Origin of the sequence: Parabacteroides sp. AM58-2XD, assembly GCF_003463685.1 — a bacterium.
In the GTDB taxonomy this organism is placed as follows: domain Bacteria; phylum Bacteroidota; class Bacteroidia; order Bacteroidales; family Tannerellaceae; genus Parabacteroides; species Parabacteroides segnis.
Window position 1 is genome coordinate 1 of record NZ_QSDP01000033.1, and the last position, 57,671, is coordinate 57,671.

Annotated in this window: 39 protein-coding genes, 1 tRNA gene and 6 pseudogenes (1 of these 46 running past the window's edge); 15 read left to right on the plus strand and 31 right to left on the minus strand. The window is 43.8% G+C overall.

Features of this window, described 5'->3' with window-relative positions:
• Window positions 1-278: 278 nt before the first annotated feature.
• From ilvC to DXA15_RS10065, 10 genes and pseudogenes are all read right to left on the minus strand, one after another.
• The gene (ilvC, locus tag DXA15_RS10020) at window positions 279-1,325 is read right to left on the minus strand and encodes a ketol-acid reductoisomerase (protein WP_007654491.1); all 1,047 of its coding nucleotides are present in this window, start codon (window positions 1,323-1,325) and stop codon (window positions 279-281) included.
• Window positions 1,326-1,373: 48 nt separating this feature from the next.
• Window positions 1,374-2,105 (minus strand): acyl-[acyl-carrier-protein] thioesterase, encoded by a 732-nt coding sequence (locus DXA15_RS10025; protein ID WP_128133935.1) that lies wholly within the window; start codon window positions 2,103-2,105, stop codon window positions 1,374-1,376.
• A 36-nt stretch (window positions 2,106-2,141) separates the two neighbouring features.
• Complete coding sequence (gene ilvN / locus DXA15_RS10030) at window positions 2,142-2,696, minus strand: acetolactate synthase small subunit (protein ID WP_128133936.1); 555 nt, start codon at window positions 2,694-2,696, stop codon at window positions 2,142-2,144.
• Between the two features lie 12 nt (window positions 2,697-2,708).
• Window positions 2,709-4,405, minus strand: a pseudogene (gene ilvB, locus DXA15_RS27795) (biosynthetic-type acetolactate synthase large subunit).
• Between the two features lie 26 nt (window positions 4,406-4,431).
• Complete coding sequence (ilvD, locus tag DXA15_RS10040; RefSeq protein ID WP_128133957.1) at window positions 4,432-6,264, minus strand: dihydroxy-acid dehydratase; 1,833 nt, start codon at window positions 6,262-6,264, stop codon at window positions 4,432-4,434.
• Between the two features lie 373 nt (window positions 6,265-6,637).
• Complete coding sequence (locus tag DXA15_RS10045; protein ID WP_128133937.1) at window positions 6,638-8,101, minus strand: alpha-L-fucosidase; 1,464 nt, start codon at window positions 8,099-8,101, stop codon at window positions 6,638-6,640.
• Window positions 8,102-8,173: 72 nt separating this feature from the next.
• Window positions 8,174-9,616: a RagB/SusD family nutrient uptake outer membrane protein gene (locus DXA15_RS10050; RefSeq protein ID WP_010802205.1), complete on the minus strand. Its 1,443-nt coding sequence runs from the start codon at window positions 9,614-9,616 to the stop codon at window positions 8,174-8,176.
• A gap of 5 nt (window positions 9,617-9,621) precedes the next feature.
• Window positions 9,622-12,924, minus strand: a complete 3,303-nt coding sequence (locus tag DXA15_RS10055) for a TonB-dependent receptor (protein WP_229102550.1) — start codon at window positions 12,922-12,924, stop codon at window positions 9,622-9,624.
• 158 nt (window positions 12,925-13,082) lie between these two features.
• Complete coding sequence (locus tag DXA15_RS10060) at window positions 13,083-14,078, minus strand: FecR family protein (protein ID WP_128133938.1); 996 nt, start codon at window positions 14,076-14,078, stop codon at window positions 13,083-13,085.
• 197 nt (window positions 14,079-14,275) lie between these two features.
• Complete coding sequence (locus tag DXA15_RS10065; RefSeq protein WP_128133939.1) at window positions 14,276-14,833, minus strand: RNA polymerase sigma-70 factor; 558 nt, start codon at window positions 14,831-14,833, stop codon at window positions 14,276-14,278.
• Between the two features lie 130 nt (window positions 14,834-14,963).
• On the opposite strand from DXA15_RS10065, the pseudogene DXA15_RS10070 reads away from it, so the two are divergent.
• Together DXA15_RS10070 and DXA15_RS10075 are read left to right on the plus strand one after the other, a co-directional pair.
• Window positions 14,964-16,689 (plus strand): annotated as a pseudogene (locus DXA15_RS10070) (ATP-binding protein).
• Window positions 16,690-16,796: 107 nt separating this feature from the next.
• The gene (locus DXA15_RS10075; protein WP_128133940.1) at window positions 16,797-17,972 is read left to right on the plus strand and encodes a MalY/PatB family protein; all 1,176 of its coding nucleotides are present in this window, start codon (window positions 16,797-16,799) and stop codon (window positions 17,970-17,972) included.
• Between the two features lie 60 nt (window positions 17,973-18,032).
• Here DXA15_RS10075 and DXA15_RS10080 read toward each other — a convergent pair whose 3' ends face one another.
• Window positions 18,033-19,901, minus strand: coding sequence for an LTA synthase family protein (locus DXA15_RS10080; RefSeq protein WP_128133941.1), 1,869 nt, complete (start codon window positions 19,899-19,901; stop codon window positions 18,033-18,035).
• A 204-nt stretch (window positions 19,902-20,105) separates the two neighbouring features.
• On the opposite strand from DXA15_RS10080, the gene DXA15_RS10085 reads away from it, so the two are divergent.
• On the plus strand, window positions 20,106-20,687 hold the full coding sequence (locus DXA15_RS10085) for a peptidylprolyl isomerase (RefSeq protein WP_010802148.1): 582 nt from the start codon (window positions 20,106-20,108) through the stop codon (window positions 20,685-20,687).
• Window positions 20,688-20,798: 111 nt separating this feature from the next.
• Window positions 20,799-21,869, plus strand: a complete 1,071-nt coding sequence (gene aroC / locus DXA15_RS10090; protein ID WP_007654507.1) for a chorismate synthase — start codon at window positions 20,799-20,801, stop codon at window positions 21,867-21,869.
• Window positions 21,870-21,949: 80 nt separating this feature from the next.
• Here the strand turns inward: aroC and rlmH are convergent, their stop codons facing one another.
• Window positions 21,950-22,423 (minus strand): 23S rRNA (pseudouridine(1915)-N(3))-methyltransferase RlmH, encoded by a 474-nt coding sequence (gene rlmH / locus DXA15_RS10095; RefSeq protein WP_128133942.1) that lies wholly within the window; start codon window positions 22,421-22,423, stop codon window positions 21,950-21,952.
• A 208-nt stretch (window positions 22,424-22,631) separates the two neighbouring features.
• Between rlmH and DXA15_RS10100 the strand changes: the two are divergent.
• Both DXA15_RS10100 and nadC read left to right on the plus strand, forming a co-directional pair.
• Window positions 22,632-22,882 (plus strand): annotated as a pseudogene (locus DXA15_RS10100) (DUF4783 domain-containing protein).
• Window positions 22,883-22,885: 3 nt separating this feature from the next.
• Window positions 22,886-23,725 carry a carboxylating nicotinate-nucleotide diphosphorylase gene (gene nadC, locus DXA15_RS10105; protein WP_010802146.1) on the plus strand — a complete coding sequence of 280 codons (840 nt, stop codon included), beginning with the start codon at window positions 22,886-22,888 and terminating at the stop codon, window positions 23,723-23,725.
• Between the two features lie 45 nt (window positions 23,726-23,770).
• Here the strand turns inward: nadC and DXA15_RS10110 are convergent, their stop codons facing one another.
• Together DXA15_RS10110 and DXA15_RS10115 are read right to left on the minus strand one after the other, a co-directional pair.
• A complete protein-coding gene (locus tag DXA15_RS10110) occupies window positions 23,771-24,346 on the minus strand; it encodes an acyltransferase (protein ID WP_010802145.1) in 576 nt (191 codons plus the stop codon).
• 6 nt (window positions 24,347-24,352) lie between these two features.
• Window positions 24,353-25,057 carry an SAM-dependent methyltransferase gene (locus DXA15_RS10115; RefSeq protein ID WP_007654520.1) on the minus strand — a complete coding sequence of 235 codons (705 nt, stop codon included), beginning with the start codon at window positions 25,055-25,057 and terminating at the stop codon, window positions 24,353-24,355.
• A gap of 52 nt (window positions 25,058-25,109) precedes the next feature.
• On the opposite strand from DXA15_RS10115, the pseudogene DXA15_RS10120 reads away from it, so the two are divergent.
• Window positions 25,110-26,512, plus strand: a pseudogene (locus DXA15_RS10120) (rRNA cytosine-C5-methyltransferase).
• 34 nt (window positions 26,513-26,546) lie between these two features.
• On the opposite strand, the gene DXA15_RS10125 reads toward DXA15_RS10120, so the two are convergent.
• The 6 genes from DXA15_RS10125 to DXA15_RS10150 form a co-directional block, all read right to left on the minus strand.
• Window positions 26,547-27,542: a DUF4837 family protein gene (locus DXA15_RS10125; RefSeq protein ID WP_128133943.1), complete on the minus strand. Its 996-nt coding sequence runs from the start codon at window positions 27,540-27,542 to the stop codon at window positions 26,547-26,549.
• A 362-nt stretch (window positions 27,543-27,904) separates the two neighbouring features.
• Window positions 27,905-28,582, minus strand: a complete 678-nt coding sequence (locus tag DXA15_RS10130) for a hypothetical protein (protein WP_128133944.1) — start codon at window positions 28,580-28,582, stop codon at window positions 27,905-27,907.
• Between the two features lie 10 nt (window positions 28,583-28,592).
• On the minus strand, window positions 28,593-30,662 hold the full coding sequence (locus DXA15_RS10135; protein WP_128133945.1) for an RNA degradosome polyphosphate kinase: 2,070 nt from the start codon (window positions 30,660-30,662) through the stop codon (window positions 28,593-28,595).
• A gap of 146 nt (window positions 30,663-30,808) precedes the next feature.
• Window positions 30,809-31,798 carry an endonuclease/exonuclease/phosphatase family protein gene (locus tag DXA15_RS10140; protein ID WP_128133946.1) on the minus strand — a complete coding sequence of 330 codons (990 nt, stop codon included), beginning with the start codon at window positions 31,796-31,798 and terminating at the stop codon, window positions 30,809-30,811.
• A 32-nt stretch (window positions 31,799-31,830) separates the two neighbouring features.
• Window positions 31,831-33,342 carry a RagB/SusD family nutrient uptake outer membrane protein gene (locus DXA15_RS10145; RefSeq protein ID WP_048315465.1) on the minus strand — a complete coding sequence of 504 codons (1,512 nt, stop codon included), beginning with the start codon at window positions 33,340-33,342 and terminating at the stop codon, window positions 31,831-31,833.
• Window positions 33,343-33,354: 12 nt separating this feature from the next.
• On the minus strand, window positions 33,355-36,393 hold the full coding sequence (locus tag DXA15_RS10150) for a TonB-dependent receptor (RefSeq protein ID WP_128133947.1): 3,039 nt from the start codon (window positions 36,391-36,393) through the stop codon (window positions 33,355-33,357).
• Window positions 36,394-37,221: 828 nt separating this feature from the next.
• Between DXA15_RS10150 and DXA15_RS10155 the strand changes: the two genes are divergently transcribed.
• On the plus strand, window positions 37,222-37,716 hold the full coding sequence (locus DXA15_RS10155) for a metallophosphoesterase (RefSeq protein WP_007654533.1): 495 nt from the start codon (window positions 37,222-37,224) through the stop codon (window positions 37,714-37,716).
• Between the two features lie 9 nt (window positions 37,717-37,725).
• Here DXA15_RS10155 and DXA15_RS10160 read toward each other — a convergent pair whose 3' ends face one another.
• The 3 genes and pseudogenes from DXA15_RS10160 to DXA15_RS10170 all read right to left on the minus strand — a co-directional run bounded on the left by DXA15_RS10160 (window position 37,726) and on the right by DXA15_RS10170 (window position 41,927).
• The gene (locus DXA15_RS10160; RefSeq protein WP_007654535.1) at window positions 37,726-38,844 is read right to left on the minus strand and encodes a hypothetical protein; all 1,119 of its coding nucleotides are present in this window, start codon (window positions 38,842-38,844) and stop codon (window positions 37,726-37,728) included.
• A gap of 64 nt (window positions 38,845-38,908) precedes the next feature.
• Window positions 38,909-39,753 (minus strand): annotated as a pseudogene (gene lipA, locus DXA15_RS10165) (lipoyl synthase).
• Window positions 39,753-41,927, minus strand: coding sequence for a S9 family peptidase (locus tag DXA15_RS10170; RefSeq protein WP_010802136.1), 2,175 nt, complete (start codon window positions 41,925-41,927; stop codon window positions 39,753-39,755). Before DXA15_RS10170 ends, lipA begins: the two are co-directional and overlap by 1 nt.
• A 167-nt stretch (window positions 41,928-42,094) precedes the next feature.
• Between DXA15_RS10170 and DXA15_RS10175 the strand changes: the two genes are divergently transcribed.
• Entirely contained in the window at window positions 42,095-43,027 is a 933-nt protein-coding gene (locus DXA15_RS10175) for a TIGR01212 family radical SAM protein (protein ID WP_128133948.1), read from the plus strand.
• Here DXA15_RS10175 and DXA15_RS10180 read toward each other — a convergent pair.
• Complete coding sequence (locus DXA15_RS10180) at window positions 43,011-43,508, minus strand: DUF4251 domain-containing protein (protein WP_122327116.1); 498 nt, start codon at window positions 43,506-43,508, stop codon at window positions 43,011-43,013. The two genes, DXA15_RS10175 and DXA15_RS10180, sit on opposite strands and share 17 nt — an antisense overlap.
• Before the next feature lie 214 nt (window positions 43,509-43,722).
• Here DXA15_RS10180 and DXA15_RS10185 point away from each other — a divergent pair, with 214 nt between their 5' ends.
• The 6 genes and pseudogenes from DXA15_RS10185 to DXA15_RS10210 all read left to right on the plus strand — a co-directional run bounded on the left by DXA15_RS10185 (window position 43,723) and on the right by DXA15_RS10210 (window position 50,347).
• Window positions 43,723-46,407 (plus strand): calcium-translocating P-type ATPase, PMCA-type, encoded by a 2,685-nt coding sequence (locus DXA15_RS10185; protein WP_128133949.1) that lies wholly within the window; start codon window positions 43,723-43,725, stop codon window positions 46,405-46,407.
• Window positions 46,408-46,490: 83 nt separating this feature from the next.
• Window positions 46,491-46,790, plus strand: a complete 300-nt coding sequence (locus DXA15_RS10190; protein WP_128133950.1) for an STAS domain-containing protein — start codon at window positions 46,491-46,493, stop codon at window positions 46,788-46,790.
• A 21-nt stretch (window positions 46,791-46,811) separates the two neighbouring features.
• A complete protein-coding gene (locus tag DXA15_RS10195) occupies window positions 46,812-47,219 on the plus strand; it encodes an ATP-binding protein (protein ID WP_128133951.1) in 408 nt (135 codons plus the stop codon).
• 1 nt (window position 47,220) lies between these two features.
• Window positions 47,221-48,340: pseudogene (locus DXA15_RS10200) on the plus strand (sensor histidine kinase).
• The gene (locus DXA15_RS10205) at window positions 48,333-49,169 is read left to right on the plus strand and encodes a sensor histidine kinase (RefSeq protein ID WP_128133952.1); all 837 of its coding nucleotides are present in this window, start codon (window positions 48,333-48,335) and stop codon (window positions 49,167-49,169) included. Before DXA15_RS10200 ends, DXA15_RS10205 begins: the two are co-directional and overlap by 8 nt.
• Window positions 49,170-49,183: 14 nt before the next feature.
• Entirely contained in the window at window positions 49,184-50,347 is a 1,164-nt protein-coding gene (locus DXA15_RS10210) for a PP2C family protein-serine/threonine phosphatase (protein WP_128133953.1), read from the plus strand.
• 77 nt (window positions 50,348-50,424) lie between these two features.
• On the opposite strand, the gene DXA15_RS10215 is transcribed toward DXA15_RS10210, so the two are convergent.
• The 7 genes from DXA15_RS10215 to DXA15_RS10240 form a co-directional block, all read right to left on the minus strand.
• On the minus strand, window positions 50,425-51,252 hold the full coding sequence (locus DXA15_RS10215) for a hypothetical protein (RefSeq protein ID WP_128133954.1): 828 nt from the start codon (window positions 51,250-51,252) through the stop codon (window positions 50,425-50,427).
• Window positions 51,253-51,286: 34 nt separating this feature from the next.
• Window positions 51,287-54,190 (minus strand): ATP-binding cassette domain-containing protein, encoded by a 2,904-nt coding sequence (locus tag DXA15_RS10220; RefSeq protein ID WP_128133955.1) that lies wholly within the window; start codon window positions 54,188-54,190, stop codon window positions 51,287-51,289.
• A 1,377-nt stretch (window positions 54,191-55,567) separates the two neighbouring features.
• Window positions 55,568-55,640 (minus strand) — tRNA-Thr (locus tag DXA15_RS10225).
• 55 nt (window positions 55,641-55,695) lie between these two features.
• Window positions 55,696-56,157 carry a hypothetical protein gene (locus DXA15_RS10230; RefSeq protein WP_128133956.1) on the minus strand — a complete coding sequence of 154 codons (462 nt, stop codon included), beginning with the start codon at window positions 56,155-56,157 and terminating at the stop codon, window positions 55,696-55,698.
• A 67-nt stretch (window positions 56,158-56,224) separates the two neighbouring features.
• Complete coding sequence (locus DXA15_RS10235) at window positions 56,225-56,998, minus strand: DUF6340 family protein (protein WP_369683060.1); 774 nt, start codon at window positions 56,996-56,998, stop codon at window positions 56,225-56,227.
• Entirely contained in the window at window positions 56,911-57,255 is a 345-nt protein-coding gene (locus tag DXA15_RS26265; protein WP_233567118.1) for a hypothetical protein, read from the minus strand. The genes DXA15_RS10235 and DXA15_RS26265 overlap by 88 nt, the downstream gene beginning before the upstream one ends.
• A 44-nt stretch (window positions 57,256-57,299) precedes the next feature.
• Window positions 57,300-57,671 carry the end of a sugar phosphate isomerase/epimerase gene (locus DXA15_RS10240; protein ID WP_010802117.1) on the minus strand. The gene runs 480 nt beyond the window's last position, so the window shows 372 of its 852 coding nt (coding positions 481-852); its start codon lies off the right edge, out of view — the gene reads right to left on this strand; the stop codon is at window positions 57,300-57,302.

The following is a 57,671-nucleotide window of genomic DNA, read 5'->3' on the forward strand; positions in this document are numbered from 1 at the left end:
TATCTTGAAACTTCATTATTCAAGCTATTTCAATCATATCCTATTACTACAGAAACTCCCCTCTAATGTTTAAATCGGTAAACAATAGCTTAGTTCTACTAAGACTATGGTAACTTTACTATTATTTAAATACTCCTAATTCTAAAAACAGATCAGATTCCTTACACAGCTAAATACCCATAAAAACGATACAGGCTCATAAAAAAAACGGCAACCCGAAAAGCCGGATTGCCGTTTCTATATCACAAAATGTTTAACTATTAATGTATCACCATTTATTAGTTGTTTTCAGGACGAAGTTTACGAACAACAGCACCTGCACGCCACATTTCACTTTCGCGAAGAGCTGCCAGTTCTTTTTCCAGACCTTCACGATAGTCAGGCTTGCTGTTTGTGTCGATAGAACGCTGTGCTTCGTTACCGCAGGCAACTTCGCTATACAGTTTCTGGAACACAGGTTTTGTAGCATCGTGGAACGGGCCCATCCAATCCAAAGCACCACGCTGTGCAGTTGTTGAACAGTTAGCATACATCCAGTCCATACCGTTTTCTGCAAACAACGGCATCAATGACTGAGTCAGTTCTTCTACTGTTTCATTGAATGCTTCAGAAGGTTCGTGACCGTTTTCACGCAAAGTTTCGTACTGAGCCAGCAGTAATCCCTGGATAGCACCCATCAAAGTTCCACGTTCGCCAGTCAGGTCAGAATATACTTCTTTCTTGAATGTTGTTTCAAACAAGTAACCAGAACCGACACCGATACCCAGTGCAATCACGCGATCCCATGCTTTGCCTGTTGCATCCTGGAAGATTGCGTAGCTTGAGTTCAGACCACGACCCTGCAAGAACATACGGCGCAGTGAAGTACCTGAACCTTTCGGAGCAACCAGGATTACGTCTACATCAGCTGGAGGAATGATGTTTGTACGTTCTTTGTAAGTGATACCGAATCCGTGAGAGAAATACAAAGCCTTACCCGGAGTCAGATATTTTTTGATGCGCGGCCAAACTTCAATCTGAGCAGCATCTGAAAGCAGATACTGGATGATAGTTGCTTTTTCGCATGCTTCTTCGATATCGAACAGTGTTTCGCCCGGTACCCAACCGTCAGCAACAGCCTTTTCCCAGGTCTTACCACCTTTACGTTGTCCTACAATTACGTTAAAACCGTTGTCGCGCAGGTTCAGGCTCTGGCCGGGACCTTGTACGCCGTAACCTATTACAGCGATTGTTTCGTCTTTCAATACTTCTCTTGCCTTTTCCAACGGAAATTCTTCGCGGGTTACTACGTTTTCGTCAACGCCGCCAAAATTCATTACTGCCATTTTCTTTTTACTATTAAAATGTATATAAAATAATTTGTCTCTACTTTGTTATATCCAGGTAACGGCGGCGCGGCTGATAGCTTTGCCGTCGTGACAAATGGACATGTTGTATTTGTCCGGGGATATCTCCTGGTTATGGAGAGTCAGCTCCATCCCATACTTTCCTTCGGACTGATAAGCTATTTCGAAACGGCTTATCTCTTTTTCGCGGAACAGGCTGATATCGAACAAGTCGAGCAGGTGTTCCATATATTTGATACTGTTCAGGTGGCCGTTTACGTCCAAGTCACTGTACTTCACACGGTAAGGTTCACCGGAGGTGTTGTTTTCCACCGGAGCGATTTTACCCGGTTTTTCAATCGGACAGGGACGGTCGGTGATATAAGCACTCAGGCCCTCCACATCGAGCAAGGTCGGGCGACGGGTTTCCATATCGATAGCCGCCCAGATAGAGCGGGCAAAACCAAAGGTCTTGCCTTCACCGTTCACCAGTTCGAAGCAGCGGCTGGTAAATAACTTACCGACCTCATCCACCCAGGTATATAAAGTTACGGATTCAGACATGGCAGGATAAGAAGTCATCTCGATAGCCAGACGGGAAAGAACCCAGGCGGTATGCCTTTCGGTCATATCGTTATATCCGAATCCACGGTCGGCGGCATGGCAAGAAGCAGCATGCAACAAATATGTGCCGATCATAGGGATTGTGATACGTCCCCGGAAGTCCATCAGATAAGACTCTGTTACGAAATGAAATTCTCCTACTTTGTTCTTCTCCATAATTTATTTTATTTACAAAATGTTTCCTTGTTGTTCTCAGACATGTTTTTCCCGCAACTTCTTTTCCATTGCAGATAACATGTCGCTCAGACGTTCTACCTTACTCTTCGTTATAGCAACGCGTCCGGAACGGATAAATTGCAGGACACCGATCGTTTCACTCAATTCTTTAAACAAAGCCTGTGTCTCATCATAATGACCACTCTTTTCCAACACCACACAATCTTCATTCATTTCAAGGATACGGGCATTGTACTTACGGATCAGATCCTCGACCGTCCCCATCTTGATAAAGAGTTCGGTACTCAGTTTATAAAGGGCGATTTCCTGATAAACCAGGTCTTCATCCGTATTATAATAGGCTTTCAGGATATCCACACGCTTGTCGATCTGTTTTACGACCTTGTCGATCGTATCCTCGTCGGCAAAGGTAGTAATTGTAAACTTATGTATTCCCTTTATAGCAGAGGGAGAAACAGAAAGCGTCTCAATGTTCAGTTGCCGGCGCGTAAAGATAACAGTTATCTGATTCAGAAGACCAACAGTATTTTCCGAAAAGATAATAACGGTATATAATTGTTTTGTATTCATAGTTTCTCCTCCTTACTTATCACCCAAAATCATGTTCGTCACGCTTCCTCCGGCCGGAACCATCGGATATACCATACCACAAGTTTCCACATTGGCAACCAACATATAGGCACCGTCGTGATTCAACATTTCAGCAATCGCCTCATCCAAGTCTTCCCGTTTATCTACCGCACGGGAAGCAATACCAAAAGCCTTGGCTATCGCTACAAAATCCGGATTCTTCATGATGGTATTCGAATACCGTTCGTTGAAGAACAGCTCCTGCCACTGGCGTACCATTCCCAGGAAATTGTTGTTAAGAACGATGATCTTTACATTCAGATTTTCCTGCATGATAGTTCCTAACTCCTGGATAGTCATCTGGATACCACCGTCGCCGGTAAAGAAACAGACCGTACGGCAGGTGCTCCCAGCTTCGCTCCTATGGCGGCGGGAAGGCCAAAGCCCATCGTCCCCAGACCTCCTGAAGTAACTACGCTGCGTGTTTGTTATATTTGAAATAGCGAACACCCATCATCTGGTTCTGACCTACATCCGTAACCAGAATTGCATCATTATCGGTTGCTTCGGAAACCTTACGGACTACTTCGCCCATTTTCAGTTGGCCTTCGGTAGGATGGAGTTCTTTTTCTATTACCTTATTATATTCCTCTTTTTCATCCGGTTCGAATTCAGCATTCCATTCCGGACGCTTCCGTTCTTCCAGTAAAGCCGTAATCATCGGAATCGTATGCTTGGCATTTCCCAGCACTTTCACGTCGACCGGCACATTCTTTCCGATCTCCGAATTGTCAATATCCAGGTGGATAATCTTTGCCTGCTTGGCATAAGTCTTCAGATCACCGGTTACGCGGTCATCGAAACGCATACCGATAGCAATCAGCACGTCACATTCGTTTGTCTTGCGGTTCGGTCCGACATTTCCATGCATCCCCAACATACCTTTATTTAATGGGAAGTCCGAAGGTAATGCAGACAAGCCTAATACGGTAGAACCGGCTGGTATATCGTTTTTCAACAAGAATTCTTTCAGTTCTTCTTCAGCTCCTCCCAGGATAACCCCCTGCCCAACCAGACAGAATGGCTTTTTGGCATTATTTATCAATGAAGCAGCCGCCTCGATACGCTCCTCCCTGATATCCGGTTCAGCTGGTAACTACGAACATAATTCACTTTCTGATACTCATAATCTACCAAACCCACCTGTGCATCTTTCGCCAAATCCAGTACCACAGGTCCCGGACGACCGGTCGATGCAATATAGAAAGCACGGGAAACGGCCCAAGCTATTTCTTCCGGGCGGCGTATCTGGTAAGCCCATTTGGTAATCGGTTGTGTGATACCAATCACATCAACTTCTTGAAAAGCATCTGTTCCAAGCAGTGGAGACGGAACCTGGCCGGCAATCACCACCATCGGCGTACTGTCCATCAATGCATCGGCAATACCTGTGATGGTATTGGTTGCCCCGGGACCCGAAGTAACCACCGTTACTCCCACTTTTCCGGAAACACGGGCATATCCCTGTGCAGCATGTGTTGCACCTTGTTCGTGGCGCACCAGAATATGTTTTACTGATCTCTGTAATCGTATAAACTATCGTAAATTGGTATCGCCTGCCCACCCGGATAACCGAAGATAGTATCTACTCCTTCAGCGATCAGCGCTTTCAGCAAAGCTTCCGAACCGGTTATCTTTTGTTTGTCCATCTCTAAAATATAGTATTTGGTGTTTATTAATCTTCTACTATTCGTACACCGCCCTTATCGGCCGAAGCAACCATCTTTGCGTATGCTTTCAGTGCTTTCGATACCGTACGTTGGCGGAAAGGAGGTGTAAAGGCTTTTGTTCCGCGGGCTTCTTCCGCTTCACGGCGTTTGGTCAGTTCTTCGTCTGTTACCTTTACATGTATGGTTCTTTCGGGTATATTAATTTCGATAATATCGCCGTCTTTCACTAAGCCAATCGCTCCGCCGGCAGCCGCTTCGGGAGAAATATGTCCGATTGACAAACCTGATGTTCCACCGCTGAAGCGTCCGTCTGTGATTAGCGCACATTCTTTACCCAGGTGTTTACTCTTTATATAAGAGGTAGGATACAACATTTCCTGCATCCCCGGACCACCCTTAGGACCTTCATAGGTGATAACGACGACATCGCCGGAGACGACTTGATCTTTCAGGATACCTTCGCAAGCGGCATCCTGCGAATCGAATACTTTGGCTGGACCGGCAAAACGGAAGATACTTTCGTCTACCCCGGCTGTTTTAACCACACAACCGTCCTGTGCGATATTTCCATACAGAACTGCCAGACCACCGTCTTTCACATAAGCATGTTCCACATCGCGGATACATCCGGTTGCACGGTCGGTATCCAGTTCTTTATAATAACTTTCCTGCGATCCGAGCACTAGGTTGAAACGGTGGGCCGGAGCACTTTTATAAATATTGATTGCTTCTTCCGTTACATTTACAGAGGTAATGCAGTATTGGTCGATAGCCTCATTCAAAGTCAGACCATCCGCACGTTTCACGGAACCGTCCACCAGACCGGCTTTTACCAGCTCATTCATGATACCGATGATACCTCCGGCACGGTTCACATCTTCCACATGATAAGAACAACTCGGAGCCACTTTGCAGATAACCGGTGTTTTGCGTGAAAGCATATCAATATCTTTCATTGTAAAATCGACTTCCGCTTCATGAGCCACGGCCAACAGGTGAAGGACTGTATTCGTCGATCCCCCCATGGCAATATCCAGCGACATAGCATTCAGGAAAGCCTGCCGGGTGGCAATACTGCGAGGCAATACGGAATCATCGCCGTCACGATAATATTTAAAGGCATTATCAACAATCATCTTCGCCGCTTTTTTGAACAGGCGGGTACGGTTGGCATGTGTTGCAACAACTGTTCCGTTGCCGGGAAGAGCCAATCCAATCGCTTCGTTCAGACAGTTCATAGAGTTAGCCGTGAACATGCCGGAACAGCAACCGCAGGTCGGGCAAGCGGAACGTTCCACCTTTTCCACTTGTTCGTCGCTGATAGAATCGTCAGCCGCTTCAATCATGGCGTCAATCAAATCGAGTGCACGTCCGTCCAGATTACCGGCTTCCATCGGACCGCCGGACACAAAGATTGTCGGAATATTCAGACGCATACTGGCCATCAGCATACCCGGAGTAATCTTGTCGCAGTTACTGATACAAACCATTGCATCAGCCTTATGCGCATTCACCATATATTCCACACTGTCAGCAATGATGTCGCGGGAAGGCAGAGAATAAAGCATTCCGTCGTGTCCCATAGCAATACCGTCATCAATGGCAATCGTATTAAATTCTGCGGCAAAGCAACCGAGTTTTTCGATTTCCGCTTTTACCTGCTGTCCGATCTCGTGTAGATGCACATGGCCCGGTACAAACTGGGTAAATGAATTCACAATGGCAATGATCGGTTTACCGAACTGTTCTTCTTTCATGCCGTTGGCACGCCATAATGCACGGGCTCCGGCCATACGTCTGCCTTCTGTGCTATAGGAGCTTCTTAACGGATTCTTCATCATATCTGTTTTTATCTTTTAGTCAATAAAAAAGCCCTTCTCTATATGGAGAAAGGCTTAAGAAATATCTTTTACGACTTCACAACTTCTTACACACCTTTCTCCTTACCTACTAATGACTAGAAGGACCACCACGAGAATAATATGTAATACATTGTTCATCATCTTTTCTTATCGTCTTTATTTTGTTTGACGCTGCAAATGTAGAATAATAATTTGTACGAGCAAAGGATTTAAAAGAAAAATCTTACTTTTTCTTTCATTTATCAAGAAAAGAGGGCGGTTCATCTTGCATTTTAACAGATAACCAGCCCTCAATCAATTGAATTCTTATTTCTGAGCCTCCATTCGCTTCATATTCGATAATTTCCGGTCATTCTCCTTTACTGATACGATTGTTCAGTTCTTTCAACAAAGCATACGATTTCGGAGAAATCGTTCCATCCTGATAAATCCGGACATTAATCATCGGAAGATTTTTTCGTTTGTTAGATTCTTTCACTACCTGCGTCAATTCGTCAATGGAAAGAACAGGATCACCGATAATGGAATCTTTATAAATGTGCGTCCAGTCACCCGGCTCCAATGTTCCGGAGAAAGTTGCCTGTAAGCCATCCTGAGGGCCACCGTGAAACAATCCGTCCCCATCCAACGGAAGAGAAGGATCGTTAACACCGGCACTGGCCAAAGACAAACCCAGTTCGCCAGCATAATAATCCTGAAAGTCCGTCAGTTTCGGCAATATCCAGGAATTAAAACAAATCGCCAACTCCTTATTTCCACTTTTGGCGGCTTTAGCAATCTTTTCAAACGAAGCGCCGTTAGGATAATAACCGATACCGTCATCCATCCACAAACCGGCCAGACGATTTCCATACCGCTGGCTAATCTCTCCCACTATCTTTTCCACATTTGTAAACAAATCTCCTGCATTATCACGTGTATAATGCTGCTTGTCCCACCATTCTTTATCTCCATGACCGACATGGTAATACAGAATCAGACGAATGCCGTATTTACCCAACGCATCAGATAAATCAGCCACTAAATCTCTCTTTGTGGTACGCCCCGGCAAAATAGAATCGATTGCCTGTATCGGAGCCGGGAAATAATATTCCGCCCACGACGTTGTAAAAAATATCAACTTCCCGCCACATTCGTAAACAGTTCGTGCAAAGCGGTCCACATCAAAGTTATTGACCGCATCCTCATAGGCTAACGGCTCTCCTGACTGAGGCATACTCTTTGAATTCCAGTGGAAGAAAAAGCCATAAGGCAAATCCGCCATCCAGGATGTATTACTGCGAAGTGATGTAGCTTCCGCCCGCAACCGCTCATAAGTCTCCGGCCGGGTGACTTCCAACGAGTACAGATACACATTAAAATCATCCTGCTTACCGGGTTTGCCAATCTTTAAAGATAAAACGGAAGTCCCCTTATTAAAATGTAAAGGACGGGGGAACCGGCAACGCTGCCATCCGGTTGTATTTATCCGGCAAATAACACTGTCCGTTCCATTGGATAATACCAACTCCGTTTCTTCCCCATCTCCCATCCGGTTGACAGAAACGATCATTTCAGCCATGTAGTCTTCACCGTCCGTATTGACTTTCCAGGATATTGACTGCTCGGGAGTTTTCCAGTTCTCCGCCCAGAATGCTTTATAAGGTTCTTCCGGATAAAGTTGTTTCACACCATTATTCAGTTCTCCACGAAAAGGAATCAACCGGTTTATGTTCGCCGAATCCAGGTTTAATGCCGTCAGATCAACCGGATTACTGCAAGCGGCCAGACACATAACAAACAAAGACAAAAAATAAATATATTGCTTTTTCATTCGTATTTTACGGATATAGGAAGGGCCAATCCAATAATAACTCAGACCGGCCCTTCATGTATTCTACATTAATTATCTGTAATCCGGATTCTGAGGTATGTTGTTATTCAGAATTTCGGTATCAGGAATCAACCAAGTATTGTTGTAAGCACCGATAGGGACATTCAATCTGCTGCCACGCGCTTTCTGTACCTTATCGAATGTCTGGGTACGTTTCAAATCGTACCAGGCAAAACCCTCTTCATACAATTCATGCTGACGTTCCAGCAGAACGGCTTCACGGAACTGGTCCTGAGAAAGTCCGCTCAAGTCAGGCACGTTTGTCGGGTCGTTCTGGTCGACACGGGCACGTTTACGGATAGCATTGATATATTGATAAGCACCGGCCGGTCCGTTTATCTCATTTTCAGCTTCGGCGGCAATCAGATACATTTCAGCCAAACGAATCAATTGAGTCTGCCAGGTCAAAATATTGGTATTAGATGCTGGCAACTCCTGTTCCAGATACTCTTCATTGATATACTTATTATAATATGTACGCGCGATGACTTTATTTCCTTTCGCATTTACATATTCAGGTTTAATTCCCCATTCTTTACGCATATCACCTTTATCGAAGCTGGCGATAAAAGCATCTGTCGGAAGATACAAGGCTGTCTGGCTGCCAATCGGTGAAGATTCATTATGCATACCGCTATAGCTATCGGGAGCGGAAAACAACTGAGCCCAGATAGTTTCAGCCGTATAACGTTCCGTCTTAAAGACTTTATCGAAGGTAGGCATCAAAGAATACTGACCGCTGTTGATTACTTCAAGCGCTTTCTCTTTGGCTTTCGCATAATTTTCTTTCTGATTCATCGGGAAGCCGGCAGATGTCAGATAGATACGTGCCATAATCGCTTTTACGACCCATTTATTTACACGTCCCATATCCTGCGCTTCTTCCGGAAGTTTTTGTTCCGCATCCAGAATATCGTCAAAAATAAACTGATAGATATCAGCCTGCGGCGTACGGTCTATTGCCACGTCGGCATCACTGGTCACGACTTTATCCCGCAAAGGGACATCTCCAAAGAACTGGACCAATGTAAAATAAGACCAGGCACGCAAACATTTCGCCTCACCGATAATACGATTCTTGGTTTCGGCAGTAAAATCCTTATCTTCTATCGACTCCAATATCATATTCGCATTCTTTATCGTACTGTATGGGCCGGACCAGGCATTTCTAAAAGCATAAAAACCATATCCCGGATTATTTGCCCAGATATCCCCGACCTGTTCAGCCGATTCAGGCTTATCATTATAGTCGGCAAAAACTTCCGTCAGATTCAGATTTTGTCCCTGAGGATATAACCCTTTCAAAGCTCCGTCAAAATCTTCCACCGTTTGATAGAAGGAGGAAGGAGAAATAAACGTTTTCGGGTCTTCTTCCAGCCAATCGGAGCAAGAAGCAGACAGAATAACCGGTACAGCCAGCAATATATTTTTAATCAGTGTTTTCATTCTTTTCATACGTATTAAAATTTAACCTGTAAACCCAAAGTAAATGATTTCGCAGACGGGTAAACCCCTCTGTCCCATCCGTTCACGGCAGAAGACGTCCAGGATGCTTCCGGGTCATAATGAGAATAGCTTGTAATCGTAATCAGATTCTGTCCGCTCAGATAAACCGAGATATTAGGTTTACGGGAACCTGCGAACCATTGAGACGGCAACGTATAAGCCAGTTTGATATCTTTGAATCGCAGATACGAACCGTTTTCCACCCAAACCGAACTCGGGTCACCGAAGGCCAGATAATCCTTGGTCGCAACAGAAGCACGTGCATATTTGGCATTCGGATTTTCAGGAGTCCAATGGTTTTCCCAGACATCTTTGCGGATATTCCATGTGCCGCCGATATTAGTGATACTTTTATTAAATTCATTAACGATATCACCACCAACACTACCTATTAACAGGAATGATAACTCGAAGTTATTCCAATTGATAATATTCGTCAGACCGAAAGTAAACTTAGGCTGCGTATTTGCAATAATCGTTTTATCACCTGTTGTAATACCAGCTTTCCCGTCCGTGTCTTTATACCGGTAATCACCTGCTTTCTTGGTTGCTTCGCCATTCAAACGAGCTTCTTCATCCGTCTGATAAATACCTTCTATTTCGTAGCCATACAATTGGAACGGAGCTTTACCGACAAACAGAGGGAACCAGTTTCCGCCACCGATAGGAGCATCTATCCGCTGAATCTTATTTCCATACACATCCGAACCCAAATCTTTCACGATTGATCTATTGGATGTAATATTCAAATTAGTCGTCCAGTTCACTTTTCCTTTCATATTGATTGTATTGATAGATATTTCAAAACCTTTATTATCAATACGTCCTAAGTTTCTCAGCATAGAAGAATATCCGGAAGACGGGGGAAGAGTCGCATTATACAACAAGTCGCGCGTTTGTTTCCAGTAATAGTCAAAACCGATATTCAGGCGGTTGGAAAAGAATCCGAAATCGACACCTATATCCGTTTGTGTAGTTGTTTCCCATTTCAAGTCGTCGTTTGCCATAGAAGACAAACCGAAACCAATATCTTTTCCATCACCGAAAATAGGACCGGAAGTTCCCAGACGGGCGAAAGTCTGATACGGGCTAATAGATTGATTACCGGTCTGTCCGATACTGGCACGCAGTTTCAGATTGCTCAGCCAATCAATATCTTGCATAAAATTCTCTTCCGACAAACGCCAGGCCAATGCGGCGGAAGGGAAGAAAGCGAATTTATGGTTCTTACTGAATTTAGACGAACCGTCATATCGTGCGGTGACAGTCAACAGATATCTTTCCATCAGGTTATAATTGGCACGTCCCAGGAAAGAAGCCATCCGGTAATCGCTGTAACCGGAAGACGGAGTTCCGGGTGTAGAAGCTACTCCCAAATTATTCGTTTCATAGACATCGCGCAGAAATCCTGTACCTGAGCCGCCCAAATCATTATACTGATAGGTCTGGAAAGTAACACCACCCATCAGGTTCAATGCATGATTCTTATTGAACCGCTTGTCGTAGGTCAAAATATTCTCATTAATAATAGTATAATAATTAGATTTTGACTTAGACGCATCACCATCCAATTTACCTCCGGCAGACAAACCAATCGGAATGTACCGGTCGGAACTACCCGCATTGACTTCAGCACCGGCATTCACCCGGAAAGTCAATCCGTCGATAATCTCATAGATAAGCGACATATTCGCCAGTAAGCGGGAATTAACGGTTTTATTCTTATACAATTCAGCCATACCGACAGGGTTTGTTCCTCCCCAGGGAGTCCCCGAGAAATTGGTGTACTTGCCATCGGCATCTCTGATTTCCTGTATCGGAGCCATGACCATTGCCGTATAAGCAATCGCTCCCCAGCCATCCGCATTACTGTTCGCTGTATTCTGAGTTCCGTATGAATAAGCAATACTGGCATTCAACGACAAATTTCTCGCCAGCTTCTGGTCGCCATTGATACGCAATGCAAAACGGTTATAATCAGAACCTTTGATAATACCTTCCTGGTTCATATAGTTCAGAGAGGAGTACAACTTCGTTTTATCCGTACCGCCCGAGACAGACACCTGATGACTATGCGTCAAGGCAGTCTGATAAGCCAGATCCTGCCAGTCATTATTCGGTAGCAGAGCTGCTTGCTCCGGTGTGATGGCAATACCGTTCCCGTCATTCTGGGAAACTTCATTTACCATGGCGATATAATCATCTTTTCCCAGTAAATCCAGTTTCTTTCTTAAAGAAGAAACACCGACATATCCATTATATTCAAGGACCGTATCGCCGGTACGTCCTCTTTTCGTCGTAATCATAACGACACCGTTCGCACCACGTGAACCGTAGATAGCCGTAGAAGATGCATCTTTCAATACTTCCATCGACAGAATGTCTTCCGGGTTAATATCCGAATTCATCTTTTCTACCGGCATACCGTCAATGACATAAAGCGGTTCGTTACCACCTGCCAGGGAGTTACTTCCACGGACACGAATCATCATCGATTCACCCGGCTGACCAGTTCTGGCATTAACCTGCACACCGGCTATTTGCCCCTGCAACGCACGGTCGGCACTGGTTATACCCACCTGGCTCACGTCCTTCATCTGCACGGAACCGACAGCTCCCGTCAAGTCGCTCTTCTTTACCGTACCATAACCGATAACCACAACCTCATCCAAGGCTTCGGAATCCTCGCGAAGTGAAACATTAACGACATCTCCGCTTCCAACCTTTACTTCCTGGGTGTTGTAACCAATATAAGATATCTGCAACACACCACCTTCCGGGACTTCCAGACTATACCGCCCGTTCATATCCGTAACTGTCCCGTTCGTTGTTCCCTTTACGACTACATTCGCACCAATAACGGGTTCACCGGTTTCATCCTTCACAACTCCTGATATATTTTTCGTTGAAGAAACAGTCCGGGCTTGCTTGTTGATAATAATATGTCCGTTACTGAACGTTATCGAACAACCGGAACCTTCCAGCAACTGTTCCATAACCTCTTTCACATTACTGTTCTTTGGTAACTTTGTCAGGACGCGAGAATCGTTTACTTCCTGCGTGTTATAATCGACAAACAGTTTGGTCTGTTGCTCGATTTGTTTGAAGGCTGTCTTCAGTGTTACATTGCTTCCGGTCAGGCGCACTTGTTGATGTTGCGCATAAGAAAATAAACTGATGGAAGATAAAGCTGTAATAAACAACAGCCTGGATACACTTTTTCCGTTATTTATACGTATTAGATTAGTTAATTTCATATATTTGTACATTTGAAAATTGAATATTAATAAAACCATGACGATTTACTCGTCAATCCAAAGATGTTCAAGATTCGATTTCGAATTCCGGAAAGAGGGATTTTTGCACTTTCTGTCTTTCCGGTTTTCTTTTGTTCATATTTGTTTACTCCTATATTTTAGTTTATAAATACCACCTTTCCTTTTATTTTATAATGTATACCAATCAGTTGTTGCAGAATGTTCAGCACATCTTCCAGCTTTTCATCCGGCGAGAATTTGACATTATAATATTCTCCCGCAAACTTTTGGGAATTATAATGAATCGTCACATTGAACTTACGTTCCAAAGAGGCCATCAGACGGCTGAAAGATGTATTTTCAAATATCAGATAGCCGTTTCTTTCCATATTATATAAAGAAGCGTCGATAGAATGAACCATCACAGTATGTTCTGAATGCGAATAAACCAACTGCTGATCAGGCTTTAGCACAGTCGGCTGAATGTCTTCATTCCTAACAGATACCAGTACACTTCCTTCCTCCAATGTTGCCATGGAACAGGAGTCGCCCGGATAAGCCTCCACGGTAAAGACAGTACCCAACGCCTGGACATCAAGGTAAGTCGTCTTCACAACAAAGGGTTGCTCCGGATTCTTACGGACAGAGAAGGATGCTTGCCCGGTCAGGTAAACCGTTCGTGTATCAGTATCGGTAAAATCTTTCGGATAAACCAACAGCGTACCGGCATCTACCCACACCTTCGAACTGTCAGGCAATACCACCTGCTCACTTTCTCCGTAAGGGACGAATACCTGTGCCATTTCCACATGACGGACCGGTTTAAAACGGTCGGTTGCCCAATAGGTCGTTCCGGCAGTCATAATCATCAAGACAATAACGGCCGCATATTTCAGCCACTGGCGATAGAATGGCACCGAACGTTCACGAACGGGGACCACGGAAAGATGCCTTTGCAAAGCCTTCCAATCACTATGGGTAGAATCCGTCACCTCCGGCTGAGATTTCTTCCACAAATCCTGCAACATTTCTTCCTTCTCCGTTTTTGCATCGTCCGCCTTCAACCAACGCCCAAACAAGATACGTCCATATCGGGAAAAGTGCTTTCCGAAGTAGAGCTGCATGAGTTGTTTTATCTTGTTGTTCTCTTCCATAAAATATCCGTCTTTATATGGATGTAGGTTTATCACAACAATACACACAATCTAAAATCAACTTTTTTTGAAAATAGTTTGATTCCGGTACTAACGGGTGCTATCGTTGAATGTGTTTCATACTAATGAAACAGTTGTTTCTATATGATGGAACACTTGTTTCATTAAGATGAAACACTTTTGGGGAACGGCAGTGCTCAGCCCAAACAGGTAAACAAAAAAAGATAAAGAACCTTACGAAGAATGGACAGGGCGGCAGTCAAATGGTTTTCGACTGTACGTTTACTGATTCCCAAACGGGTGGCGATCTCATCATTCGATAAACCCTGCTCACGACTCATCTTATAAATTAGCTTTCGTTGAGGAGACATTTGTTCGACAGTCCGGTTGATAAGGTTTTGCAATTCACGTGCAAACATCGCTTCCTCTTCCGATTGGGAGATGGAGGCTTCCAGTAAAAACTCATTGGTATACTTTTCTGAAACGGCAAGACGGTCGAAATAATCATAAACGGTAAAGCGCGCCATCTGAAAGAGATAGGAGGAAAAAGAACGGACGTCTCTCAGTTTTTCCCGGTCTTTCCATATGGAAAGAAACAAATCCTGGGATATATCACGACTGATTTCCTTGTCGTGCGTCAGGCCGACAAGGAAATATACCAACCTAGGTTGGTAGTCGAAAAAAAGCTGTTCAAAAGCTTTTATGTTTCCTCTTGCGATCTCCCTCAAGATATGTTGCTCCTCTGGTAATTCCATAACTAGTGCGAAGTAACAAAAAATATCAGAAATAAAATTATTTACTTTGATAAATTCATAGAAAACACGGGAACATAAACTACCTTTGTCTTATCTCGTAAGCATAAATAAAAAAACAGGAGTAATTATTATGGAAGTTGCAAAAAGAATCCCTTACGGCATTTCCAATTTTGTGGAAGTGGTGGAGCAGAACCAGTATTATGTGGATAAGACGATGTATTTGCCTATGCTGGAAGAGCAACCCAGTAATTTGTTTTTCATCCGGCCCCGGCGTTTTGGCAAGAGCATCTTTCTGAGTATGCTCCGGGCCTATTATGATATTGCTCAAAAAGAGAAGTTTCAAAAACGTTTCGGCAATTTGTGGATAGGAGAGCATCCCACCCCTTTACAAGGAACATTTCAAGTACTTTATTTGGATTTCTCACGTGCCAGTGGCAGCAGTGGTTCACTATCAGAGAACTTTGACCGGTATTGCAGTATGGTGATGGATATGTTCGGCATGTCTTACGAGTCTTATTATTATCCGGGGTTTGCCAATGAAATGAAAGCATTGCCCGATTTTGTCAGCAAACTGAACTATTTGAATCTTCATGCACCCGAAACCGGGGCGCATCTCTATCTTATTATCGACGAATATGATAACTTCACCAATATAATACTCAATGAGCAAGGTAATGACGTTTACCATGCTCTCACACATGCCAGCGGGTTCTATCGCGAGATTTTCAAGAAATTTAAAGGAATGTTCGAACGTATCTTCATGACCGGCGTCAGTCCTGTTACGTTAGACGATCTTACCAGCGGATTTAATATCGGCTGGAACATCAGCACCGAACATCAATTCAATATGATGCTAGGATTCAGTGAAGTAGACGTACGTTCTATGTTCCAGTATTATAAGGATGCAGGACAACTGTCGGATGATGCAGATATAGAGGCAATGATTACGGAGATGAAACCGTGGTATGACAATTATTGTTTTGCAAAAGAAAGCCTGAAAAGTGACCCGAAGATGTTCAATTGCGACATGGTACTCTACTATCTCCGCAATTACATAACCTTGAAAAAATCTCCCGAACAGATGATAGACCCCAATACCCGTACGGATTATAACAAAATGAAGAAACTCATCCAGCTGGACCGTCTGGACGGTGACCGCAAAGGGGTACTGCGTAAAATCACTGATGAAGGACAAATCGTTACTAATCTGGCAATCACTTTTCCTGCAACAGAGATTGCCAATCCGGAAATCTTCCCCAGTCTGCTTTTTTATTATGGTATGCTGACTATTACCGATACCCGCGGGGGGCGTGTGGTATTAAGTATCCCCAACAACAATGTGCGCAAGCAATATTACGAATTCCTGTTAGAGGAATACCAAAATAAACGATATATCAATTTGAACCAGTTGACAGATTTGTTCGATGATATGCTACGACGGCCATTGGCGCGAATCTCTGGAATTTATAGCCCATGCCTACAAAGAAAACTCGTCGGTTCACAGTGCTATTGAAGGCGAACGCAATATCCAGGGATTTTTCACGGCTTATCTCAGTGTAAATGCCTACTATCTGACAGCCCCGGAGATGGAGTTGAACCATGGTTATTGCGACCTGTTCCTGATGCCCGATTTGTTGCGCTATGAAGTGAAACACAGTTATATTCTTGAATTGAAATATCTTTCAGCAAAAGATTCTGGGGAAAAAGCCAAAGCTCAGTGGGAAGAAGCTGTTGAACAGATAAAACAATATGCCGCTGCACCAAAGGTACGTCAGTTGATACAGGACACAAAATTACATTGTATCATAATGCAGTTCCGTGGTTGTGAGTTGGAACGCATGGAGGAAGTCTTATAATCCGATCGTGTTCTTTTGTCATTCTGCTTCACCTATCAATTTTTCTGTTTATCTTTGACCCCGATCAATAGACTAAAACAAAGATAACTGACTGAACTAAGATAAAAATGAAGCAATACAACTTTGACGAAGTAATTGAACGCCGCGGTACCAATTGCGTGAAATATGATGCAATAAAAGAGCGGTACGGCAACGAGAACCTTATTCCTCTCTGGGTTGCCGATATGGATTTCCGGACTCCGGACTTTATTGTCAATGCAATAAAGAAACGCTGCGAACACGAAATATTCGGTTATACTTTCGGATCAGACTCGTATTATAATAGTATTATAGAATGGGTACATTATAAACAGAACTGGAAGATCAAACGGGAATGGCTCAGCTATATTCCGGGAATTGTCAAAGGCATCGGCTTTGTCATCCAATGCTTCACCAAACCGGGCGACAAAGTAATCATCCAGCCACCTGTATACCATCCGTTCCGGATTGTTCCGGAAAGCATGAAACGGGAAGTGGTCAACAACCCGCTCAAACTGGTGAACGGCGCCTATGAGATGGATTTCGAACAGCTGGAATCCGTAATAGACGAGCAGTGCAAAGTGTTGATCCTTTGCAATCCCCACAACCCGGGCGGCATCGTATGGAAAAAAGATACACTGGTCAAGCTGGCGGATATCTGTGCAAAACACAATATACTGGTTATTTCAGACGAGATACATGCGGAAATGGCTTATCCGCAGTTTACTCATCATCCGTTTGCCACCGTATCAGAAGCTGCCGCCAATTGCAGTATTACTTTCATGGCTCCGAGCAAGACATTCAATATCGCAGGCATCGTAACCTCCTACTCCATTGTTCCCAATGAAAAGATACGGAAAGAATTTTATGAATTCCTGGAAGCCGGCGAGTTGGGCGACGGGACGATCTTTGCTTATACGGCAACCGAAGCGGCCTATACATATGGTGCCGAATGGTTACAGCAAATGCGGATGTATGTAATGGAAAATGTCCGTTTCGTAGATGAATTCTTCAAGACGAAGCTTCCGAAGATCAAAGTCTATCCGCCACAGGCATCCTTCCTGGTCTGGCTGGATTGCCGCGACCTCAAACTAAGCCAGGAAGAACTGGTTCATTTATTCCAGGATAAAGTCGGTCTGCTGTTGAACGACGGAAGCATGTTCGGACCCGGCGGAGAAGGATATATGCGCCTCAACGTAGGTTGTCCGCGCTCCGTATTGGATACCGCCCTGAATGCTCTGAAGAAAGCGATCGACAAGAAATAAGTATTCAAAAATATGTCGAAAGCCGGTTCTTTCCTGCAACCGCTTTCGACATATTTTTTATCATTTTACCCCTGCCACTTTCACCGGTTCTTCTTTTATATTCAGTTTATGTCCCAGATAATCATAGCGGATAATCATGTCTGATATTTCCCAGGCTTCTTTGGCCTGACGGATATTCTCATCGGGAACACCGGCCGTATCTCCGATAAGATTAAACTGGGGGTCGACATCAAAATCTGGTTTCTGCGGATTAAAGATACTTTCTCCCAATCCTTTCCACCAGTAATCATTCAACCCAAGCAGGTCCAGCAAAGTCGGATAAACATCCACCTGTCCCATGACTTTGCCATAATACATATTAAACGGCGCATTCAGAATGATTAGCGGAACAAACGATTTATCAGATACAATATCCTTTCCTACCGGATCGTTGCACAGTTCTTTCCTGACTGTTCCCAATGCTTCATGGTCTCCCATGATCACGACTAAAGTATTATCGAAACGCTTGTCCGCTTTGATCTTTGCTACAAATTCACCTATTGCCCGGTCTGTATAATTGGCCATGGTCATATAGTTATTCAAGACCTCCGGGACTTCGGGCGAAAAAGAAACTCTTTTCAATGAATCCGGCAAAATAAAAGGATTATGCCCGGAATAGGTAATACATTGCACCAACGTATTTCCGGATTCATCCCAAACTTCATTCTTCTGTATTTTATCCAGACACTGGCGCAAAAAGGCACGGTCACCCACCTGGTTACGCGAACCGACCGGTTCTTCCTGTATAAAGCAGTTTTTCGAAACCAGACTGTCATATCCCAGAACCGGAGCTATTATACATTGATTCCAGACCATCGGTTTGTCGATAGTCAAGCTATATGCTTTGGCATCCTTATGTTTTTCTTTAAACGCCTTTACAATAGAAGGATAATATGATTCCGGGAATTTGATGCTGTAAGGTCCGGAGTTGATAGGCAAAAGCCCGGAACTCATCAGCAACTGGGCATCGATCGAACGTCCTCCTTTCACCTGCGATAAAACATGAGGGGCATAGATCACCGACGTATCCTTTAATATTCTATTCAGGTTCGGAGTAATCTCCTGGCCTTCCACCGTCTTATCCAACACCCAGCTTTCCAATGATTCGGCCAGGATTATAATACAATTATCCTTTGGATTAAATGGTGATAAAACGGATTTGCAATCCGTTTTCCTGGCTAGCCAGGAATCGATACGGGCCTTTATCTCCGGTGTATAGACTATCTGGTCGCAGGTATAATCATAATAAAGAGAACCGAAAATCGTATACATCGGGATATTACAAGTATGCAAATAGGCATCCTGCAATCTCTCATAAGCAACTTTAAAACCATTCTGGCTCCAAAGACGAACAGCAGGAATCAAAGCCACTAAAACAATCAGAACCAGATAACGGGCAAAAGCAAAACCGCCTTTACACCGTACCGCCTGTTCCGTTTCATGTTTCCGATGAAAATTATACCACCACAAAACACCCGCAGCCATTGTAGACAAAGGGAAAAACAGATCGACCATCCGCCAGGAATCAAATACACTGCTGGTAAAATCAGACAAATTGTCTATCAGCAAATAGCTATCCAACGGTATGGCAGTAAAGTAAGTCCTGAAATACATCAGGTTCGAAATAAGCAAACCGTCCAGCAGAAAGAAAATCACCAAAGTAGTCTTGACAGCACGGAAGCCAACCAGGGGTAATAACAAAAATAAGGAGACTAATATAGTATCCAGATAAGTTTCAATCTTTGAAAATGGAGTAAATGTAGATAACATGCACCAAAGCAGATTGAACCACATAAACTTCAGAAACAAGACTGCAAAAAATAAACCGATCAACTTCCTGCTTTCCGTTCCGCCCGGAAAGAAAAAGTCTTTTAACTTAGAAAACCGCATCCGCAAACACTACTTTATTAACCTACCGACAAACACTGTAACCATAGAATAAGTACAGGATCTCTCATTTTATTTCAGCCGACAAAGATAACTATATTCTAGCTTAAAACATTACATATCTTTATTTTTAAAAGAATAACCTGATTAAGTCGGAAATTATACGTAAATTTGTCCTCGTTTTATTTATTACAAATACAATTAAAAATGAAAATTACAGCAAATAAGTTCGTTGCGGTTACATATGACCTGAACGTAGGAGAAGGTGAAGAGCGTGAGTTGATGGAAAAAGCAGTAGCTGAGGCTCCGTTGAAATTCATCTTTGGAACAGGCGCAATGCTCCCGGCTTTCGAAGATGCTTTGAAAGGTCTGGAAGTAGGCGACAAGTTCGACTTCTCTATCGCTCCGGCTGACGCATACGGAGAATATGTGGAAGATCACGTGCTTGATCTGCCAAAAAACATTTTCGAAGTTGAAGGTAAGTTCGACTCTGAAATCATCAAAGAAGGTAACACTGTTCCTATGATGGATTCAAACGGTAACCGTCTGAACGGTTCTGTTCTGGAAGTGAAAGATGACGTTGTCGTTATGGACTTCAACCATCCGTTGGCAGGTGAAACACTTCACTTCAGCGGTGAAGTTATCGACGTTCACGAACCGACAGCAGAAGAAATTGCAGCTTTATCAGCACCGACAGGCGGATGTGGTTGCGGATGCGACGACTGTGGAAGCGATTGCGGTGACCACGATCACAAAGACGGTGGTTGCGGATGCGGTAGCTGTCACTAATAAATAAATGAAGAATGCAGAATGGGGAATGAAGAATGAAACAGATTCTGCATTCCTCATTTTTCATTTTAAGCGATATAATTCTTAATTCTCCACTTGCATTTACTACATATGAATACATTCGGAAATATATATAGATTAACTTCATTCGGAGAGTCACACGGTCCGGGTATCGGAGGTGTTATCGACGGATGCCCAGCTGGTATCGAACTGGATACAGATTTCATCCAAAAAGAATTAAACCGCCGTAAACCGGGACAATCCAAAATTACGACTCCCCGCAAGGAAGACGACGAAGTACAATTCCTTTCCGGGATTTACGAGGGAAAAACGACCGGCACGCCGATCGGTTTCATTATCTGGAACAAGAATCAGCATTCGTCCGATTACGACAATATGAAGACAGTCTACCGTCCTTCGCATGCCGATTATACTTATCAAACAAAATATGGTATCCGTGATCCCCGTGGCGGTGGCCGTTCATCTGCCCGTGAAACAATCGCACGATGTGTAGCCGGAGCAATAGCCAAACTGGCCTTACGCCAGAAAGGTATCCATATCCAGGCTTATACTTCACAGGTAGGTCCCATCAAGCTGGAAGGTTCATATAAAGACTACGACTTGAATCTGACCGAAGAAAGCGCAGTAAGATGTCCCGACCCGGAAAAGGCGGCAGAGATGGAACAGTTAATTGCCGAAGTGAAATCCAAAGGAGACACGATCGGCGGAGTTATTACTTGCGTAGTCAAAGGGACTCCCATCGGTTTGGGTGAACCTGTTTTCGGCAAACTACATGCAGCTTTAGGCCATGCCATGTTGACAATCAATGCCGTCAAAGGATTTGAATATGGTGACGGATTCGAAGCGGCCCTCTATCGTGGTTCCCAGCGTAACGACCGTTTCTTCAATGACAACGGACATATCAATACTCATACAAACAACTCGGGAGGTATCCAGGGAGGTATCTCCAACGGACAAGATATTTATTTCCGTGTCGCTTTTAAATCAGTGGCTACGATCCTGATGGAACAGGAAACCGTCAGCATGGATGGAGAAGACACAATCCTGAAAGCCCGCGGACGCCATGACCCCTGTGTGCTTCCACGTGCCGTTCCCATTGTCGAATCGATGGCAGCAATGACTTTGCTTGATTATTTGTTGATACAGAAGACTAGAGAATAATATGCCAATGTGTCAATGTGCTAATATGCCAATTAAAAAATAGAGCCATCACTCTTTTAATTGCATATTGGCACATTATTCTATTCATGATGATAAGGTTCATTATTCAGGATAGTCATCGCGCGGTAAATCTGTTCAATAAAAATCAGACGGATCATCTGATGCGAAAAAGTCATCTTGCTCAATGAAATCTTTTCCGAAGCGGCTTTATACACCGCTTCACTGAATCCATACGGACCGCCGACCACAAAGACCAGCCGTTTCGGTATCATATGCATCTTCTTTTCTATATAAGCAGAAAATTGCATGGAAGTAAATTCTTTCCCTTTATCATCCAATAAAACCAGATAATCACCGGATTGCAATGTCTTTAAAATCAATTCCCCTTCCTTCTCTTTCTGCTGGACTTCCGATAAGTTTTTTACGTTCTTGATATCGGGGATAACCTCCATTTCAAAAGGGATATAATGAACCAGGCGGTTCTTATATTCATTAATAGCCTCCACAAAATAACCGGCATCCGTCTTGCCTATTACAATCAGTGCAATCTTCATTCGTTGACATTTTAATATTGAAGGCGCTAATTTACAGGAAAAATACATACCTTTGCATCAGAATACTCATAAAAAGAGGAGATAGCTTATGAAACGATTATTACTTACATTGGCATTGGTATTCTCAATTTTGAGCGTAATGGCAGCCGATATTACTCCGATATCAAACGCCTTCAAAGGAGGAGATGCCTCTACACTGACAGGAGCAATGGACCAGGAAGTAGATATGGCCCTACCCGGCTCATCTAAAAAGTGCAGCGGAAGCGAAGCCGTTAAGATGCTGTCTACTTTTTTTGGCAGTAACAAACCTTCGGGATTCTCCGTAGTACATCATGCAGACAAAAAAGACGCTGGATTTTTGTCGGTAAACTCCCGACCGCTTCAGGCGAATATCGTGTAAACATTACTTACCGTGCCGACGGCAACAAAGCGATTATACAATCAATCAGAATAGAATAACACATGGATCAGTTAATTGACGATTTAATTAAATTATCGTTTGCCGAAGACATCGGTGACGGCGATCATACAACGTTATGCTGCATTCCCGAAACAGCTATGGGAAAGAGCCAGCTTATTATCAAAGAGGATGGCGTACTGGCCGGTGTGGAAATGGCTAAACGCATCTTCCATGACTTCGACCCGGAACTAAAAATGACAATCTTCATCAATGATGGCGCAGAAGTAAAGAAAGGTGATATCGCTTTTACCGTTGAAGGAAAAGTGCAGTCGCTGCTACAGACAGAACGCCTGATGTTGAACGTTATGCAACGTATGAGCGGTATTGCAACAACAACCCGCAAATATGTAAAAGCACTGGAAGGAACTAAAACCCGCGTACTGGATACCCGTAAGACAACTCCAGGTATGCGTATGATGGAAAAGGATGCTGTAAAGATCGGCGGCGGTGTCAACCATCGTATCGGACTATTCGATATGATCCTGCTGAAAGATAATCATGTAGACTTTGCCGGTGGCATCGAACAGGCTATTACCCGTGCACAGAACTACCTGAAAGAAAAAGGCAAAAACCTGAAGATCGAAATCGAAGTACGCAACTTCGACGAATTACAACAGGCGATGAATGTTGGCGGTATCGACCGCATCATGCTGGATAATTTCAATATCGAAGATACAAAGAAAGCAGTCGAAATGATTGGAGGACGCTTCGAAACCGAATCATCCGGCGGTATCACATTCGACACACTGCGCGATTATGCAGAATGCGGCGTAGACTTTATCTCTGTCGGAGCACTGACCCACTCGGTCAAAAGTCTCGATATGAGTTTGAAGGCTTGCTAAGAAATATTCAGAAGGCGGATGGTTGATTATCCGCCTTTCTCTTTTTTATCCGATACGGACCACCTCATTATCCCTCAGCTGATACCCTTCTCCACTCTCCGGGCAAATAGCAAAACCTTTTTCATCAAACTCCAGCCTGTGTCCATACTCACTGACCCAGCCGATCTGCCGGGAAGGATTACCAACGACTAAAGCATAAGCAGGAATCTCTTTAGTTACAACCGCTCCCGCACCTATCAAGGCATAGGCTCCGATATTATGCCCGCAAATAATCGTTGCATTGGCACCAATAGTAGCCCCTTTTCCTATATGAGTTTTCTTATACTGGTCTTTGCGGCAAACGGCACTGCGCGGATTTATCACATTCGTGAACACACAACTCGGTCCCAGAAAAACATCATCTTCACAAGTCACTCCGGTATAAACGGAAACATTATTCTGGACTTTGACGTTATTCCCCAAAACCACGCCCGGCGAAATAACGACATTCTGCCCGATATTACATTCTTCACCAATGATACAGCCGGCCATTATATGAGAAAAATGCCAAATAAAAGTATCATCGCCGATCGTACAGCCAGGATCGATCACTGCTGTTTCATGTGCCTGATAAGCTGCCATAAAAAGTTATTTATAGATTAAAAAGATAGTCGGTTTCTTACTCAGATCAGGAACTTTTCCTGCCCAGTCTTTCACAGGACGGGTATGGATATATTCATCTTCACAAGTAATATCCGAAGCGATACATAATTTGGTTGACGGGCGACAAGTACGGATCAACTCCTCAGCCAATTTATTGTTACGGTAAGGTGTTTCGATAAAAAGCTGTGTCTGGTTTTCCGAATAGATACGGCCTTCCAGCTTTTTGATTGTATTTGTCCGTTCCGAAGCATCAATGGGCAGATAGCCATGAAAGGCAAAACTCTGCCCGTTGAAACCGGAAGCCATTACCGACATTAATATAGAAGACGGTCCAACCAGGGGAACCACCGGATAATTCTTCCGCTGCGCAATAGCAACGACATCCGCTCCCGGATCGGCAACAGCCGGACAACCGGCCTCAGATATCACACCGACATGCTCCCCTTTCGTCAACGGAACCAGATAACCGGCCACATCTTCCGGCGAAGTGTGCTTGTTCAGTTCATAAAAAGTCAGATCATCTATCACGATAGACGGTTCCGTCTTTTTCAGGAAACGGCGTGCAGTACGTATATTTTCAACGATGAAATGTTTGATCTGTAGAATGATTTCACGATTATATTCCGGGAGAACACGCCGATGATCGGTGTCTCCCAATGTAACCGGTATAAGGAAAAGCGATGCTTGCATACTGTTAGTTTTCCGCAAAGTTAGTACTTTTGTGCCAAACAAACAGAATAAGATGGCACTTCCTATCGAATTTATCACACGTACCCGTGCCTTACTGGGCGAAGAATATGACAAATTGGAAGCCGCATTGCAAGCGGACGTTCCCGTCAGTATCCGTATCAACCGGAATAAAGGGACGAAGGCTCCCTCAACACCTCAGGTCGGCTGGAGCGAAACAGGTTATTATCTGCCCGAACGCCTGTCGTTCACCTTCGACCCGCTGTTTCATGCCGGAGCCTATTATGTGCAGGAAGCCTCCTCCATGTTCCTGGAGCAAGCCATCCGGAACTTTGTCAGCGAACCGGTGAAATGCCTGGACCTTTGTGCCGCACCGGGTGGTAAGTCCACCCATCTGTTGAACCTTTTACCCGAAGGCAGTCTGTTGGTCAGCAACGAAGTGATCCGTACCCGCAGTAATATCCTGGCTGAAAATATCACCAAATGGGGAAATCCGAACAATATCGTCACGAACAACGATCCCGAAGATATCGGGCGCCTTACTCATCTGTTTGATGTTATTGTTACCGATGTCCCCTGTTCCGGCGAAGGAATGTTCCGCAAGGACACCGACAGTACCGGCGAATGGAGCGTGGCAAACGTCAACCTTTGTGCCGCCCGTCAACGCCGTATCATCCACGACATATGGAACGCACTGAAACCGGGCGGACTGCTCATTTACAGCACCTGTACTTACAATACGGAAGAGGATGAAGATAATATACATTATATAATAGAAGAACTGGGAGCCGAAGCCCTGTCCATTCCCATTAGGGATGAATGGCAGATCACCGGACCGCTACGCCATGCACACCCGGTCTACCGTTTCTTCCCCCATAAAACAAAAGGGGAAGGATTCTTCCTGGCCGCCCTGCGTAAAACGTCCGGCGAAGTCGATGAAATAATCCGTCCTAAAAGTAAAAACAAGAAGGATAAAGGAAAAGCCGCTCCCGTCATCCCTCCTGTTGTAAACAAATGGATACAGGAGCCGGACAGCTTCCGGATGGAAATATTCAATGATACGATACAAGCCATACCGTCCATCCATTATGACACTTGGCAATTGCTATCCACCCAGTTACGAATCGTATCTGCCGGAATCCGCGTCGGAGAGATAAAAGGCAAAGATATTTTACCGGCCCATTCACTGGCTTTAAGCACGGCACTGAACAAAGAGGCTTTCACCTGTGCCGAAGTAAGCTGGGACGATGCCATCAAATACCTGAAAAAAGAAGCATTGCTTCTCCCCGCCGAAATAGAAAAAGGGTACGTACTGGTCTGCTACCAGGGATTTCCTGTAGGTTTTGTCAAACATCTCGGAAACCGAGCCAACAACCTTTATCCGCAGGATGGCGTATCCGTACGGGATATATGCCGGAACAGGTATTACTGCTAACAGACTACCTGCAGAAAAGGTAATGCCTTTGCCTCACTGGTGCTAGTGAGGGTACAGCTATCTCGATATCGTATCCAGGCGTGCCGTATAAAGTGCAGCTTCGATCTTACGTATATAATTCCGCTTGGTTGTTTCCGGGGCATAAACGAGACCTTCGGCAACAATCACACGCTGTGTCTTCGTATCCAGAAAAGCATGGCTGACAAACGGTCCGCCCATCTTATCGCCAACCATCTTCCACAGGCCACGTAAGACTCCGCAGTATTTATCATGCAACATTATAGGTTCGTAAGTCAGGTCGACACGCTTTTCCGTAGTCATATAAGAATCCGGAAAAGCACTCGGCAGGTTATCCTTTAAAACAGAATCCCGTTTTGCCACCAGATAGTCCTGTGTAAATGTATTCGCATCGGTATATGGAAAGGAATAAACGATCAGATCGACACGCCCGGTTTTAGCATTGTTCGACACCCACAGGAAATCGGTCGTATCTTTATAATAAGTCATATCGTCCGGAGCATGCAATTTCACACCGAACTTCTCCTGCACTTTATCCATTGCCAACTGGCTGTAATGTTCTTTCAGGATCTTTATACGACGGTCCTTTTCGATTGCACAGAAATGATTGACAATATCCGAATCATGTAATGTCAGGTAAGTGACCAGTTCGCGAGTCGACGGAGCACAGAGTTTTATCACTTCCTGCCCTTTTGCCCACTCATCTTTAAAACCATTCAATGAAACCATCGTATACTTCGTCGGATCAATATCGACAACCAGAATATTGCGGACGTATCTCAACAAGCCATTAAAAGTCTCGGTAGGAACAAATGTAACACGCATGGCGGGTTCAGGTTGGGGCAATCCGGCAATGGGAGATTTTAATTGATTTTTCACTAATTCCCCAACCTCGCTGTCTCCAACTTCCCGGGTCATGACAACCAGGATTTCATACGGCAAACCGGTAGCCCGTTTTTCTACGATCGAAGAGTTACAACTAACCAAAGTCAGTAATCCTACTAAATAAAAAGTAAATAGATGCTGTGTTCTCATAGCTTTATTGATTTATCTTTTCCAGAGTTTATTGTTTACTCCGACAAAAATAAAGGATAAGTCAACAAAAGAAAAGAAATGGTGCCGGACAAACGAACACAGGACTAACAGTCTGTATATAAGAAACATATATCCTAAAACTATTTGATTTTATGTATTTATCTGGACATGATGCTTTAGAAACGACTCAAATATTTTCCGCCAATAAAAGAAACAGTCGAGCTTCTGCTTTTTTCCGACCATCGGAATAACGTTCTTCCGATAGTCGGAAGAGTATTATTCTGATGGGTGGAAGAGCAGTGTTTCGATGACCGGAAGAGTACTATTCCGATCATCGGAAAAAGGAATCAGGTACTTTTTCTCTAATACATCCGGATAAACTGATCCAGATCGGTCTTCTCATCCAGTTGCAGACGTTTTTTCAGGCGGCTCTTCGACTTGGTGAGGGCATCGGTCGTGTTATTGAAAACAGCCATCTGATCTTTGCGGGGAAAGTTCCATTTTATCAGGCAACAGATTTCCTCTTCATGACGGGTTATACCAGATTTCTGCTTCAACTCCGTCAGGAAATTATTGAAAAGAAGGTCGGTCGTACGAAGCAATTCCATCCATTCCTGTCTGCTGAGATTGGTGCGTACCGGATCTTGTTTGAGTTGCAACAACAGGGAAAAGGCATCGACCGGCAACTCTACCGTCTCTGACGAAGCAGAGGAAAGCCGTTCAATGACCTGTTCGTTCTCACGCACCTTCCGTTTGTAATATTCCAGGTCACTGACACGTTCCTTGTAAAGCTCCGATTCTTCCGTCAGGTTCTGTAAATCCTGTTCCAGACGGTTGATCTGCTCGATATAATCGTATTTCTCCTTTTGGTAATGATAAATGGCAACTTTGTTCTTCCTGATCTTTTCCTTTACGAGCCGGTGACGTTCCCGGTTGCGTGCCATACGGATACCTATAATATACCCCAGCACCGCTCCCGCTATCAGAGCCACCCAACAGAAACAGAACAGAAAAAAAGTCAGGGAAGAAGGATTGTCCATACGATCTTATTCACGATTTGTTTTTCAAATATTCATAAATAGCCAGTTGGGAACGGACTTTCACCGGTTCCTCATTATGCTTGAAGTTGTTATGCAGCTGCTCGTCGATCAGGCAGGCTTTTACATTGTCGCGCATCTGTATCTTCAGAATGTCGATCACTTCCTGTTTTATTTCGGGAACCAGTATCGGGAAAGCCGTTTCTATCCGGCGATTCAGATTACGACGCATCCAGTCGGCCGATGTCAGATAAACATCTTCCTTGCCGTCATTATAGAAATACCAGATACGGGAATGTTCCAGGAACATATCGACAATCCGGGTGATCCGGATATTGGCACTGTAAGGCTGTCCGGGAACCAGACAACAGATGCCCCTTACGATCAGGTCGATCTCCACCCCGTTCTCGCTGGCATGATACAGTTCGTTTATCATATTCTGGTCATGCAGCCCGTTCATCTTTAACACGATCCGTCCTTTACGTCCCAGCTTCACATGTTCGATCTCACGGTGGATCATACGGATCAGTTCGGGCACCATGTTGAAACGGGCAACCAGCAGATGCCGGAAAGTAGGCTCCGCCATTTTCCCTTCCAGCACGGCAAACACTTTATTTATATCCGTTATGATCTCGTCATTGCAGGTAAGCAAGGCCATATCCGAGTAGACCCGGGCAGTCTTTTCATTAAAATTGCCGGTACTGAGATAAGCGAAATCACGCCGTTTATTTCCATCATCCGGATCTTTCCGGATGATAACCGCCACTTTCGCATGCACCTTCAATCCGGGAATACTATAAATAATACGTATGCCCGCCTGCTCCATCCGTTCAGCCGTACTCATATTATTCTCTTCATCGAAGCGGGCTTTCAGTTCAACAAATACCGTTACCTTCTTCCCGTTCTGCGCCGCACTGACCAACGTATTGATGACGGCCGAATTTTCCGCCACCCGATACTGGGTGATCTTTATCTCATCCACTTTCGGATCGAACGCGGCTTCCATCAGGAAACGTATCAGATAATCGAACGACTGATAGGGAAAATGCAGCAAAATATCTTTCTTCTTCACTGCCCGGAATACGGAACCTTTCTCATCCAGATAAGAAACACGCATAGGCGTCGGAATCTTCTGCTCCAACTCCTTCCCTTTGGGATTGGGCAATTTAGCCAGATCCTGCAAATTCAGGTAACGCCCCCCTACGACCAAGTCATCGCGGGTAATGCCGAAAGCCTCACAGATAAAGGAAAGGAAATCGTCCGGCATTGCCCGGTCGTACATAAAACGGCTCAGGGCACCGATCTTCCGTTTCTTCACTTTCTTCCGAATGCTTTCAACGATATTACCTTTCTCATTTTCCAGATAAATATCGGCATCACGGGATATCTTGATACTGTAACAACTGTCAATTATATATCCGGGGAAGATATTCGCCAGGTTCGCACGAATAATATCATCGATAAACATGATGTAGAACTTCCCTTCGTGTTGCGGCAACTCTATAAAGCGAGGTACCTTGGCATAGGGTATCTTCATCAGTGCATAATGATATTCAGGCGCCTGATCTCCTTCCAGTTTCCGCTTGCTTTTCTTTACCATGCGGATCACCAGATACAGACGGCGGTCACGGATAAAGGTACGGATATCCCCCGCCTGTATCATGACAGGCGACAGGAACGGAAACACCTCCTCATTAAAGAAGTTATGAACGAACTCTTCATGGAATGGCTCAGGTTCGCTTCCCTGATAGAGATAGATATTCTGCCGGTTCAACTCCGGTAATATCTTTTCAGAGAAGATCCGGTAATATTCACGTTGCTGGCGGTTTACTTCATTGGTTATCTCGGTCAACACTTCTTCGGCCTCATCACCGCTTTCTTCGGTAAAATTCTTTTTCATGATCACCCCGCGATGCTCGGCCACACGTATTTCGTAAAATTCTTCCAGGTTGGAAGAATAGATAGACAAGAATTTAATCCGCTCATAGACAGGCAACGTATCGTCTTCCGCCTCGAGTAAAACCCGGTAGTTGAAAGACAGCCAACTAACGTCGCGCTTAAAGTATTTATATGAATTCTCCATCGTATTCTATTCTTAGATGCGTAAATATAGATACTTTATTAGAATAAAAGAAATAGATACTTACACAAAAATCGAACAACCCATGGAAGTGTTGCCCGATTTTACCTTTTATCTCACAAATCTACCGTTTCCAGTGAATATAGTCCCTACTTTTCCAAATCAAAATCCACTAAAATAGGACGGTGATCCGATGGATGCCAAAAGTTTGAAAGATTAGCCGGGTCGCGCACCGGTTTCGTATAAGTATCTGTCACGACATCGGCAGCCACAATTCTTTCATATAACGGAGAAGTACAATATACGAAATCTATACGCGCCTCCTTTCCGGTCGTTGTCTTAAACTCGCCGGGGTATTTTTTAGCGATCACATCTATATAAGGCGTATTCTCCCTGATATAATCATGCACCAAAAAACGCGTATCTTCTTCCGGATAGTTGTAAACTGCATTATCAATTCTTGACCGCGCATTAAAATCTCCCATCATCATCCAATACTGGCCCGCTGCTTCGGGCACCGAGTCGATCGTATGCTTACAGATATATTCTATTTCCATGCGCCGGTACTTATCCCCTCCGGATTCCGCTTTGCTGGCCTCCTTATCTTCGGCCCGGAAAGCAAAAGCCTGGGGCCAGGTATGAAGCGTTACTACATTTATCGTCTGTTGGTTGACTTCGATCTGAGCCCAACCGGCACCGTGAGTAACGACACTATCCGGTTCCGAACCGACAATACGCAAGACATTCTTTATCGGATACTTAGAAGTTATCACCTGAGGATAATTGTCCCGATGACCTCCTATATAATAATATGTATGTCCGTACCGCATCGCCAGTTTCTCCCAGTTATCAGTCAGATAACGGGCCGCAGCCTCCATAGGATCGGCCGTCCCGGTCTTATAGATGGATTGGGCCTCACACCAGACACAGATATCCGGATTTTGTTCTTTAACCCATTCGACAAAACTGTCATAATTATCTCCCTGTCCGGACCACATTCCATTTTGTATATTCCAGTAGAGAAGGCGTAAATGCCCCTTCTCCGAACGTCCGCCGCATGATGTAACAAGACAGGCTATTGTCCACACAAACGCAAGCATAAAAAATATACGTACCCTGTTAACAAGCTGTTTTTTCATTCCTATTTCCTTTTTTAAGTTTAACATATTAATCATTCCGCAGAAGTATAACCCGGATTCTGATCGGTAGACTGGTTCATCGCTTTATTATAGTTGAATTCGGAATCCGGAATCTTCCATAAATAATGTCTTTCCTGTATGTCTGTCCACGCCCCGTCTTCTACATTATAATATTTCCCGACCAGTTCCTGAGCTTTGCCCAAACGAACAATGAAGTCCCAGTGCTTCCCTTCATTGAAGTGCTCGTAAGTTTCTTCCTTGATCAGCAAATCAATAAACTCATCCATCGTCTTATAATCCGACAACTTATAATCCAACTCCATATCCGGCACTTTTGGATCACGCCCATAAGCACGACGGCGAAGCTGATTCAGCATTTCCATAGATTCCTCCGTCGGCCCTCCTGCAACACGTGCTGTTGCTTCCGCAAAAATAAGCATTGCATCCGGATAACGGATCAACGGAATAGATACATTTGCACCTCCCCCTTGTGAATTCGGATCCCAATACTTTGTCAAAAGACAGGTGTACTCTCCGTAAGCATCGGCTCCAAAGATATAAAAACCGACATTCAGCCCATAACGGAGATCATTCTTATCCCAGGTAGATATCACATGATTCCTCAAATCCGTATAATGCGTAAAATAGCCGTTCCCATTCAACATCAACTTGCCCGGTTCTATCTCATATTTCGGATGCGATGTATAAGACAGGTAATCCCAGGTTTTGCCGTCCGTCCGCGATGTCCTGATGTAGAATACTTCTTCAGACGAAGTTGTCAGGTCATAACCAAACACTTTGTCAAAATCCCTCGAAGCACCCACCTGCACCAATGAATACACTCCGCTATTGACAACTTCTCCCGCCAATGTTTTAGCCTCTTCATAGTTTTCCGTATGCATATAAACATCAGCCAGGCACGTCCGAACCACATTCTTATTCGGTGTTGCCAAATATCTGGATTTAGCCGGACAATTTGCCAAAGCATATTTCAGATCTTCAATAATAAATGCATAAACGTCCTCTTTTGAGCTTTTGGGTACATCCCACATCGTTATATTATCCTCGGTCTTCAGCGGAACTCCGCCCCAATATTTGACCAGATTAAAATAGTTGAATCCTCTCAAGAATCTCAGTTCACCTAAATAAGCCGCAATTTCCGCCTCAGTCATTTCCGTCGCTGCCGGCAGCTTCTCGATAGCGGTATTACAATACATGATCGCTTTATACAAATTAGTCCAGTTAGATTCACTTCGTGTGATATGGGTAGAATTTACAAAACCGTTATAAGCCTTGTAAGTCTGGTAAACCCCTTTCGGATAGCAGTATTCCGTATTGATTTCCAACGTAGCGAAAAAATTAGAATTATAAGCCGAACGCATCACATCCAGCGGAGCCAATACCGCAGCATTCGCTTCTTCCAATGTATTATAGAATGTTTCACTCGAAATCGAATATGTATATTTCGTCTCGTCCAGGCAATTGTCACAGGCTTGAAAGATAGAGAGACAGGCCACTATTGATAATAAAAACTTACTTTTCATTGCTTCTGATTTTTAAAATTTGACACTCAAACCCATTGAGATAGTTTTACTGTTCGGATAAGTCAAATGGTCGATACCCGCATTGACATCGCTTGCTTTCGAGCTTACTTCCGGGTCCACTCCGTTATACTTGGTAAAGGTCAGCCAGTTCTGTGCACTTACAAACACCCGGATACCGCTGAGCCAATTCCGGGTACTCCATTTTTCACAAGGGAAATTATAGGCCAGACTCACATTTTTCAAACGTAAATAAGAGCCATTCTCGATGAAACGGTCCGAGTACTTTAAAGAGCCGACCGCCTCAATCTTCGGATAATGGACGTGAGAATTATCTTGTCCTTCTCTCCAACTTTCATAGTACACTTTGCGTTCGATATTCATGCCTTGCCCATAAGAATAGTTTCTCATTTCGCTCAGATTAAAGACATCATTCCCCTGGCTGCCTTGCAGGAAGAAATTGAAATCCCAGTTTTTATAACGGAAACCGCAATTCAGACCATAGGTAAAATCCGGGAAAGGAGATCCCGCGATATACCGGTCTTCCGTATCCGTATATTGACCGTCACCGTTCATATCTACATAAGAAAGAGACCCTTTTTCATCTAATTCGGCATCTTTATATACATAAAACGCTCCCAAAGGTTCCCCTTCCCGGATAATGGTTATAGAACCGGAACCATAGTTGCTGTAAGTCGTTCCCAGAATATCATCTCCGTCAGCCAGTTCTTCGACTCTATTCTTATTGTGTGCAATATTAAACTGAAGTGTAAAACCGAAATCCTTCTTTTGTACGACATCCGCTTCCACCAGAAGTTCGACTCCCCGGTTACTCATACTGCCGATATTCCGGACTGTCGATGAATATCCGGACGAAGACGGTAAGGAAACCGTATTCAACAGGTCGGTCGTCTTTTTATAATAATAATCGGCTGTAAAACGCAGACGCTGATTGAACAAACCCAAATCGGCACCAATATCCCACTGAGACGTTGTCTCCCATTTCAGATCTTCCGGGAAAGTGCTGCTTGGTGCATAGTAAGGAACATTATCACTACCAGTCGCTGTTTTCCCGGTGTTCAATAAATTTTGTGTCATATACGGGTCGATAGCACTCGAACCGGTCCTACCATATCCCAGACGCAGCTTCAAATTGGTAACTTTATCAAATTGCTTCATGAATGGTTCCTCAGAAATCCTCCATGCCAAAGCTCCCGAAGGGAAATATCCCCAGCGCGATCCTTCCGAATAGCGGCTCGAACCGTCTGCACGAAAGCTGGCTGTCACCAAATATTTTCCATTAAAAGAATAGTTGATACGCCCGAGATAAGACATCAGCGCCCATTTGGAATAAGAAGTAGAAGGAGTATTGACTGTTCCTGCCGAAGACAAATTATTTGTTTGCTGGACATCACTCAAAAAGGTATTACCGGATGCCGCTATTGATTTATACACATTCTGCTGATAAGTAAAACCGCCCATCAGATTGAATGAATGAATTTTATTAACAGTAAAGTCATAATTCACAATATCTTCATTTATTACATTGGTGGAACGCTTATGATTCACAGAGGCGGAATTATTCTGATAAATATACTTTTTAGTCGTATAAGCATCATACCGGGAATCAGAGCCTTCCAGACCGAAAGTCGCCTTGACGGAAAGTCCCTTGACTGGTTGAAAGTTGATGGCCGCATTGATATTCGTCAGATTCGTGACCGTCTTATAAGTAGACTCATAAGCCATACAGATCGGATTTTTAATTTCATGCGACGACCAGGAATACCAGGAACGCAAATCCTTATAATCACCGTTTTCATCGTACGGATAAAAGACCGGTGCGGCAGAATAGGTGGCACCGATCATGGACGATCCTCCATTACCTCCTCCGTCAGACTGGTTCATTTGATTTATCAACGAATATCCCATGTTCAACGAAGCACTGACCATCTTGCTCATTTTCAAATCCAGGCTTGAACGCAGGTTGTATTTATCATATGAACTATTATGAATCAAACCATCTTTCATCATAGCCGAACCGCTTATGAAATAACGCACGTTGTCCGTACCTCCCGAAACATTAATATTATGATTCGAGATTGGGGCGTTCTGGAATACTTCACTCTGCCAGTCCACGCCTTTTCCCATTGCTGCAATATCCGCTTCCGAGAAAGGAGCTTCGCTCAAAATATCCGCATTAACCAGATATTCATTATAAAACCGTCCCCACTCCCGGGCATTCATTAAATCCAGCTTCTTTATCTGTTTCTGAAAGCCGTATTCAAAATCATAGGAAACGGTTGTTTTTCCGGTTTTTCCCTTCTTGGTTGTAATCATAACAACGCCATTCGCACCACGTGAACCATAGATCGCTGTCGCCGACGCATCCTTTAGAATTTCCATGGATTCGATGTCATAAGTATTAACAGAGGAAGTGCTCGCCGGTATTCCGTCAATGATATAAAGCGGAGCATTGTCCCCCTTGATAGAATTGACTCCCCGAATACGGATCGAGTAATCGCCCGATGGATCTCCGGTATTCTGCGAAAGAACAACCCCCGGAACCCTCCCCTGCAAAGCCTGGATAGGATTAGAAACAGCAAAGGCTGTAATTTCGTCGGCTTTTATCGCTGACACGGAACCTGTCAAATCCTTCTTCTTCATCGTACCATAGCCGATAACCACGATTTCATCCAACGATTCTACATTTTCCTTCATTACGATATTCAAACTCTTCTGTCCTTTTACCGGAATTTCCAACGAATTGTATCCTATATAGGAAACCATCAGGACATCATTTCCCGATACACTCATTGAAAAATTCCCATCCACATCAGTCACGACACCTGTCGCAGAACCTTTTAACACAACATTGGCACCGATAATCGGCTCTCCTTTCCCATCCACGATATTACCCGTTACAGTATACGTACTTTGTTGGTTAACAATAGGAAAAACATTGGTCTCCGCCCATGTAGATGCAGGAAAGAACTGCAATGCTACGGCAAGACATAAAACACCCACTAAATGGAATACATTTTTCTCTCGTTTCATTTTATTAAATAATAATAAATTTGATTTATTGCGGGACAAAATAAACAAGAAGACGTTTCAGCATGAAGACAAGCGAATGACATTCACCACACATTCTTGCTACAAAACAATGTCCGCATTTCATAATAATTCATTTGGCAACATTCACGTTGTTACATCAGAATCCTATAAGAAAGGAATAGTACTAAACAAGGTTTCATATCCGGCTGTTCGCCGGGAGTCCAAAATTGAGAGAAAGTAGACCAATAAAAAAACGTGGACCCATTGTCTTTTCGTATTACGGTCCTGAAAGGTCTACCACAACCCGCTCTCCTCATAATACAACAATGAAGTCCACGCCTAAACGTGAACGTCCAGTGTACTTGGAAGAGAGCATTTAAAAGTGGTAGTTTTTCAGCACCTTCGAAATAAACTTTACGTTTTTATATCTTAATATGTCTTTTAGACAGTTTTATACCATAGGCATAGTTTTAAATTTATATGAATACATTTATGCAAACACCCCAAATGTAAGAACAATATTTTACATTCCATCACAATCTTCAAAATAAATAGCCATAAGTAAACAAAATCATCACAAGCCACTAATATACTCTTTCAAATTCTCATATATTATGATACTGTATTCTTATATATTATACGACTTCGATATCATAATATATGAGAATACAGTATCATAATATATAAAACTATAATCCCGGAAGCCGTAAAAGACTGGGACTATCGCACCAGAAAGAAACCTTTGTAAAGAAAATACGAACTAAACTAACTCCGTCAACCGGTTCATTGTAATATTTTCTTACTTTTACATGTTGAAAAGAAACAGTTATGCTTAAAATAGGACTTCTCTCAGATACCCATGCTTGGTGGGATGATAAATATGCGGAATATTTCGCAGAATGCGATGAAATATGGCACGCAGGTGATATTGGTTCGGACGGGTTGGCAGCAAAGCTAGCTGCTTTGAAACCTTTCCGGGCGGTATATGGAAATATAGACGGGCAATCGCTCCGGTTAGAATATCCCGAAGTGGCTCATTTTAAAGCGGAAGAAGTAAATGTGATGATGACGCATATAGGCGGCTATCCAGGCCGTTACAACCCGGCTATCCGCAAAGAATTGTACGATACCCGCCCGAACTTGTTCATAGCGGGTCATTCGCACATTCTGAAAGTCGCCTTCGACCAATCCCTGAATTGTTTATATATCAATCCGGGCGCAGCCGGCAAAAGCGGCTTCCATCAGGTCCGTACCCTTATCCGTTTTGTGATTGACGGCAAAAATATTAAAGACCTTGAAGTAATCGAACTGGGTATCCGATAAATACCCAGCCTACTTACCACAGCAGAAACTCTCTGCCAGTAAAATTGTGTTCTGAAGATAAGAGAATTCCTGTTCGAAATATTCACTGAATACACCGGTATGCAGGTTCTCTTCAATTTGTTTGGCTGTCCATAACTTACCGCCAGCTCGCTTACACTGGTTAAACTGCTCCTCTGTACGGAGACAGATCACGTAAAGCGATACCAGATGTTTCACCTTCTCGTTCTCGAACGTATAACGTATCAGAAAACGGGGATTTACATCCTGCTGTTCGGCGAGTTCGCCAACCGATTCACGCACCGTACTTTCAATACTGTGCCTGAACAATACATAACTATGGAAAGGGTAATCAATCGTATCCGGAGATACGAACGCATCTTTACTCCTTTTCATCAGATAAAGCATTCCGTCATGAATGACGGCAATCCGGACGATCGGATGGTAGTACTTCTTAGGCAACGTGCGGCTGACCGAACGCGCAATACAACCAATAACCTTTCCTCCCTCATTCAACACCGGTAACCACATTTCTTTCTGTAAACTACCTTGCATCAACGATAAACGTACCTGCTCATAAAGAATGACCAGAACTCCAATCAATACCCCCAGTTCCCTGTAAAGGAAACGTTCCGCATGTACATTCTGCATCGTATCCGGAAGGATACTGTAAACCAGGATGACAAACAGATGTAATGTATACAAATTCTGAACCAGCTGGGCAATGAAATAGAATTCATTCAGCGTCGTACGCATTAAAGTCCGTTTATAAGTCGGGTGCTTTGAAGTCCTTATCTTCTTTAATACTGAGCGCCGGCTAAAACCGATAAACGCCAGTACTACGACCAACAGCACCTCCGTAATCAACGGAGAATAAATAAACAATACGGGCTCCAGTTTCAAGCAGAGAAAGACGGAATACAATACTAAAGTAATTGCAGAAGGCAACAATAAAAATTGATATACCTTATCCTTACTCAACACCTGATACAGAAAAATACATACAAAACAGAAGGTAACGCCGATAATGAAAGACAACAGATAAGAAAAATAATTATCCAAAAACATAAAAAGCAACAATGGCAACAGACCAACGGCTTGATTGTCTAATCCCTTCTTAACTTTGTTCATACCCTTTCCCCCTTTCTTCGCACTTTAAATATATAACAACCCACTTTGTTAAAAGTTTTGGTAATTAAACATGCTTTTCAGCGTGATAAGAGGAACGGACCAGCGGAGCGCTCTCTACCATACGAAAACCTTTTTCCAAAGCGATTGATTTATAGACATTAAACTGATCAGGGGTCACATACTCAGTTACTTGAATATTTTTTCTGGATGGTTGTAAATATTGACCAATTGTTAATACGGAAACACCTGCATCGAGCACATCGTCCATCAGACAGCATACTTCTTCGGGGGTTTCGCCCAAACCGACCATAATACCGGTCTTTGCCGTCGCACCTTGTCCGGCTATACGGGACAGGACAGCCAGGCTGACATCGTATTTGGCTGCACTGCGAACCTGCGGCTGATACGCCGCACGGTTTCCATATTATGCGATATAATCTCGGGAGCAGCTTCCACTACCTGATCCACCAGTTCAAGGCGTCCCTGAAAGTCAGGGATCAGGACTTCTACGGTGGTGGCCGGATTTACCTCTTTGATGGTCCGGATTGTATCCACCCAATGTTGGGCTCCCAAGTCAGGAAGATCATCGCGATCAACCGACGTTATCACTGCGTGTTTTAAGTTCATCAGGCGAATACTTTCCGCCACATTCGCCGGTTCTTTCGGGTCCAGCGGCAGCGGTTTGCCTGTTAGCGTGTTACAAAATCGACAGGAACGGGTACAGATATCGCCTGCAATCATAAACGTAGCAGTTCCCCGGCTCCAGCATTCTCCCATGTTCGGGCATTTTCCACTTGTACAAATGGTGTGCAGACAATGAGACTCAACAATGCTTTTCGTCTTTGTAAACTGTTCGTTCCCACCAAGCCGGATCTTCAACCAATCCGGCTTTCTCACATGTTCTGACATTATAAGTTATCCAATAAAAAGTTAGACATCCTGGTATACAGATGATAACGGGTATTTCCTCCGTAAATACTGTGATTACGGTCTTTATAAACCTGCATATCGAACTGTTTACCGGCTTGTACCAATGCTTCTGCATAATCCATCGTCTGCTGGAAGTGTACATTATCGTCAGCAGTTCCGTGTACCAGCAACAGCTTACCCTGTAAGTCTTTTGCCAGCCGGATGGGCGATGTTGCAGCATAGCCCGAGAAGTTTTCTTTTGGCGTACGCATAAAACGTTCGGTATATACCGAGTCATAATATTTCCAGTCTGTCGGAGGAGCGACAGCGATACCGGCCTTAAATGTACCGTTACCTACGCTCATCGACATCAATGTGTTGTATCCGCCAAAGCTCCAGCCCCAGATGGCGATGCGTTTTGCATCCACATACGGCAGTTTGCCTAAAGCCTGTGCAGCTTCCACCTGGTCTCTGGATTCCAAATCACCCATCCGCAAGTATGTACATTTGCGGAAGGCTTCACCACGTGCACCGGTTCCCCGGCCATCCACGCTGACTACGATGATTCCGTTCGCAGCCAGGTAATGTTCCCAGTCAAAACCATATTTGTCCAGTACTTGTTGCGAATTAGGACCACTATATTGTACCATCAACACCGGATATTTCTTCGATTCATCGAAATCGACCGGCTTAACGATCCAGGCATTCAACTCAATATCAGATGCTGTATGCACCTTGAAGAATTCTTTTTTAGAGAAAGATGTATTTGCCAATTTTTCTCTCAAAGCAGCATTATCCTGCAACACACGCAATACTTTTTTCGACTTTGTTTCGTTGACAGTAATCACTGCGGGAGTGTTTGCATTCGAATAATTATTGACAAAATAAGCATAGTTCGCGCTGAAGTCGGCACTGTTCGTCCCCTCTCCTTCCGACAGTTTTGTCTTTACGCCTTTCTGGTCAATCTTATAAACAGAACGACGCAACGGGCTCTCTTCGGCTGATTCATAATATACAACCTTAGTTGCATCGTCGTAACCAATCAGACGGGTTACGTCCCAGTTGCCTTTCGTTACCTGGCGTTGCATAACACCCGTCGGAGAATACAAATAAATATGGGAATAGCCATCCTGTTCGCTGACGTAAGTAAATCCGCTCGGATTGAAATGAATGGAAGTCAGCCATTCGGAATCCACATAGCATTTGTTCTCATCGCGAAGAATCAAACGGGATACGCCGCTCTTCGGATTCACATAATACATATTGAAAACATTCTGCTGACGGTTCAACGTCATGACAGCCAACTGGTCGGAATTGGTAGTAAAGGTAATTCTCGGAATATAATAATCACCTTCCACCGGCACTTTCAGTTCCTTGATATCTTTTGTCGCTACGCTGTAAGAGTGAACCGTTACTTTCGAATTCTTCTCGCCTGCTTTCGGATATTTGAAATTATAATATCCCGGATACAGTCCGTTACCCCACATCTGCATGGAATATTCCGGCACTTCGCTTTCGTCGAAACGCACATAAGTCAGATATTCACTGTCGGGCGACCAGGCCATCAGGTTAGTCACAGCGAATTCTTCTTCATATACCCAATCGGTAATGCCGTTCAGTATTTTGTTCAGTTCACCGTCTTTGGTAACCTGTACTTCCGTATCATAGTCAAACTTACGAATCCATATATTATTATCCACGACATAAGCACACATGCGTCCGTCCGGCGAATAAGTCGGAATCATCTGCTTGTTCTTCGAATCGGAAACAGGCTTTACATAGTTACGGCGCACGTCATAATCGTACACCATCGCCTTGAAAGAACGACGGTAAATCGGTTCGGTTTCCCGCCAAACAAGGATATGATGGCCGGTACTGCTGATATCGTATCCGTCAAAATCATCGAATGTGGATTCACGGGCAGTCCGGGCATTGAACAACGTGTCCACCGGATTACCTGTACGATAGGAGTATTTGATAATCATACTCCGATCTTTATTCATTGCTGTATAATGTTCTCCATCCGGCAGCGACCGCATTTCACCAATAGCAGTTACCTGACGGAACTTTCCATCTGTAATTTCTTTTAAATCGACACGTTTGCTCCCGTTCTGAGCAGATACGCTTCCAATTATCGCCAATGAAAGCAAGAAACCAACACCCAATCGTCTCATGAATACTTTTATTTTATTTTGAATAGGCTGCAAAGTTAGTATTTTATCACGGTAAACCGTTCACCATTAAAGGTAAATTATATATCGGAGCCTGGTTATCCGGGCATTTTATCATTAAATTAACCACCGGACATTGGTCATTAACCATTATAAATTACCTTTGCCCCATGGAAAACGTAAAACCTTATAATGATTTCGGAGATTTCCTGCGGAAAATATTCCCCTGTAAGGTACAGAAAATCTCTATAAATGCAGGCTTCACCTGTCCGAACCGCGATGGTTCGAAAGGATGGGGCGGTTGTACTTATTGTAATAATCAAACATTCAGTCCGGAGTATTGCCATACGGAAAAGAGTGTGACTGAACAGTTAGAAGAGGGAATCCGCTTCTTCTCCCGCAAATATCCGGAGATGAAATATCTCGCCTACTTCCAAGCTTACACCAATACATACGATGAGCTCAGTTCGCTGAAAGCCAAATATGAAGAAGCGTTATCCTATCCCGGTGTAGTCGGGTTAATCGTCGGAACACGCCCGGACTGCATGCCGGATGCTTTGCTGGATTATTTCACGGCCCTTTCCCGGGAAAAGTTCGTCATGCTAGAATACGGACTGGAAAGCACACTCGATAAAACGTTGCTCCGCATCAACCGCGGACATACCTATGAAGAGTCGGAAAACGCTATCCGCCGGACAGCCGAACGGGGCATTTACACCGGTGCCCACCTGATTCTGGGTTTACCGGGAGAAAGCAGGGATGAAATATTACATCATGCCGACCGGTTATCCGAATTGCCCGTAACCACTTTGAAACTGCATCAACTGCAACTGATTCGCAACACCCGCATGGCCAAAGAATATGCCGAACATCCTGAAGAGTTCCATCTTTATACGGCCGACGAATATATCGACCTGGTAATCGACTTCATAGAAAAATTAAACCCCTCTATTGTGGTAGAGAGGTTTGTATCGCAATCCCCGAAAGAGCTGTTGATCGCTCCCGACTGGGGACTTAAGAACTTCGAATTTACTGCGAAAGTAAATAAGCGTATTGCCGAAAGAAATGCACGGCAAGGACGATTATTTATTCCTTTTTCTTAGGAGCCAGTTCCCCATAGAATGTGATGTTCTGTTTGTTGACAGGCGTCACATTGATTGTCGCGGAGCCATTTGAGAACACCTGCACACTGAATGCAAAGGTATCGTCATCGCTTCGGGTACGAAACTGTATTTGAGCGGTTCCTTTCTTATTAAAAGAACATTGATAATCGGTAATTGATTCTTCGAAACGTAACCCGTCACCGCCACCATAAGGAGCCGAATAAGCCCTTCCGAAATAAGGAAGATAGGAAATAACCGAGTCACCGCGCATTTCCAAAGAGTAGGGAGACGTCAGATTGAGTGAACGTCCTCCCATGGGTATCGCACGATTTACATCTACTGTAAACCGTTTACTATCTATTAATTCTTTCACTTCATTTGCCTTCTGCTCCCGCTTTTCCTTTTTACTTTGAGCATAAAGGGATTGCCCTGCTAATAAAAGGACAATCCCTAATAACCAGAATAACCTAACATTCTTCATAACCTTAAATAAATAACACACATTTTGCTTCTATATATAAGACAATCAGAACAGACCAAAGGTTTACCTTCCGTTCGTTAAATTAACACAACAAACGGTTAACAAAACATTACTGTTATATTCTATCATCAATTAAAAACCAAAGCACTTGCGTATGTCCGTCAACTTTACGTAATTTGTCTACTCATTTTTCTGAATCAGATTAAACAAATTTATGGAGAAAAAACATCAGTATCAAGGCTTAACCAAACAAGAAGTAGAAGAAAGCAGGCGCCTTCACGGCGAAAATATCCTCACTCCACCAGAGAAAGCCTCTCTCTGGAGTCAATTCCTCGAAAAGTTTAATGATCCGATCATCAAGATCCTGCTGGTAGCATGGCTGTTATCAATGATTATTGCCGGCGTACACTGCTGGGGACCGGAAGCGAAAGGTTTTACCGCTTTCCTGGAGCCGATCGGTATATTCTTTGCCATCATGCTGGCATCCTGTGTCGGTTTCTTCTTCGAACTCAAAGCAAACAAAGCATTCGATGTGCTGAATACCGTCAATGACGATACGCTGGTCAAAGTGATTCGCGAAGGAAATATCTGCCAGGTAACCAAAAAAGAAGTCGTTGTCGGCGACATCGTCGTACTGGAAACCGGAGAGGAAATTCCTGCCGACGGTCATTTACTGGAAGCTATATCTCTGCAAATCAACGAATCGACACTGACCGGGGAACCTATTATCAGTAAAACAACCAACGAAGCCGAATTCGACCATGAAGCGACCTATCCGTCCAATATGGTCATGCGGGGAACAACTGTTGTCGACGGGCATGGAGTCATGAAAGTCGAACTGGTGGGAGACGCTACCGGATATGGTAAAGTATATGAAGGTTCGCAGATTGAAAGCGACATAGAGACTCCGCTCCAGATACAGCTGAAAGGGCTTGCCGCCGTAATCAGTAAAGGAGGATACACGGTTGCCGGACTTACCTTTATTGCCTTGCTGATCAAATTATTACTCGGTTCATCGGGTATGCCGGTCATGGATCTGATCTCCCATATACTGAATATCTTCATGATAGCAGTAACCCTGATCGTAGTTTCCGTCCCTGAAGGTTTGCCGATGAGCGTAACCCTCAGCCTTGCCCTGAGTATGAACCGCATGCTCAAGACAAACAACCTGGTCCGCAAAATGCATGCCTGCGAAACGATGGGGGCGACTACGGTTATCTGTACCGACAAAACCGGTACGCTGACCCAAAACCAAATGCAGGTTTACCAGACCAATTTCTATAATCTCAAAGACCAGAAACTGGGAGACGATGAACTAAGCAACCTTATTAAGGAAGGCATTTCCGTTAACTCGACCGCCTTCCTCGACTTCTCGGAAGAGAAAGTAAAGACATTAGGTAACCCTACCGAAGCAGCTTTATTGCTTTGGCTGAACAGCCAGCAACAAAACTACCTGACATTAAGGGAGGAAGCGCCGGTCATGGACCAGCTGACCTTCTCGACCGAACGGAAATATATGGCGACAGTCGTTAAGTCGCCGTTATTGGGTAAAAAAGTGCTGTACGTAAAAGGGGCACCGGAAATTGTACTGGCAAACAGCCAACGTGTAGCCATTGACAATACTTATAAACCGGTAGATGCCTGCAAGGCCGATATTGAAAAACAACTGCTGGATTACCAGAATCAGGCAATGCGTACACTCGGTTTTGCTTATCAGATTATTGAAGACGGACAGGACGAATCGTTCTTTGTCAATGGCCGCCTACATAATACCGACCTGACCTATCTGGGAATCGTTGCGATCTCCGACCCTGTCCGTGCAGATGTTCCGGCCGCCGTACAAAGCTGTCTGAATGCTGGTATTGATGTAAAGATCGTAACCGGTGATACTCCGGGAACGGCCCGTGAGATTGGCCGTCAGATCGGAACCTGGAAACCGGAAGATACCGACCACAACATCATCACAGGTCCGGGCTTTGAAGCACTGACCGACGAAGAAGTGCTCGACCGGGTGCTGGATCTGAAAATCATGTGCCGCGCCCGTCCTACCGACAAACAACGCCTGGTACAGTTATTACAGAAGAAAGGTGCCGTAGTTGCCGTAACCGGCGACGGAACCAACGATGCTCCGGCCCTGAAAGCCGCCCAGGTGGGTCTTTCCATGGGAGACGGAACTTCTGTTGCCAAAGAAGCCAGCGACATCACGATTCTGGATAACTCTTTCGGAAGTATCACACGTGCCGTAATGTGGGGACGTTCCTTGTATCGTAATATCCAGAAGTTCCTCTTATTCCAGTTAACCATCAACGTGGCAGCCTGTCTGATCGTGCTGCTGGGTTCGCTGTTCGGGACCGAATCACCGCTCACCATCACGCAGATGTTATGGGTAAACCTGATCATGGATACATTTGCCGCCGGAGCATTGGCTTCCCTGCCCCCTAACGAACGGGTTATGAAGGATAAACCCCGCCGAAGCGGAAAAGATGGCGACTTTATCATCACCCGGCCGATGGCATACAACATCTTCGGAGTAGGTATTGCTTTCGTGCTGATCCTAATGGGAGTATTGTATTATTTCCATGCACAGACAGGACTGACGCCGCATGACTTGTCATGGTTCTTCAGTTTCTTTGTAATGCTTCAGTTCTGGAATATGTTCAATGCCAAGGCATTTATGGAAGGCCGTTCAGCATTCGCCAACCTGAAAGAGAGCAAGAGCTTCCTGTTTGTAGCCCTGCTTATCCTTATCGGTCAGTATCTGATCGTTACGTTTGGCGGAGAGATGTTCAATGTGGTTCCTTTGTCTTTGAAAGACTGGGGTATCATTATCGGTTCCAGCTCGCTGGTTCTCTGGATAGGTGAAATTGCACGAGGCATCAGCCGGCTTACTAAGAAGTAAGCCGGAATAAACAAATTCAGAGAATAACTTGCTGAGTTTGATTATAATATTTACATTTGCTCAAATAGAAAACAAAAAGATATATGGAAATAGAAATAAAGCACGGAACAGAGACAGTAATCTGTCTTTCCGGACAGCTGGATACACTGAGTTCACCTGATCTGGAAAAAGAGATTACCAATATACTTGAAGGTAATGCGCAAAATGTGGTGCTTGACGGTAGAAAACTCACATATATCAGTAGTGCGGGACTTCGCTTGCTTCTCATTCTGCAAAAAAAGATGAGCCAGAAAGGCGGAACATTTGTATTGAGGAATATCCAGGACAGCATTATGGAGATATTCAAAATAACAGGTTTCTCTTCTTTTCTTACCATTGAATAACAAGATTCAAACTCCGGTAGAATGACCAGCACACTACACATTAAAAATGATCCGGAACAACTTGCGCTCCTGTATGATTTTCTGGAAATGCAGGCCAAGAGTTGCGGAATCGACACAGCACTGCTAATGCAGATAAAGCTGGCAATGGATGAGGCTGTAACAAATGTTATTCAATATGCATATCCCGGTATGGAAGGAGATATAGGCATTGATATGGGGTGCGACAACGGACTATTGAAAATAGTCATAACCGACAACGGCATCCCATTTAATCCTTTGGAAACGCGGGAGCCGGATATTACACTTCCATTGGAAGAACGCCCGATCGGCGGACTAGGCATCTTTTTGGTAAAACAACTGATGACAGATGTCAGATACGAGCGTTCCGAAGGAAAGAATAGATTAACAATGACCAAAGAAATTCAGTAATATGGCCGACTTCGATATAAAAGAGATAGCTTCCCTCAAAAGACAGCTGCGCATCATAGAAAAACTGACGCTGGCAGGTTGGATACTCATTATTGCGGGTTTCTACTATGACTGGGACACAGTTCCCGGCATCATGCTGGTCGTGCAGATCGTTCTTTATATATTAAAGGGACGTCTACGGAAGAAGCTGAAACAAAAAGAATATCTGGCCAAAATAGTGGAAGAACGTACCATCGAACTCCGTATCCAGCGGGATCAGGTACTGAAAGAATCCGAAAAGCTATCGCAAGCGCTGGATGCCCTTGCCAAGGCTCAGGACGAACTGGTACGAAAAGAGAAGCTGGCTACTGTAGGGCAACTTACACAAGTTGGTGGACCGTATCCTGAATCCGGTGAACTACATCAATAACTTTGCCGGCCTGTCGGCTAACCTGATCAAAGACCTGAAAGACAACATCACGGACGAGCAATCTGTCATGACGAAAGAAATCTATGAAGACAGCATCGAAATACTCGACATGATAGAAGGCAACCTGCAAAAGATCAATGAACATGGCTGCAACACCGTCCGCATTGTCAAAGCGATGGAAGACCTGTTGAAAGACCGGCATGGCGATGTGACTTCGACCGACCTGTGCGACCTGTGCAAAGTAAACGTCGATGTCCTTAACAAACTATTCAAAAAAGAAATTGAAGAAAATCAGATACAGATACATATAGAATGCCCCGAAAAGCCGGTTATGGCTGAAATTAATATCGAACAGATGAACAAGGCACTGGGCAGCATTCTTAAAAACAGTATTTATGCATTGCTCCGTAAACTGCAAAAACAAAGTTTCTCTCCTTTTATTACTATAAAACTGGAAGAAAGAGGCAACAATACCGTATTTATCAGTATCTATGACAACGGGATCGGTATCGAAGACAGTATCAAGGATAAGATATTCGAACCATTCTTTACAACCAAACCTTCTGCCGAAGCAGCCGGTGTCGGGTTGTATCTCTGCCGTGAAGTTATCCTCAACCACCAGGGTTCGATCCTGGCGAAAAGCGAAAAGGATAACTATACTGAATTCTTAATTACAATTCCTATCAGTCAAAAAAGGATTAACAATGAATGAGAACACCCAAAAAGAAATTGAGAGGCTGAGGAAACAGATCAGCCAGCAGGAGAAGATGGCTTCACTCGGATTATTGAGTGCTGGCATTGCACATGAGATACAGAATCCTCTTAATTTCGTGATCAATTTCAGCAAAGTTTCGCAGAAGTTACTAAAGGATATGCAGGAAGTCCTGGATGAACTCGGGGACGCATTACCGGAAGACTCAGTCGAAGAGATCAAAGAGATCATGTCTGACCTGGAAGGTAATATGAGCAAGATAGAGGAGAACGGCAACCGGGCTTCGGGAATTGTGCGCGGTATCCTGCTTTATTCACGCGGCAAAGACGACGAATATATCCCGACCGACCTGCATCAGCTGACCAAAGAATATGTATGGCTTTCTTACCATGCGGTCAGAGCAAACAACAAAAGTTTCAATGTCGCGATACAGGAAGAGTATGCCGACGACCTGCCATTGGTAAAAGTTATTCCGCAGGATTTCAGCCGCGCCATACTCAACCTGATGAACAATGCCTGCTACGCCGTGTTCAGCAAGTCGAAAGAGATAGCCGATGCAACCTATCAGCCAACCATCAGGATATGCCTGAAAAAAGAGGGTGACCGTATAAACCTGAGCATAGAAGACAACGGACAAGGAATTTCGGAAGAGACAAAAAAGAAACTCTATACGCCTTTCTTCACGACAAAACCGATCGGTGAAGGCACCGGCCTCGGATTGTCGATCACTAAATCGATTATCGAACAAAAACATAACGGTACGATCGGGATGGATTCACGCCCCGGCGAATATACCCGTTTTACCATTTCTATTCCTATCCAACAATAACAGAGACAAAAGTCATGGCTATAAAAATATTAAGTGTAGACGATGAATTAGACCTGGAAAGGTTGCTTACCCAATATTTCCGTCGCAAGATAAAGAAAGGAGAATATGAATTCTATTTTGCGCACAACGGACTGGAAGCACTTCAACTGATGCTTGTCCAACCGGATTTCGATGTGATATTAAGTGACATCAATATGCCGGAAATGGACGGACTGACCTTGCTTGCCAAAATAAACGAAATGCAAAATCCAGCTCTAAAATGCATCATGGTTTCAGCCTACGGAGATATGGACAATATCCGTAGTGCCATGAACCAGGGAGCATTCGACTTCACGACCAAACCGATCAATCTGGAAGACCTGGAACGTACGATCGAAAAGGCTTCCGAACAAATATCATTCATCAAAAAAGCACAGCAGGAGCATTCGCAACTGGAATCCATCCGTAACGACCTTCACATCGCCCAGGAGATTCAGCAAACGATCCTGCCGAAAAAATTTCCTCCGTTTCCCGAACTGAAAACGTTCGATATCTATGCCTATATGAATGCGGCAAAATATGTGGGAGGCGACTTCTACGATTTCTTCCGCATAGACCAGGACCGTTTGGGATTTGTTATTGCAGACGTAGCCGGCAAAGGTGTCCCAGCTGCCATCTTTATGGCGATCAGCCGGACTGTCATCCGGACAATTGCACTGACGGAAAACTCGGCAGCTATGTGCATGCAACGCTCAAATACTTTCCTTTGCCAGGAGAACGTTAATGAAATGTTCGTAACAGCATTTTACGGAATACTGAACCTGAATACCGGTCTTGTTACATATTGTAATGCCGGTCACAATCCTCCGGTTCTAATGAAGGCAGACAACACGGTTGTATCAGTTCCGCTCACAAACGACTTTATATTGGGCGGCGTAGAAAACATGACTTATCACGAAAAGACATTGCAGTTATCACCCGGCGACAACCTGCTGCTCTATACGGACGGAATAACAGAAGCGATGAATAGCTGCCACGAACAGTACAGCGAAAAACGTTTGCTGGAAAACTGCCGGGAGTTGATCGGAAAGAGCCCCAAAGAAATTGTAGACAGAATAACGGAAACAGTAGGAAAATTCGTTGTAGGAGCCGTACAATCGGATGATATCACCTTGTTGTCTATTACCTATCAGGGATAAAAGACTTCCACAGAATAATAAAAAGGAGATGCCCCGGTCGGAACATCTCCTTTTTTATATACATTATATATATGTACTTATTTCAGTAAAGCATCACGGATACCCATGATCTCTGCATTAGCAGCTCTGGCATCCTGGATAGTTCCTACTTTTTCCTTCAACGGACTGATAGTTGTACCCAGCTGTTGCAGGTCAGGATAGTAAGAAGCCAGGTCGGCTACTACTTCTTCCAGCATAGTCACACGTTTCAGCATATTCTCAGAAAGTCCGGCAGATGTAGCATCCCCTTTGATAACCAATGTCGGGTTGGCAAGCAGACAAGCATATTCAGCAGAAGAGGCACCTAAGATTTCGATCTGTACATCAATCTTGTTTTCGGCAGCCATCTTGTCGATGATCTTATCTTCCTGTGCATTCATGAAAGCCTGCAACTGTTCTTTGGTTGCATCTTTCGGAGCTTCCTCTTTCAGGATATCGAGTACAAAAGAAACATTCAGGTCTGTAGCCAGTTTTACGATGGCTCCTTCTACTTCTGCTGTAGGCTGACCGATCGCTTTCAATACATTATAATCAGCCATATACATACCGAGTGCACGCGCTTTTTGTGTAGCAGTACTTAGTTCGGCAGCTTTAGCAACAGGCAACATATAAGTTAAATCACCCACTTTTACCTGAACTTCACCGCTGGACAAACGATAAGGAATTTCTGACTCCGGCATATCAGCCAGGAATTTAACAGTTTCCTGTTTTACTTCTTCGGTTAACAAATCTTTCGGTGCTTTACCTGCTATAACGGCAGCTTCTTCCGTCTTTTCGGCTTCATTTGATTTTTTAGCACCGTTGCAGGAAATCATGCCCACCATTAATGCGGCTATTGCAAGCACGCTTATTACACTCTTTTTCATGTTACTTTATTTAATAATTTATATTCCAGCTTTTTTATTCTTCTTTCAGACGTCCCGGAAACTCTGCGAATATAGCGATAATAGCTAATAATGCAAAGAAACCTATAATCAATAAATTAAAATTATAGGTAGAAATTAACATACTGCCCAGTTTTTTCTCATAAGAATAGAAAGGAGCCCTGCCAAACGGATTATCCGGCACTATATAAATCTGACCGACGGCCGGATAGATACGATTCCTGTGCTCTTTATAAAAGTTACGGCTACCGGCTCCCATAACCAGGTCTTCGATAGCTGAATTATGATACTTTTTCTTCTGTTCGGTTACCCATTCACTCCCTTTTTCACGTATATCCTTTTCCTGTATCTGATCCAGATAAGCCGTAAAGTTACGAGCACGCTCGTGCAAAGCCGAATCTACCTTATCCAGATACGACAGAAAACTTTCACCTTCACTACGGGGAGCGATACGGGCGGCACGTCCCAATACGGCAAGTTCATTTTCTACCGTCAGACGTTTGTCCGGATCATCTTTTCCCTCCAGTTGTTCAGCCAGGCGACGCACTTCTTTCGAATGTATATTTTCATAGTACTGCGCCAGATATTTTTCCCGCTCTATAGGGAAGTAAGCCTGATTGTAAGCATTATCGGCAAATTGCTCTACCATCAAGGCCTCGAAAGCCCAACGCGAAGGGATAATATCACCGATCAACGGGACCTTATTTTCCTTTGAAGCACTGGTATTCAAATCATCAAACTTGATAATCAATCCACAAAGCAATATCTGCGGGATCAATAGAAGAGGAATGGTTATATAAATCGCAACGACAGAGTTCATCGACTGTGATAAAATCAGTCCCGTCAGGTTTGCCAGAAAAGAAGTTATCCAAAGAATGCTCCACCAGACACCAAACATCTCCCATCCTACCCCTATGATCGTATTTCCCACTAAAATAAAAAGTAAGGACTGAAGTCCGGATACTCCCAGCAGGTAAACCATTTTAGATGTAAGATAGCTGCTACGGCTTAACCGGAGGAAATGTTCCCGCTTCAGGACAGGCCGGTCTTTTATAATCTCTTCGGCACTTATACTTAATCCCATAAAGGTGACCACAATAACCGACATAAAGATATAAGACACAAAATTCTTGTTAGCCAGCAAAGTATATTCGTCACCATCGACATACCGGGTAAGCAAGGCAACGATCAGCGCCAGTAACGGAGCTTCGAGCAACGTAATTGCCAGATATTGCTTATTAACCAGTTTTGTCCGGATATTCCGTTCCAGGAAAATACAAAACTGTTTGAACCAGGTCGGTTTTTTCTGCTTGCTGTCAGGCAGTTCCTTCTCCTCAACCGGTGTATAGGACGGACGCGACGAAATATATTTCTCGTGCCATTCTTCAGGTGTAAACTTCCGGATGTTCGTCTGGTTTCCGGAGTCATCGATCTTCTTCGAGTCGATAATATTCAGGATCAGTTCCGGATTCACATTCCCGCAGGTACTGCAAACACTGATATCCGGATCGGTATATTTCGCAGCTTGCTTGAAATAAATAATCGCTTCGATCGGATTTCCGTCATAAATGGGATAACCTCCCCGGTCCAGTAACCAGAGACGATCGAATAATTTATAGATTTCAGACGATGGCTGGTGGATATTGACAACGACCAGCTTCCCCCGGTGCGTCTGTTCTTTCAGCAACATGATAACCTTCTCGGAATCGGATGAAGATAAACCGGAAGTCGGCTCGTCCAGATACAGGATAGCCGGTTCACGGATCAGTTCAAGGGCTATATTCAACCGTTTCCGCTGTCCCCCGCTGATCGTTTTACGGATGGGGGAACCTACTTCCAGGTCTTTTATCCCTTCCAGGTCCAATTCTTTCAATACATTTTCGACCCGCACTTTGATTTCCTGATCCGAAAGACGGGCAAAACAGAGACGTGCCGTGAACCAAAGGTTCTGATACACGGAAAGTTCTTCTATCAACAAGTCGTCCTGCGGAACAAAACCGATCAACTGACGGGCTTCGGGAGCATCCAACGGATAACCGTTCACCGTAATACGACCCTCATCGGGACGGATATTCCCGTTCATGATACCCAACAAAGTAGATTTACCGACTCCGCTTCCTCCCATTATCGCGACCAACTGGCCCGATTCCAGGTTAAAAGAAAAGTTATGCAAACCGTTGGTACTATTCTTAAAAGTAAAGTTCAAATCTCTACCGTTCAGGAATATGGCTTCCTTCCGTTCATTCTTATTATATACGGTCACCAGATCACTGTAATAAACCGGAAGAAACAACGGTCCCTTCAACACGCTACTATGTTGCCAGGCATAAAAGATACCCGGAGACAAAGGAATATCGTTCATAAAAACGACACCTGAACCATAGTAAGTAAAGATTTGCTTGTCAAACCGCCGGATAAAGAGTACACGAATAAAACCGTCCATCCCTTTACGAGTGATATGATTCCCTATGGCGGCATCCTCTCCACTGATAGTCAATAAAGAAGAAGATGGCTTTCCGGTAATAAAAGCAAGTATATCGTCAAACTCTTCTTGCGGAATAGCAAAAATATCAGCCACCAGATGAAAGAGTGGCAAATGATTCTCAAACTCTTCCGAGTTCGAATAGGCGAACTCCACAAAGCGGACCAGAAGAAGCAACTGTTCTTCCGCCACCAGCTTTACCTTCATCTGTTCACAGATATTGCGTATCACATTCTCCTTATCTACAGGAAAAAGCGGATCATCGTACATGCTGCGCAACTCACTGTATAACTCAATATACTCTTTATGGGAACGGACACCGAAATGACTGGATAAATAGAAATGAACTGCACGGCTCGCCTGTTGTTCTTCGATACGTACAGCCGAAGCAAAGACAGCAAACAGATTCAACAAACCGTTCAGAATGGTCTCATTCATATATAAATAATTTACAGGCAAAGATAAAATTTAATATGCTAATATGTCCCCTTTGGCAGAGTTAAAATGCTTTATTCCGAAAAAGAGGTGTCAACAACAAGAATCACCAAAGGATTAGCATATCCGCCAAAGGGGACGTCCTTGAAGGGGGGCGAATAACACGCAATGATTGAACTCATTTCTTATTATTATCTACAACATCCACAACACCAGGTATAGTTTTCTATTTATCAGTTAATTACAACATGGTTGCAGATAAAAAAACATCTACAACAACAGGACGGTATCTACCACTATTTGCCACCTTTCAAAGACTACATGCAATCATCTTACACTTGTGAGGTATTACCATTATCTCTATGTGTCCATTACTGCTGTCCGGTATGGTTTATTTGTTTTTATGCTGTCTAAACCTTTGTTTTGTGCGGAGAAAACAAAAGTTTAGACAGCATAAAACAAAAGTTTCCTCCGCAAGAAACTTTTATTCATCCTTACCCCTTTCCATCGAAAAGCAAAATAATGCATAAAGTGTAGATAGAAGATGATAATTGTAGATATTCCTCCACCTGCAACCATCACATAAAATGCTTATTTATAAAACATTCAGAAGGAAATTGTAGATATTGTAGATACTATAGACTATTTAATTTTTTCTGAGAAAGTATTTTGATTTTAGGATATGATTCACTATTTGTCAGTTTTGAACTATCCGATTATTGACTGGTTGTACCTGGCTCCCCTCTCGAGAGGGGGAAGGGGGTGTGTCATATCCCCGCCATACAACCACCATAATCAGAGTCACTTGACTATTGCAGGTTCATTTGCCGTCTGCTTCAGCTGATGGTTTACAAGTTGTTTCTCTCTTTTGGCTTCAGCCACATTTCTCCTAGATAGAAAACTGTAAGAAATGGGACTAAAGTCCAATGAGATAGACCCTTTACTAATCCGTCAGCTGAAGCAGACGGCAAATAAACCTATACAAGGCTTGTTTTATTGACTGGCTTTAACACACCCCCTACCCCCTCTCAAGAGGGGAGACAGTTACAACCAGTCAATAAACAGATAATTGTACTTAAACTTCCTTACCCAACTGAAACGAGTAGCTGGCATGAGAATTATTGGTGGGAAGATGAATCTGAAGAAGATCACTTCAGATAGTTATTATATATATTTGTCTCATTAATCAATTAATAATATGGCAAGAACTGTAAATTATTCAAAGAAAATCGGCCATAATCTTTTGTTTTTTGCGACAAACGCTGCGACAAACAGAAATGCCTATGCACAGGTAAATTGTCGTTTTTTTTAAAAGATTGCACGCTAAGAAAAAGAAAACAGCGACCATTAAGTCACTGTTTATGTTACTATTAAGAAGAGAGCCGAAAGCCGGACTTGAACCGGCGACCTACGCATTACGAATGCGTTGCTCTACCAACTGAGCTATTTCGGCAACTTTATATATTCTTTGCTACTTGTTTTTCAATCCGGGCGCAAAGATAAAAACTCTATTCGACATCTGAAAGAAGTTTTGTCAAAAAATCATCTAAATCTGCATCCAAATCTTTCAACAGCGGATCATCTGCCCGTAATACTTCATCATCGAGGAAGAGAAGTTCCTCTATTACAACAAAATCCTCATCCGTCAGACTGACAGAGAAAGGTTTCATGATATGGGGACTTTCAAAAACAGTTTTCGCAACTAAAAGAGTCAGCACAGATTTTACGGTGTTGGCTACCTGTTTATTGAATTGCTCTTCTTCACAAGGACAACCTACCCAATCAAAGACGATAACCTTATCCAGTAATCGTTCATCTTCATCATAGATTTGCAGTTCTCCGCTTTCAGCATCCGCCTGAACATATAAATCGCTGTAATAGCCGTTAGAATCTTCAGCTGTCAGCTTACCGATAGCAGAAGTAAATGTTGTCTCCAGGACAGACTGAATCTTTGCATTATTTGCACTCATAACTCTTTTTTTATTCTTTTTTCGAATCGTCTGTCAAAAGTAATAATAATTCGGAGAATATATGATATTATTCACCAAATTGCATGTTAAGTTTTTTATCGGAACGGATACGGTTGCGCAACACTTCTATATAAAGTGCTAACAGTTTAGTATTCTTACCGTCCTCACCTTCGCTTTTCTTAAATAATTCGTATGATTTATTTGCCCATTCATAGGCCTCATCCAGGTTGGTCTTCATTTCATTGCCCAAAGCCAGATTGGAAGCAGCTTTGGCTTTAGCTTTCGGACTGTTCGATTTTTCATAGAGATGCATCCAGTGTTCAACAGCCTTATCCCATTTTTCTGATTGCGCATAGGCAGAAGCCTCTTTCCAACGGGATCCCATAGCATTATAATACCAGCGCGTTTCGCTATTCCAGTGAGGTACAAAATTAGGACTGGCCTTCGCTCCAATGTATTCGGCAGAAGCACGTAAAGCATTTTCGGATGAAGGTAAATACCTGTCAAGAAGGATCAGATTCGGTGCGTCTTCCATAAAGAAAAGGCTGTCAGCCACATAGACAGTAGCTAAGGGATTCGGCCTGCTGGGAAGATAACCACGCACAACACCGGACATTTTCACCTGGATCTCTCCTTCTACATAACCCTCAGCAAAAGCCACCACATTTTTCCTGGACTCAAACAACATCCGGTCCAGGGATATCACAGCATCCGATCCGGTTTCGTCACATAATGCCTGTACCTGATCCTGAGTCAATTTTTTATCCTCGTAATAAACATCATCTTTGCGGACAGCATCGTGATAGAGAAGAACGTCATTAAAATAGGACATATCTGCCATCGACCTGCCAGTCCGCGACAAACGTCAAACAGGGCACTGTCGGCTTTCACCTTACAAGTATCCACCTTGTCACCAAACAGGTTGAACTCACACCCGACATCATCCGGCTGAGGAACAGCGTTATTCACAACAAGAATCTTTCCTACACTTTTCGGAAATGTTATTTCGGCAGGGTTGTAAGTATCAATACCCACATAGCTAACAGAACTACAGGATGCCAATAAGCAAACACTCAATAAACAATACGCAACTCTCATCACTTTTCACTATTAGAAGGAGGCGCAAAAGATTGCGCCTCTAATTATACAATATCACTCACCGCCTTGAAATAGCCGATCGATTCAGCTATACCCAGGAAAGGATCTTTCATATCCTTTTCATATTCAAGGCTGCACATTCCGGTATAGTTCACCTCACGCATCATTTTCATCAGCGCAGGGAAATCAATCTTTCCACGACCGATTTCTATACCGACACCTGCTTTCGACGAATCCGTCACGTCCTTGATATGCATATCAAACACACGGGTATGATATTTTTTCAGGTCGGCGACCGGATTACATCCGTTACGCAGGTCATGACCGATATCCAGACACATTCCGATACGCGGATCCAGGTCTTTCGTATGTTCCCATACATCTGTTGCATCCGGATATGTTTTAATATCGGGCCC

Coding starts and splice junctions, on each gene's coding strand:
- DXA15_RS10160 (WP_007654535.1), bottom strand. CDS start 38,844: ATGAACAAAGTTAAGAAGGGATTAGACAATCAAGCCGTTGGTCTGTTG.
- DXA15_RS10080 (WP_128133941.1), bottom strand. CDS start 19,901: ATGCGGTTTTCTAAGTTAAAAGACTTTTTCTTTCCGGGCGGAACGGAA.
- DXA15_RS26265 (WP_233567118.1), bottom strand. CDS start 57,255: ATGAGAGTTGCGTATTGTTTATTGAGTGTTTGCTTATTGGCATCCTGT.
- DXA15_RS10115 (WP_007654520.1), bottom strand. CDS start 25,057: ATGCAAGCATCGCTTTTCCTTATACCGGTTACATTGGGAGACACCGAT.
- DXA15_RS10170 (WP_010802136.1), bottom strand. CDS start 41,927: ATGAGACGATTGGGTGTTGGTTTCTTGCTTTCATTGGCGATAATTGGA.
- DXA15_RS10150 (WP_128133947.1), bottom strand. CDS start 36,393: ATGAAACGAGAGAAAAATGTATTCCATTTAGTGGGTGTTTTATGTCTT.
- DXA15_RS10025 (WP_128133935.1), bottom strand. CDS start 2,105: ATGGAGAAGAACAAAGTAGGAGAATTTCATTTCGTAACAGAGTCTTAT.
- aroC (WP_007654507.1), top strand. CDS start 20,799: ATGAATACATTCGGAAATATATATAGATTAACTTCATTCGGAGAGTCA.
- DXA15_RS10145 (WP_048315465.1), bottom strand. CDS start 33,342: ATGAAAAGTAAGTTTTTATTATCAATAGTGGCCTGTCTCTCTATCTTT.
- DXA15_RS10205 (WP_128133952.1), top strand. CDS start 48,333: ATGAATGAGAACACCCAAAAAGAAATTGAGAGGCTGAGGAAACAGATC.
- DXA15_RS10195 (WP_128133951.1), top strand. CDS start 46,812: ATGACCAGCACACTACACATTAAAAATGATCCGGAACAACTTGCGCTC.
- DXA15_RS10230 (WP_128133956.1), bottom strand. CDS start 56,157: ATGAGTGCAAATAATGCAAAGATTCAGTCTGTCCTGGAGACAACATTT.
- rlmH (WP_128133942.1), bottom strand. CDS start 22,423: ATGAAGATTGCACTGATTGTAATAGGCAAGACGGATGCCGGTTATTTT.
- DXA15_RS10155 (WP_007654533.1), top strand. CDS start 37,222: ATGCTTAAAATAGGACTTCTCTCAGATACCCATGCTTGGTGGGATGAT.
- ilvN (WP_128133936.1), bottom strand. CDS start 2,696: ATGAATACAAAACAATTATATACCGTTATTATCTTTTCGGAAAATACT.
- ilvD (WP_128133957.1), bottom strand. CDS start 6,264: ATGAAGAATCCGTTAAGAAGCTCCTATAGCACAGAAGGCAGACGTATG.
- DXA15_RS10125 (WP_128133943.1), bottom strand. CDS start 27,542: ATGAGAACACAGCATCTATTTACTTTTTATTTAGTAGGATTACTGACT.
- DXA15_RS10210 (WP_128133953.1), top strand. CDS start 49,184: ATGGCTATAAAAATATTAAGTGTAGACGATGAATTAGACCTGGAAAGG.
- DXA15_RS10075 (WP_128133940.1), top strand. CDS start 16,797: ATGAAGCAATACAACTTTGACGAAGTAATTGAACGCCGCGGTACCAAT.
- nadC (WP_010802146.1), top strand. CDS start 22,886: ATGGATCAGTTAATTGACGATTTAATTAAATTATCGTTTGCCGAAGAC.
- DXA15_RS10180 (WP_122327116.1), bottom strand. CDS start 43,508: ATGAAGAATGTTAGGTTATTCTGGTTATTAGGGATTGTCCTTTTATTA.
- DXA15_RS10130 (WP_128133944.1), bottom strand. CDS start 28,582: ATGGACAATCCTTCTTCCCTGACTTTTTTTCTGTTCTGTTTCTGTTGG.
- DXA15_RS10190 (WP_128133950.1), top strand. CDS start 46,491: ATGGAAATAGAAATAAAGCACGGAACAGAGACAGTAATCTGTCTTTCC.
- DXA15_RS10215 (WP_128133954.1), bottom strand. CDS start 51,252: ATGAAAAAGAGTGTAATAAGCGTGCTTGCAATAGCCGCATTAATGGTG.
- DXA15_RS10110 (WP_010802145.1), bottom strand. CDS start 24,346: ATGGCAGCTTATCAGGCACATGAAACAGCAGTGATCGATCCTGGCTGT.
- DXA15_RS10050 (WP_010802205.1), bottom strand. CDS start 9,616: ATGAAAAGAATGAAAACACTGATTAAAAATATATTGCTGGCTGTACCG.
- DXA15_RS10085 (WP_010802148.1), top strand. CDS start 20,106: ATGAAAATTACAGCAAATAAGTTCGTTGCGGTTACATATGACCTGAAC.
- DXA15_RS10060 (WP_128133938.1), bottom strand. CDS start 14,078: ATGGAAGAGAACAACAAGATAAAACAACTCATGCAGCTCTACTTCGGA.
- DXA15_RS10135 (WP_128133945.1), bottom strand. CDS start 30,662: ATGGAGAATTCATATAAATACTTTAAGCGCGACGTTAGTTGGCTGTCT.
- DXA15_RS10140 (WP_128133946.1), bottom strand. CDS start 31,798: ATGAAAAAACAGCTTGTTAACAGGGTACGTATATTTTTTATGCTTGCG.
- DXA15_RS10055 (WP_229102550.1), bottom strand. CDS start 12,924: ATGAAATTAACTAATCTAATACGTATAAATAACGGAAAAAGTGTATCC.
- DXA15_RS10175 (WP_128133948.1), top strand. CDS start 42,095: ATGGAAAACGTAAAACCTTATAATGATTTCGGAGATTTCCTGCGGAAA.
- DXA15_RS10235 (WP_369683060.1), bottom strand. CDS start 56,998: ATGGCAGATATGTCCTATTTTAATGACGTTCTTCTCTATCACGATGCT.
- DXA15_RS10065 (WP_128133939.1), bottom strand. CDS start 14,833: ATGGAATTACCAGAGGAGCAACATATCTTGAGGGAGATCGCAAGAGGA.
- DXA15_RS10185 (WP_128133949.1), top strand. CDS start 43,723: ATGGAGAAAAAACATCAGTATCAAGGCTTAACCAAACAAGAAGTAGAA.
- DXA15_RS10220 (WP_128133955.1), bottom strand. CDS start 54,190: ATGAATGAGACCATTCTGAACGGTTTGTTGAATCTGTTTGCTGTCTTT.
- DXA15_RS10045 (WP_128133937.1), bottom strand. CDS start 8,101: ATGAAAAAGCAATATATTTATTTTTTGTCTTTGTTTGTTATGTGTCTG.
- ilvC (WP_007654491.1), bottom strand. CDS start 1,325: ATGGCAGTAATGAATTTTGGCGGCGTTGACGAAAACGTAGTAACCCGC.